Below are 57,671 nucleotides of genomic sequence, written 5' to 3'. Positions count from 1 at the left end.
TGACCGAGGCCAGGATTAGTCCGGCAAGGGCTCCCCAGCGGGTTTTCAGACTGCGGAGAGCTGCACCGATGCTCAGGCTGCACGCCATGATGAGGGTGGCCGTAAGGGCTGCTCCCAGCCACGGATAGACATAAAACTGTTGCAGCCAGGTGTTGGCGATGGATACCAGTCCGCCCGGATAGCGCAGGCTTTCGGAGATAAAGTCACCGGCTCCCAACAAAGGGTTTTGGGCTTCGATGTTCTTCAGGGTTGCTGGACAGCAAAGCCCCAGAGTGGCGAACGTGGCCATCCAAAGCAGCAGATTGCCGGCATGATGGGAATATTTCTTGAAATTCATGGTCAGTAATTTCTTGGGTTATTCAAATAAATCGGCAACGGACTCTTTCAGATCAACCGGTCCGCTTACAAATTCCGGGATGTTGTACGAATACATGCGTTCGTTGTTCTGCACCGGAGCTTTCTGCGGCAACAGGAAAGGTTTGGAGAATCCGGTCTTCTCATCAAAATGAGCGATGAAAAGACGTGTGTACCGTCCGTCCAGGCGACGGCTGCTGAAGATAATCCATTTTCCTTTCTGGTCCCAGCTGTGATAGCTGTCCACATCGCTGCTGTTCAGGGCATCGGTATTTACACGTTCGCCGGTAGCCAGATTGATCATTTTCAGGTCGGCCTTTTTGTGCCAGATGGGGAAGGTACCGCTGTCTGATTCCGTAAACAGCAGATATTTCCCGTCGGGCGAGATGCGGGGGAAAGAAACACTGCCCTTTTCGGTGGCCGGATTATAGAGGGTGTCTACCCTACTGCCCAGTGTGCCGTTCTGCTCATTGAAGTCCGTGCGCAGCAGAGCATATTTCAACTTGTCATATTCCTTGGGAATGTTGCAGGCCTGAGCGCGGCAGAAATAAAGCGACTTTCCGTCGGGCGAAAAAGCCGGGAACGTTTCCCAATACTGTTTTTCCGTGAACCGTGGGTCGGTGATGACTTTCTTCTCTTTCGTGTCGTAAACCATCAGGTCCGATTCCAGATCATAGACCTCCACCTTGTTGTTGCTGTGGCCATAGAAAGCCTGATGCGTGTCGCAGTTGGCCAGTACGATGAAACGGCCTTTCGGGTGCCAGAACGGGTAAGTGCCCTTGAAGTGAGGCTCCATCTTGTCGAGTTCCAGTCGTTCGGGTACTCCGTTCTGAACCAGCACACTGCAACCGTTCTTGCCTCGTGCGTGAAACAGAAAACGCTCCGGAGAATAGTTCTGGAAACTGTGGCAGTTGACACAGCCGTCGTGGTTTTCGTTGTTGCTTACCACGCATTCCTCCTCGAAATTTTCCAGATGGCGCTGATAGATGCCCATGCTCTTCCAAAGCACATAGCCCGGGGGGATCAGGCGGTAGGCAATCCAGGGAGTGATGGAGTCGGCAGACACAGTAATCTGGAAATCACGATATTTCACTCCTTCCTGATGCTGGTCGTTCCATACGGAGACGGAGACACGCATCTGTTTTCCCCGTGCCTGTTTCAGACCGTCCTGCCAGTCGTCTTTGGGAATTTTGATGGTGTTTGTTCCGCTGACGGTAAACAGTTTCTCGTTTCCAACAAAGAAGTCGGCCGAGATTCTGGATGCCCCGTCCATCATAAAGTTCAGAGGTGCTATATTGCATGGCACGACCACATTCTTGTAGTCCGGAAAGATGGCAGGGGCTTCGCTGCTGTTTTCCTTGGGTGTTTTCGGAGCGCAGGCAGTCATGAGGAACAGAAGTCCTCCCAGAGACAGAACAGCCCCGCTCCTGCATCTTGTGTATCGGGTTGTTTTCATAGATAGTTTTGTTTTTTCAGGGTAAAAGCATAAACATTGAAAGTGGACTCCCGTTCGGAAACGGAGAATCCACTTCAATTTATTTTCTATAAGATCATAAAAAACCTTTTTATCGGATGATATCCAACTGCTTGAATACCTTAGACAGTTTCTCGATAGCTTCGTCAACCTGCTCTTTGGTATGGTTGGCCATCAGGGCAAAGCGTACCAGGGTGTCCTGAGGAGCACAGGCCGGCGGAATTACCGGATTGATGAACACACCTTCGTCGAATGCCAGTTTGGTCACGAGGAAAGTCTTGTCGGTATCGCGCACGTACAATGGAATAATCGGCGATTCGGTAGCACCGATTTCGAAGCCTTCTTCGCGAAAACGCTTCAAGGCATAGTCGGTAACGTCCCACAGTTTCTGGATACGCTCCGGCTCCTGCTGCAGAATGTGCAGGGCTTCGAGTGCAGAGGCTGTGGCAGCCGGTGTGTTTGAAGCGCTGAAGATATAGGTTCTGGTGTTGTGTCTCAACCAGTTGATGATGGACTTGTCCGCTGCGATAAAGCCGCCGATAGAAGCCAGAGACTTACTGAATGTTCCCATGATCAGGTCTACCTCATCGGTCAGATTGAAATGGTCGCACACACCACGTCCGTTGCGTCCGAACACACCCAGTCCGTGTGCCTCGTCAACCATGATGCTGGCATTGTACTTATGCTTCAGGCGCACGATTTCCGGCAGGTTGGCCAAGTCGCCTTCCATAGAGAACACACCGTCAACGACAATCAGTTTCACTGCATCGGGCTTGCACTTCTGGAGCTGTTTCTCCAGATCCTCCATATCGTTGTGCTTGTATTTCAGGTTGTGTGAGAAAGACAGTCTTCTTCCGTCTACGATAGAAGCATGGTCTCTGTCGTCGCAGATGATATAGTCATTGCGGTCGGTGATGCAGGCCAGCACTCCGGAATTTACGGTAAATCCGGTAGAAAAGCAAAGTGCTTCGTCCTTTCCTACAAAGGCAGCCAGTTCTTTTTCCAGTTGCACATGGAGATCCAGAGTTCCGTTCAGGAATCTGGAACCGGCACATCCTGAGCCGTATTTTCTCAGTGCCTGTACGCCGGCTTCAATGACACGTTCATCTCCAGTCAATCCAGTATAAGCGTTGGAACCGAACATCAGGACACGGTGTCCTTCCATCAAAACTTCTGTCCCCTGTTTGCCTTCAATTTCTCTAAAATAAGGATACACCCCTGCTTCCATAAATTTCTGGGGCGCATCATACTTTGCTAATTTGTCTTGTAATAATCCCATTTTCAATGTTAGGTTTATAGAAATTCTTCGGACCTTTTCTTTGAAAGTCCGCTGCAAAAATAATAATTAAAATTTTTAATCGGGGAAAATCAAACATAAAAATAACAAAAAGTCTGCCTTTCATGAAGTTCAGAACATGAAAGAGGAAAAAAAAGAGTATCTTTGTGTTTGCTAAACAACATGTTTTTTACTCAATTACTTATGGCTGAGAAGAAAAGAATCCATTTCATAATCAATCCCATTTCGGGCACCCAGAAAAAGGACCAGATCATTGCAGACATCGGCAATTATCTGGATACAACACGCTTTGACTATGAGATAAAATATACGCAATATGCGGGGCACGCGGCCCTGATTGCCCGCGAAGCGGCCGACAACGGCATTGATATCGTGGTTGCCATCGGCGGCGACGGCACGGTGAACGAGGTGGCCCGCTCGCTGGTGCACCGCCAGACCGCACTGGCAATCATTCCCTGCGGCTCCGGAAACGGACTGGCCCGGCATCTGGAAATCCCGATTGATCCCGTGGGAGCCATACAGGTGCTCAACGAATGTGTGATTCACGAGCTGGATTATGGCAAAATCAACAACATTCCCTTTTTCTGCACCTGCGGCATTGGGTTTGACGCTTTTGTCAGTTCCAAATTTGCTGAAGCCGGCAAGCGCGGTTTCCTTACTTATATAGAGAATACGTTGCGCGAGGGCTTGAGCTATAAGCCGGACACCTATACCATCACGATTGACGACAACAAACAGATGGTTTACAAGGCTTTCCTGATTGCCTGTGCCAATGCGTCGCAATACGGCAACAATGCCTATATCGCTCCGAATGCCTCGATGAGCGACGGACTGATGGACGTGACCATTATGGAACCCATCTCTGTGCTCGAGGCACCACAGATAGCCATTCAGCTTTTCAACCGCACGATAGATCATAACAGCAAGATCAAAACCTTCCGCTGCAAGAAGGTAAGTATCGAAAGAGCGGCTCCGGGAGTGATTCATTTTGACGGTGATCCGGTCATGGCCGGCAAGAATGTGGATGTGATTCTGGTAGAAAAAGGACTGAATGTGGTTATCAATTCACACACTACTCCGCAGCCGCCGCTATTGAGAATGTTTTCAAACTTTTACAGCGACCTGAACCAGTTCCGCGATGAAATCATCGAAAAGCAGAAACGCCTTATCCGTTCGCACCAGGAGCACGTGCGTAAGAGTCTGAAACGCTTGAAATAACCTTTGCTGCAAAAATATTTTTGCCCCTTGTTGCATGCTTTCTATGTGAATGAAGCATGCAACAAGGGGCAAATCGTTTCAATATTTCAGATAAAAGTCTCCGGTCAGTTGCCGGTAAGCATCGGTGGGTTCATTCTCCTCCGATTTAAGAATCAGTTTCTCCCCCGCCGGATAAGGACATCGGGCGCGCGAGAAAGAAAGCAGCACCCGCTTGGCCGGTTTGTTTTCTTTGGTGTGTACCCATACTTTCCTTTGCAGATACAAATCGTTTTCCCAACAAAGCATGCTGAATGAGTCACAGCTTTCGGCCGGAATGATGACGTGGAAGGTGCCGCAGTCCGTCAGCAGAGCCGCACAGCGGGCTATCAGTTCGTCAAAAGGCAGGCAGGCCGCCTGACGGGCCTGGTTCCGTTGGGCAGTGGGCGACATCAGTCCGTTGGTATAAAACGGCGGATTGCACAGGATGCAGTCGAATACCGCGGGCGACTGCCAGGTGCGGATGTCTGCCTGAACCACATGAATACGCCCGCTCCACGGAGACTGCGCCACATTGATGCGTGCCTGCTCCACCGCCGAAGGGTCTATTTCAAGAGCAGTGACCGAGGCGTTCGGATTGCGCTGGGCCGCCATAAGAGCCAGAATGCCCGAGCCGGTGCCCACATCCAGAATATGCTGCGCCGGCACACAGTCGGCCCACGCGCCTAACAGCACGCTGTCGGTCCCCACTTTCATGGCGCAAAGCTCATGACTTACGGAAAATTGCTTGAAATGGAATGAATTCATTGCTCAAAAAATCTTCGTCTTTGTTTATAGTTGTTGCAAAAATAACTAATTAAAATCAAATACAATATTTATAGTTGGTATAATAGACACAATTTTGTATCTTTGCCGAGTTTCACAAAAAATATAAAAAACAAATAGAGAGTTTATGCAAATTGACGAAAATCAGAATCCTTTTTCTTTAGTTGCCGACTTTGAAGGAGACGAGAGCAGCGTATTTGAAGTTGATGTGGATGAAACTTTGCCCATCCTTCCGCTGCGGAACATGGTCCTGTTTCCGGGAGTAGTCATGCCGGTTGCTGTAGGACGCAAGAGTTCGCTCAAGCTGGTCAAGGCGGCAGAGAAGAAGAATTTTCATATAGGCGTGGTGTGCCAGTTGACACCGGAAACAGACAATCCGCTCTTCGAAGACCTGTATCATGTCGGTACAGTGGCAAAAATCGTAAAGGTGCTTGAACTGCCGGATCAGTCCATCACCGTGATTCTTCAGGGTATGAGCCGTTTTGAGCTCTCGAGCATCATCGAGGAATCTCCTTATTTAATAGGTAATGCCGTTAAGATTAACGATGAATTGCCGGCCAAGGATGATGCACAGTATGAAATCCTGGTGGAGAGCTGTCGCGAGGTGACCATGAAATATATCAAGATGAACGAGCAGCTTCCCCGTGAATCGATCTTCGCCATCAAGAATATTTCAAACAAGACTTTCCTGATCAACTTTATCTGTGCCAACTTCCCGTTTGCCATCAGCCGCAAAATGGAATTGCTGAGTGAAGGCTCTATGGTGAAGCGTACGGAGATTCTGTTGCGCCAGCTGAACAAGGAAATCCAGTATGCCGAGCTGCGTGCCGAAATTCAGCGACGCACCCGTGAGGATCTGGATGTGCAGCAGAAAGAGTATTTCCTGCAGCAGCAGATCAAGAACATTCAGGATGAGCTGGGAGGCACTCCCCAAGACCAGGATATCCGTCAGCTGAGAAATCAGGCCGCGATGAAGAACTGGAATGAGGAAATCGAGCAGGTGTTTCAGCGCGAGCTGGCCAAGCTGGAGCGTCTGAATCCGCAGAGTCCGGACTATAATGTGCAGCTGAACTATCTGCAAACCCTGCTGAGCCTGCCGTGGAATACCTATACCGAAGACAACCTGAACCTGAAGAATGCCGAAAAGGTGCTCAACAAGGATCATTACGGACTGGAGAAAGTCAAGGAACGTATTCTGGAGCATTTGGCCGTGTTGCGTCTTCGCGGTGATCTCAAGGCACCGATCATCTGTTTGTATGGCCCTCCGGGAGTGGGAAAAACTTCGCTCGGACGCAGTGTGGCCACAGCCCTGAAGAGAAAATATGTACGTATGTCGCTCGGCGGACTTCATGATGAGTCGGAAATCCGTGGTCATCGCAAAACATACATCGGTGCCATGCCGGGACGTATCATCAAGAATCTGATCAAGGCGGAAAGCTCTAACCCAGTGTTTATCCTCGATGAGATTGACAAAATCAGTCAGAATACCGTGCAGGGAGATCCTTCATCGGCATTGCTCGAGGTGCTCGACCCGGAACAGAACAACGCTTTCCATGACAATTTCCTGGACCTGGATTACGATTTGTCCAAGGTGCTCTTTATTGCTACCGCTAATAATATAGGTACTATTCCCCGCCCTCTGCTCGACCGTATGGAGCTGATTGAGGTGAGCGGATACATCACCGAAGAGAAGATTGAGATTGCCAAGCGTCATCTGATCCCCAAGGAGAAAGAAAACAACGGTCTGGCCGGAAAGAGCGACATCAAGTTCTCGCGCTCGGCCATCGAGTTTATGATTGAAAACTATACCCGTGAATCCGGTGTGCGCGGTCTGGAGAAGAAAATCAACAAGGTGTTCCGCAAGATTGCTCTGGAATATGCACGGACCAATGAAATGCCTTACAGCGAAATCAAACCGGCAGACATCGAAACGCTGCTCGGTAAGCCGGAGTTTACCCGCGACATCTATCAGGGCAATGAATATGCCGGTGTGGTAACCGGACTGGCATGGACCTCTGTGGGCGGTGAGATTCTGTTCATAGAAACAAGTCTGAGCAAGGGAAAACCCGGAAAACTGACGCTGACCGGAAATCTGGGCGATGTGATGAAGGAGTCGGCCATGCTGGCTTTGGAATATATCAAGGCACACGCTGAGGACCTGAACATCGACAACCGCATCTTTGAGAACTGGAACATTCATATCCACGTGCCCGAGGGTGCCGTGCCTAAAGACGGTCCTTCGGCCGGTATCACCATGGCCACGTCTCTGGCTTCAGCTTTGACCCAGCGCAAAGTACGTAGCAATCTGGCCATGACGGGTGAGATTACGCTGCGTGGCAAGGTGTTGCCTGTGGGCGGTATCAAGGAAAAGATTCTGGCAGCACGCCGTGCCGGCATCAAGGATATCATTCTTTGCAAGGAAAACAAGAAGAATATCGAAGAGATTCCGGCAATGTATCTGAAGGGACTCACCTTCCATTATGTAGATAATGTGGAGGAAGTGCTTCAGTTTGCTTTGCTGAAGGAAAAAGTTAAGCATCCGATTATTTTTAAATTCGAAGAAAACAATGGTGACCATAAATAAACAGACCAATTCCAAGTTTACACTGCTGCACACCGACGCGAAGACCAACGCACGCGCCGGCGTGCTGGCAACGGATCATGGAGACATTGAAACTCCGATCTTCATGCCTGTGGGTACCTTGGGCAGCGTTAAGGGTGTCCAGCTGAAGGATCTAACGGAGGATATCAAAGCGCAGATTATTCTGGGAAACACCTATCATCTGTATCTGCGCCCCGGAACGGAGATTCTGGAAAAGGCGGGCGGCCTGCACCGTTTCAATGGTTTCAACAAACCGATGCTGACCGACAGCGGCGGTTTTCAGGTGTTCTCGCTGACCGGTATCCGTAAGCTGCGTGAAGAAGGCTGCGAGTTCCGTTCGCATATCGACGGTTCCAAGCATTTCTTCACTCCCGAGAAGGTAATGGACATCGAACGCTCCATCGGTGCGGATATCATGATGGCATTTGACGAGTGCCCTCCCGGTGATTCGGATTATGAATATGCCCGCAAGAGTCTGGAGCTGACACATCGCTGGCTGGACCGCTGCATCAACCGATATAACGAAACCGCCCCGAAATATGGTTACGGGCAGTCGTTGTTCCCGATTGTGCAGGGATGTACTTATCCCGACCTGCGCCGCCGTTCTGCTGAGTTTGTAGCCAGCAAGAACGCCGACGGTAATGCTATCGGTGGTCTTGCGGTGGGCGAACCGGCCGAGGTGATGTATGAAATGATCGAGGTTGTGAATGAGATTCTGCCTAAGGACAAGCCCCGCTATCTGATGGGTGTGGGCACTCCGGTAAACCTGCTTGAGGGTATCGAGCGCGGAGTGGATATGTTCGACTGTGTGATGCCTACACGCAACGGACGTAATGCCATGCTCTTCACACGGAACGGTATTATGAACATGCGCAACCGGAAATGGGCCGACGACTTTTCGCCGGTAGACCCTGACGGAACTTCATACGTAGACACAGCCTACTCAAAGGCTTATCTGCATCATCTGTTCAAGGCACAGGAACTGCTGGCCCTGCAGATTGCTTCGATTCATAATCTGGCTTTCTATATCTGGTTGGTTCAGGAAGCCAGAAAGCAGATTCTGGCCGACAATTTCTCTGCATGGAAAGCCGAGATGGTAAGAAAAGTATCTGTGAGATTATAAAAACAGTCCTGCATGAAACTCTTCAAAAAGAAAAACAAGGATAACTCAGACAGAAGAAAGCCGCTGGGATGGCTTTCTTCTGTCAAGTTGTTGAATCGACTGGACCGCTATCTGATTGCCAAGTTTTTGGGAACCTACTTCTTTTCGATCATTCTGATCATTTCCATAGCGATTGTCTTCGATTATAACGAAAACATTGATAAATTCACCACGAACAATGCGCCGCTCAAAGGAATCATCTTTGACTATTACCTGAATTTTGTTCCTTACTTCTCGAACCTGTTCAGTCCGCTGTTCGTGTTCATTTCCGTGATCTTCTTCACTTCCAAACTGGCAGAGAATTCGGAGATCATAGCCATGATGTCAACAGGAATGAGTTTTGAGCGCCTGATGCGCCCTTACATGATTTCTGCTGCTATCATTGCCTTGCTCTCGTTTGTATTGGGTTCGTATGTCATACCGCAAGGCAGTGAAAAACGACTCAACTTTGAAAATATCTACAAGAAGAAACAGCGTGCCAATTTTGCACAGAACGTGCAGCTGCAGGTCGACACCGGTGTGATTGCCTTTATCGAGCATTTTGACGGAGAGACCAAAACAGGCTACCGCTTCTCCTTGGATAAGTTTGAAAACAAGAAACTGGTTTCGCATCTGACCGCCAGCACTATCAAGTATGATACTCTTGCCGACGAGCAGTATCACTGGAAAATCAGCAACTACACCATCCGCGAAATGAAAGGAATGCGTGAGCGTATCACTTCCGGTTCCAAATTGGACTCGCTCATCATGATGGAGCCTGCCGACTTCCTGGAGACGCGTAACCAGCAGGAGATTCTGACCAATCCGGAACTGAAGGTATATATTGAAAAGCAGAAACGACGTGGACTGGGTAATGTGAAGCCTTTTGAGGTGGAATATTACAAACGCTATGCCACCCCGTTTGCGTCCTTTATTCTGACCACTATCGGTTTGTCGCTTTCTGCCCGAAAACGCAAGGGAGGTATGGGACTTTATCTGGGAATCGGTCTGGCATTGAGTGCCTCTTATATCCTTTTCCAGACAATTTCCTCGACTCTGGCCATCAATGCCGACTGGCCTTCTGCTTTGGCGGTGTGGCTGCCGAATATCATATTTACAATAATTGCTTTCTTCCTTTACAAGAAGGCACCAAGATAAAGAAATTAGAAACGTGGATTTTTACGAATTAGATTTGAACGACCAGGTGCTGGATGCCCTGGATGATATGAACTTTATAGATTGCACACCGATTCAGGAGCATGCCATTCCCGCCATTCTGGAAGGACGGGATGTGATTGGAGTGGCACAGACCGGAACCGGAAAGACCGCAGCCTATCTGTTGCCGGTGCTGAGCCGCTTGTGCGACAACCCGGGACCGGAAAACAAGATCAGCTGCATCATCATGTCGCCGACACGCGAACTGGCACAGCAGATTGACCAGTCACTGGCCGGTTTCTCCTATTATGTGCCGATTTCAAGCGTTGCCGTTTACGGAGGCAACGACGGAATCCGTTATGAACAGGAAAAGCGCGGACTGCTGATGGGAGCAGACATCATCATTGCCACTCCGGGCAGACTGATCAGTCACCTGAGTCTGAGCAATGTGGATTTGTCTCATGTGAAATATTTCATTCTGGACGAGGCCGACCGCATGCTGGACATGGGATTCAGCGAGGACATCCTGCAAATTGAAAAGCTTCTGCCGCGCGAACGCCAGACTATCCTCTTTTCGGCCACAATGCCGGCCAAGATTCAGCAGCTGGCCCGCAATATCCTGAAAGATCCGGTAGAAATCAAGATTGCCGTATCCAAACCGGCTGAAAAAATCAAGCAGGAGGTGGTATTCTGCTGTGAGGCAGAAAAGCTGAAAGCTGTCAAGTGGCTCTTCACACACTACCCTACGCAGCGCGTCATCATCTTTGCTTCTTCCAAGATTAAAGTGAAGGATATTGCCCGTGCCTTGCTCCGCAAAGGTTTCAATGTGGGAGAAATGCACTCCGATCTGGACCAGAAAGAACGCGACGCTGTGATGTATTCTTTCAAGACACAGCAAATCGATATTCTGGTAGCTACGGACATTGTGGCCCGTGGCATTGATATTGACGATATTCAGTTGGTCGTTAATTACGACTTGCCGCACGATGCCGAAGATTATGTGCACCGCATCGGACGAACAGCGCGTGCCAACAACGATGGAAATGCTCTGACCTTGATCAGCGAAAAAGAATATACCGGTTTCAAACGGATGGAAAGACAGCTGGAGATTGAAATTCCGGCGGTGACACTTCCCGAAGATTTTGCCAAACCGGAGCTGAAGGAAGAGTCTTTCAAGAAAAAAAGCAGAAAGTCCAAGAAAAAAGGAAAGGGCGGTTCTGCCGAAGGCAAACCCAAAACAGAGGCCAAAAAGTCAGAATCCAAGAAGCCGCAGAAAACAAACGGAACTCAGGAGGCCCCAAAGTCTGAAACGAAGGAACCGGGTGACGCAAAGAAAGAGGTGACGGCAGAACAGGCTGAAAAGAAACCGGCCAAAAAGAGAAGAAGCCATCATCGCCGCAGAAAGTCAAACAAACCGGCCGAGGGAAGCGAACAGAAGCCGGCAGCACCGACAGAATAAAAAATTACAGTAAAGATATGAAAACAAAGAAAAAGGCACTTCTGATCGGTGGTGCCGTTGTATTGGTAACCGCATGCGTTGCGGTGTATTCCCTGTTCTTCAGTTCTTGCTACAAGATCAGCGAAACCGTGTATGTTTATGTAGATGACGACGACACGAACGACTCTATCCGCAGCAAGATAGAGACAGCGGCTCAGCCGTCTTGTCTGTGGGGCTATTCCATTCTGGAAACTCTGAAGCCCATGACTGTCCATCCGGGACGTTATGCCGTCAGTCCCAAAGAAGGACAACTGGCAACCTATCGTAAATTGGCAAGCGGTAACCAGTCTCCTGTAAACCTGACCATCCCGAGTGTGCGCACGGTGGATAAACTGGCCGGTGTGCTGGGACGCAAACTGATGGTTGACTCCACTGCGATTTGCGAGGCACTGCAGGATTCTGCATTCTGCGCCACTCTCTCGTATGACACAGCCACCATCATGGCGCTCTTCATCCCCAACACCTATCAGGTGTACTGGAACATCAGTCTGGAAGACCTGATGAAGCGCATGCAGAAAGAAAATGCAGCCTTCTGGAAAACAGACGGACGCGCGGAACTGGCACAAAAGTTGGGACTGACCCCGAATGAGGTGATTACCATTGCCTCTATTGTAGAGGAGGAAACAGCCAACAATGCAGAAAAGCCTATGGTGGCCGGAATGTATATCAACCGCCTGAAGCAGGAGATGCCGTTGCAGGCCGATCCTACCATCAAGTATGCTTTAAAGGATTTCTCTTTGCGACGCATCTATCACAAGCATCTGACTATTGACAGTCCGTATAATACATATAAGAATGTAGGATTGCCTCCAGGACCTATCCGCATTCCTACTGTAGCATCTATCGATGCTGTGCTCCACCGGGTTGATCATGATTATCTGTATATGTGTGCTAAGGAAGACTTCTCCGGAACGCATAATTTTGCCCGAACCTACGAAGAGCATTTGCAGAATGCACAGAAATATACGGATGCCTTGAACAAGAGAAATATCAAATAACCGGTTCATTCTAATTTTTGAATAAATCGGGATATAATACGAGGATGCATCAAACTTTAATTTTCAAATGTGAACTTACGATTTAAATTTGGAGTATCCTACAATGATAAAAGAAAAGGGACGAATCACGACTCAATTCAGAGTTTGATCCGTCCCTTTTTAAATGCTATAGCTACAATCCGTAGCTTCTCTTATTCTCTTATGGACTTTTTTGTTTTACTACATTGCTTTTATGTTCTTTTGAATGCCGGCAAAACGTGAAGTTCCGTTTTTCTCTTTTTATTCTTCCTTAACGGCATCTAAAAGGACTTCACCCAATGTGGGATGAGGATGAATGGTATTTCTTAAATCATTCACCGAATTTCCGTTCTGGATCAGAACGGTCAGTTCCTGAATCAGATCCGCCGCATGTGGTCCTACCAGATGTCCGCCCAATAATACTCCGCTTTCCTTGTGGCTCAACAGTTTGCAGAAGCCTTCCGTTTCCTGAAGGCAGACAGCCTTTCCGTTTGCCCGGAAGAAAGACTTATGAACCCGATAAGGAATGCCGTTTGCCTTGCACTCTTCTTCGGTCAGTCCAACAGTAGCCGCTTCGGGATGAGTAAATACCGCAGCCGGAACAATATCCAGTCGCAACGTGTCGGTGAGTCCCTGCATGTGGTTCAAGGCCCTTATCCCCTGGAATGTAGCTGCGTGTGCCAGCATCTGTCGCCCGTTGATATCTCCTATGGCATAAATGTGGGGCACATTCGTTTGCATCTGTTCGTTTACCTCAATACCCCGTTTGGCGTACCGTAATCCGATATCATCCAGATTCAACGATTCGATATTGGCACGCCGTCCTACGGCCATAAGCACATAATCAGCTTCTACGCATATTTCCTTTTCCTTTTTCAGATAGTGCACGCGAAGCAGACCGTCTTCGGTCTTTTCTATCTGTTGCACCTGTGCCTGAGTCTGAATGTCGATGCCTCGTTTACCCAGACTTTGTTTCAGGCGTTTGGCCAGATCTGTATCAAAGTGCGGAAGAATGTCCCGGCAATATTCCAATACGGTGACCTGACTGCCGAAGCTTTTGAATATAGAAGCAAACTCCAGTCCGATAACTCCTCCTCCAATGACACACAGATGGCGCGGAATGCAATCCAGATTCAGAATTTCGGTAGAAGTCATCACATGTGGCAAATCATGGCCTGGTATCGGCAAGGTCTGGGACACAGAACCTGTGGCAATCAGAATATGATCTGCAGAATATCTTTCTTCACCGACCAGCACTGTATGCTCATCCTCAAAGCGTGCTGCACCGTTCACAAACCGGATCAGTTTGTTTTGCAAAAGACTTTCCACACCCTGACGAAGCTGTCCGACAATCTGCTCCTTTCGCTGAAGCACCGCCTGAATGTCAAATGAAAAGTTCTGGTTACGGATTCCCAACGTTTCCGATTCCCGCAAATCATCGAGTATCTGGGCATGTCGGCAAAAAGCCTTGGTCGGAATGCACCCTTCGTTCAGACAAGTACCTCCCACCGGTCCTTTTTCAATCAGAGTCACTTCGATTCCCCTTCGGGCGGCCAACAGTGCGGTTTCATATCCACCCGGACCGGCACCGATAATCAGCAAGGGGCTATGTACGGTTTGATGTGTATTCATAAGGTACATAATTTTAATAACGTTATCCAATCCGCTATTTCTTTTTCGGTCAAGAAACAGTCAGATCGGCAAAAGTGAGTACAGGTTGCTTGGCGGCCGTTGTTTCATCTAATCGGCGCACCGGTGTGTGATGCGGTGCCGTACGTAGTTCTTGCGGATTCTCAAGAGCCTCTTGAGCAATGCGACGCATCACCGCAATAAATCCGTCGAGTGTTTCCTTGGATTCGGTTTCGGTCGGTTCGATCATAATCGCCTGATGGAAAAGAAGCGGGAAATAGATGGTCGGCGCATGGAAACCATAATCCAGCAGACGCTTGGCCACATCCAAAGTAGTAATACCGGTTGACTGGTCTTTCAATCCGTCAAAGACAAACTCATGCTTGCAGCAGGCGTCAATTGGAAGCTTGAAACAGTCTTTCAGTTCCTCTTTGATGTAATTGGCGTTCAGTGTCGCCAATGGACCCACCATTTTAACGTGTTGCCGTCCCAGTCTCAGAATATAGGCATAAGCACGCATCAGTACACCGAAGTTTCCCATAAATCCGGAAATTCGTCCGGCGGCGGTATCATTTCCTTCAATGGTATAGCGACCGTCTTCCTGACGCACGACTTTAGGGTTCGGCAAGTATTCAATAAGGTGAGCAGCAACTCCAACCGGTCCGGCACCCGGTCCACCACCACCGTGTGGTGTGGAGAAGGTTTTGTGCAGATTCAGATGCAGAATATCAAATCCCATATCTTCCGGTCGGGCCACACCGACAAGCGGATTCATGTTGGCTCCATCATAATAAAGCAATCCTCCGCAGCCGTGAACCAGTTCGGCAATTTGAAGAATCTCCGTTTCAAAAAGGCCAAGTGTGTTCGGATTGGTCATCATGATGCCGGCAATGCTATCATCAAGCAACGGACGCAAATCCTCCACATCAATGGTTCCCTGTGGTGTAGACTTCACTTCAACCACCTGAAGTCCGCAAACCGCCGCGCTGGCCGGATTGGTACCGTGGGCACTGTCGGGCACAATGACCTTTGTGCGTTTGGTGTCGCCACGCTGCAAATGATATTGTCGCATAATCATCAGGCCGGTAAGTTCACCATGAGCTCCGGCAAAAGGATTCAGCGTAAACTTTGCCATTCCGGTAATGGCCGATAAGGCACGGTCCAGTTCGTCGTAAATCTGAAGCACGCCCTGCACTGTTTCAACCGGTTGCAAAGGATGAATTCCCTGAAATCCCGCCATAGCAGCTATTTCATCATTGATTTTCGGATTATACTTCATGGTACAGCTTCCCAACGGATAAAAGCCTGTATCTACTCCGAAATTCATATTCGACAAGTTGGTGTAATGGCGCACCACGTCCAGTTCACTTACTTCCGGAAGTGCGGCACGTTGGCCACGCTTCAGACTATCCGGTAACGCATCCAGGCTTTGAGTCCATGTGTTTTCCGGAAGAGAAAAACCTTGTCGGCCTTCTTTGGAAAGCTCAAAAATCAGTTTATCGTAATATTTCATGGCTTCAATTGCTTAATGATGGATAACATCCGGTCGATTTCCTCCCGGTTTCTTTTCTCGGTAACACAGAATGACACATACCCCTCTTCTGTTTCCAAGGCAGCCAGGAAGCCTTCCTGAAGCAGAGCCTGCTGTAATGTGGCTGCCGGAATCTTGCTTTTCAGGACAAACTCCTTGAGGAACGGTTTGTCAAACACCTCTTCAAACAAACCGGTAGCTATCAGCTGGTCATGAAGCTCATGCGCGCCTCCATACGATAATGCGTTTACCTGATGTAAGCCTTCCGGACCCATCAATGACAGATAAATGGTTACGTAAAGAGCCATCAGCGACTGATTGGAACAGATGTTACTGTTTGCTTTCTCACGCCGTATATGCTGTTCACGGGCCTGTAAGGTCAGTACGAAAGCTCGCTTGCCATCTACGTCATGCGTAGCGCCGACAATGCGGCCCGGCAGTTTGCGCACCAATTCCTTGCGACAGGCCAGATAGCCCACATAAGGTCCTCCGAACAACAGCGGAAGTCCTAAAGTCTGAGCGTCTCCGCAAGTGATGTCTGCGCCCCATTCTCCCGGTGTCTTGATTACGGCCAGTGCCGACGGATCGGCGTAAACCATCAACAGAGCCTTGGCAGCGTGTAAAGCATCGGCCATGCCTGAAAGATCTTCAATGATACCGAAACGGTTTATCGAAGGAATCAGAGCTCCGGCCACATCACCGGATTCCAATTCCCGCTGCAGAGATTCCAGATCCGTATTTCCGTCCTTTTGGGCGATTCTTCCAATCTCCACGCCGTGATATTTCGCGTAGGTCTTCACCACTTCGCGCACTTGCGGCAATAAGGTATCAGCCAATAAGACACGTTTCTTTTTCTTTGTGGCCGCCATAGCCATCAGCATGGCTTCGGCTGCCGCAGTCGGTCCGTCGTACATGGATGCGTTCGTACAGTCCATCCCTGTAAGTTCGGTAATCATACTCTGATACTCGAATATATAGCGCAGTGTTCCCTGCGAGATTTCTGCCTGATAAGGAGTATAGGCTGTCAGATATTCACTGCGTGCAATCAAAGACGGAATCACGGCCGGCGCATAATGGTCATAAGCGCCGCAACCGCAGAACACCGTCAGCCGGTTATTCTTACGGTCCAGTTCCTCAAATTTGCGCCTCAGTTCAATTTCCGACAGGGAGTCCGGAAGATCGAACTCCCGCGTATAACGAATTTCTGCCGGAACATCGGCATACAGATCTTCGAGCGACTTTACACCAATACGCTCAAGCATTTGCCGGATGTCCTCATCGGTATGTGGAAAATAGGCAAAACTCATAATTGTTTCTTTTTAGATAATAGCTGTAAGATTCTTGGAGAAAACTTCTCATTGTTGAGCACAGAAAGCCGCATAGGCTTCGGCGTTCATCAGACGGTCCACTTCTCCGGGATCACTCATTTGTACCTTGATGATCCAGTTTTCATACGGATCCTGATTCAGCAATCCCGATTCGTCTTCAAGCGCTTCGTTGATTTCCGTTACGGTACCCGAAACCGGACTGATCAGATCACTGGCGGCCTTGACACTCTCTACCGCACCGAATTCCTCTTCGGCTGTGACCTCGTCGTCCACCTCGGGCATATCCACATAAACAATGTCTCCCATCGCCTTTTGGGCAAAATCTGTAATACCAATGATGGCCACTTCGCCGTCAACCTTTACCCACTCGTGTGATTCACTGTAATATAAACCTTCTACTGTTTTCATGATTCTTTATGTTTTAAGGGTTTTATAATAAGGGTCTATGAAATGCTAGATGAATATGACTCTGATAAAAGCCTGTCAAAGCCTTTATTTTTTATAATTCTTATCGTAAAAACGCTTTTTGCAGATTACTCCTGCAAATGTTTTTTTGCGAACCCGCACCGATACGGAGCGTCCAATTTCTGCATAAGCCCGTTTGACCAATGCCATGCAGACATATTTTCCAGTAGAGATGGACTGATAGCCGGTAGTTACTTCACCAATGACCTCTCCGTCACATTCCACCGGGTATCCGGCCCGAGGAATTGCTTTCTCCGTAAGCTCGATACCGACAAGCTTACGAGGCGTACCTTCTTCCTTCTGACGAAGGATACTGTCGCGTCCGATAAACTCCTCCTTATCTGTTTTTACAAATATGCCCAGTCCGGCCTCTATCGGAGAGATTTCCGCGCTTAATTCATGTCCGTAGAGCGGAAGTCCCACCTCGAAACGCAGTGTATCCCGGCATCCCAATCCACAAGGAGTTACTCCGTTTTCGATCAGTTTGTCCCATAAAGCCACAATAATCTCCGGTGCCGCATAGAATTCAAATCCGTCTTCGCCGGTGTATCCTGTGCGGCTTAACAAGATTGGTGATCCGTTCCAGGTTGTTTCTGTAAAGGTATAAAATGCCAGATCACGGGCATTTTCCAGTCCGAGCACTTCAATGGCGATACGTTCGGCCTCCGGTCCCTGTAAGGCAATTTCTCCCCATCGGTCAGACTGATTGTCGATGCACACCTCGTAACCGTTACTTTGATTACGAATCCATTCCTCGTCCTTGGCGATATTGGCAGCATTGACTACCAGCAGATAATGATTCGGTGCTGTGAGCTTATAAACAAGCAGGTCGTCAACTACTCCACCGCCGGGATAAAGCATCATGCCATACTGAATCTTTCCGGCAGGCATAATGCGGATATCGTTTGTGAAAATATGATTGATGAATGCTTCGGCATCCGGTCCGCTGACAAAGATTTCACCCATGTGCGAAACATCAAACATGCCCACTTTCTGGCGCACAGCCTGATGCTCTTCCAAAATGTTCGAATACTGAATAGGCATGATAAAGCCTCCGAACGGGCTCATTTGTGCCTTTAACGCCTCATGACGGTCGTAAAGACAGGTTTTCAAAAGGTCTTCCATGATGTATAAAAACTATTATAAGGTTGATGAATCATCGTAAACGATAATCTATTTCTGATCCGGTTTGCGGAAAATAAGCTGTATCCAGTCCTCGGTATGGAGTTTGTAGATATATTCTCCCAAGTCCACATCAGCCAATGCCTTTCGGAAAGCATCTTCCTGAATCGGCAGTCCGCACAGACATTTTTCAAGTAACGGAAGCGGGTCCTGCAGAACAAAGAAATCGCCTTCCAGCGTCAGGCCGTCGATTTTTCCCATGCGCATTCGAAAACGGACCGTAAAGCCTCCCACTCCATTCACGCGACCTTCATAAATGAGATTGCTGGCAGGATTCTTGCCCCAAAGAAATTCATCCGTAAGATATGTGGCTTCGATCTCCTCTATGGCTTCGATCTCATTGGTCGTGAGCATCCGTTCCTCATCACAGAGCGCGCGAATGAGGTGCTGTTTTAAGGCATCTTTGCTCCAGTTGGTATGCTCTGTCAGGTTGGTGACCCGCTGACGCACCGAAGCTACTCCTTTGCTTTCTGTTTTGGACTGCGCCGGAGTGATGGCCCGCACCATATTTTCGAAATTGGTATGATAAAGTAAGGTGCCGTGCACAATACTTTTGACAGGAGTCTGATAGAAAGCATTGCCCGATACTTTCCGTCCGTCTATCAGAATATCATTACGTCCGGATACCGTGGCCTGCGCCCCTGTGTCGTTGAGAAGTTCTGTAATCCGGTGCAGATAACGGTCAAACGTCTGCTGTACTCCTTCGGAGCGGGTAATCCAGGTAAGCATCAGATTCCCTTCATCGGAATAGACACAGCCTCCCCCACTTTTTCTTCTGAATACATTGATTTTGTTTTTGTGACAATAGTCCAGATTGACTTCGGCTTCGATATTCTGATTGCGGCCGCAGATTACGGTAGGCGCTACCTGCCAGATGAAGAAAGCTTCTTCATCATTGTTTTCCCGGGCCAGAAATTCCTCCATAGCCAGATAAAACACCAGTCTGCGCTCCCGTGAATCGGGTAAAAGAATGTGCTTCATGAATTTTAGATTAGCGACGGCTAAATATAGAAAATGTTTTCTTCAACCCAAACAGTCCGAACTGTTTTTACGGTATATTTAACAGACTTTTTCCCTGTTTAAACAAGTTTGCTTTTTGAGCTGTTTTCACCTTCCTAGGCTTCTGTTTCTGCTCTGTCCTTTTAAGGAAGGAACCATAAATTCTAATGGTTTTCTAATACCATTCTAATAAGTTTCTAACAGCCGTTTTAAAACAGCCGGCTTACCTTTGCAGTGTGATCAGAAAACTAAGTGAAAACCTTTAAAACGAATTGCAATGTGGAAAAAGAAAACACAAAGAGCTTCTGTAACCTTTAATGCAGAGAAAATTCTGTTGGCCGCTTCGCAGCCGCTGGCAGCAGTCTATTCTTTCTTTCAGACCACTCCTTTGGGACTCAACGGCGACGAGGTGGAAGAACGTCAGGCATTATATGGTAAAAACGAGGTAGAACACGAAAAGAAGAAAAAGCCGATATCCACGTTTATCAAAGCCTTTATCAATCCCTTTATCGGTGTACTAACAGGATTGGTCATCATATCCTTTATTCTGGATGTGTTACTGGCAGCACCGGGCGAGCAGGATTGGACCGCCATTATTATCATCTCCACGATGGTGATCTTCAGTGCCATTCTGCGCTTCTGTCAGGAATGGAAAGCCAACATGTCGAGCGAAGCCCTGCTCAAGATGGTTACGAATACCTGTTCCGTGCAGCGTCAGGAGAATGACGGAATGGAAATCAGCATAGCAGAACTCGTTCCGGGTGATGTGGTGCAGATAGCAGCCGGCGACATGATTCCCGCCGACCTGCGTGTCATAGAAGCCAAGGACCTTTTTGTGAGCCAGTCTTCGCTTACCGGAGAATCTGATCCGATAGAGAAACGTCCCGAGAGCCAAGTGGCATTTTCCGGTTCGGCCAGTGTTGTAGAGTTGGAAAACATCTGTTTCATGGGTTCTACGGTTGTGAGCGGTTCGGCCCGTGGAATCGTATGCGCCACCGGAAACAGCACCTATCTGGGCACCATTGCCAAAAGCATTGTCGGACATCGCGCCGCCACAGCATTCGACCGGGGTATCAGCAAAGTGAGCTTCCTGCTTATCCGTTTCATGCTGGTGATGATTCCCTTTGTCTTTCTGGTCAACGGAATCACCAAGGGCGACTGGCTCGAAGCCTTTATCTTTGCCGTGTCGGTTGCTGTGGGACTTACTCCCGAGATGCTGCCCATGATTGTTACCGCCAATCTTTCCAAAGGAGCGGTTGCCATGTCGAAGAAGAAGACCATCGTTAAAGACCTCAACGCCATTCAGAATTTCGGCGCCATGAATATTCTCTGTACGGACAAGACCGGTACGCTGACCTGCGACCAGATTGTTCTGGAAAAATATATTAATGCCGACGGAAGTTGCGACACCGAGAAGCGCATTCTGCGCCATGCCTATTTCAACAGTTTCTTTCAAACCGGACTGAAGAATCTGATGGACAAGGCCATCCTTTCGCACGTAAAGGAACTGGATTTGGAGTATCTGAAAGACAACTATAAAAAGGTAGATGAAATCCCCTTCGACTTTACGCGCCGCCGCATGTCCGTAGTGGTAGAGGACTTGCAGGGCAAGCGTCAGATTATCACCAAAGGAGCCGTGGAAGAGATGCTTGAAATCTGTTCTCACGCCGAACTGAACGGTCAGGTACTTGCCCTTACTTCCGAGTTGCGGGAACAAGCCCGTAGGGTAAGTCGCCAGATGAACAAACAAGGTATGCGGGTTCTGGCCGTAGCCCATAAGAGTTATCTGGACAAGGATTGCAATTTCAAGATTTCCGACGAGCGGGATATGGTACTGATTGGTTACCTGGCCTTTCTCGATCCCCCAAAAGAATCAGCATCCAGCGCCATCCGTCAGCTGAAAGAGCACGGCATTGAAGTGAAAATCCTTTCGGGCGATAATGATGCCGTGGTGCGCACCATAGCCCGTCAGGTAGGCATAGACACCAGTCAGGCACTGACCGGTCCCGAGCTCGAAGCCATGAGCGAGCGCGAGCGTAAAGAAGCCGTATGTTGCACGACAGTATTCTCTAAGCTCACTCCGATTCAGAAAACACAGATCATTCAGCTGCTTCAGGAACAGCACAACACTGTAGGCTTCCTCGGAGACGGAATCAATGATGCCTCTGCTTTGCGCCAGTCCGATATCGGAATCTCTGTTGATTCAGCCGTTGATATAGCCAAAGAAAGTGCCGATATCATTCTGCTGGAGAAAGACCTGATGGTGCTGGAAGCCGGAGTGCTTGAAGGACGAAAGACATTCGGCAATATCACCAAATATATCAAGATGACCGCCAGTTCGAATTTCGGAAACATGTTCAGCGTCATGGCAGCCAGTGCCTTTTTGCCCTTCCTGCCCATGCTGCCGATCCATCTGCTCATCCAGAATCTGCTTTATGATCTTTCGCAGACCGCCATTCCTTTCGACCGTATGGATGCCGAGTATTTGCGCAAGCCACGCAAGTGGGATGCTTCAGACCTGAGCCGTTTTATGATTTATGTAGGACCGATCAGTTCCATCTTCGACATCATTACTTATCTGGTGATGTGGTATGTATTCGGATGCCAGTCTGCCGAGCACCAGACCCTGTTCCAGTCCGGCTGGTTCATCGAAGGACTGCTGTCGCAGACACTCATCGTGCACATGATTCGCACCCGTAAGATTCCGTTCATTCAGAGCTGTGCCTCTTGGCAAGTAACCGGACTCACGCTGCTGATTATGGCTATCGGTATCCTCATTCCGTTCTGTCCGTTTGGCCATTCCATCGGACTGGAGCCTCTGCCGCTAAGCTATTTCCCCTGGCTTATTGGAATCCTGCTCTGCTACTGTGTGCTGACTCAGTTTGTCAAGAACTGGTACATTCACAAGTTTGTCAAGTGGCTCTAACGAGAACCATTCCTTTCATCCTTTCTATAAAAAGTCCTGCCTCAGAAAAGCCAAAAAGAAATGGCTTTCGGGGGCAGGACTTCCTGTTTCTATTGTCTGTTCAAAGTATGAGTCAGTTTGGAATCAATCGGATTCATCATCCGTAGCTTCGTCCTCTTCCCCATCGTCAGGGCCCATATAGAAGTCATCTTCTGGATTCATTGCCCGATAAAGCCATTCTTCTTCGTCCATAGATTTATTAAGATAAAGTATTCTTACTGTCTGTTTAATGTATAGTTCAACTTGGAGTCAATCGGATTCATCTGTTGATCCAGCATTACCAGCTGATCCTTTTTCTGTTCGAAATACATTTTCGTGCTCTGGTCAAAGGAAATCAGCTCCAGAACCGTAGCATTCTTGTTTCCCGAGTGCCCGCGTAAAGTATATTGTCGCCCGTAAATAATGTCGCAGCGGTCCTTTCCGTTTTCAGCTTCCAGATAGTTCAGAGCAGCCTGAAACACTCCGTTGCCACTATGCTCCTGATGATGGATGGTAACGGTGTATTCAATTCCTGGGCCCGATGCTGCCGGCAGCGTTCCTTTATAGGTCTGTGCCACTACCGGACCTCCGTCGGGAATCAGTTTCAGCGAGTCCACCACATCCACGGCTTCCACCTTATCCGTCCGGTAATACACTCTTTGATAGTTTCCGTATTTGCCCACCACAAGCGTGTCTTCGGTGAGCCGTACAATGTCCAGCGTATCGTCAAATGCCAGTGTCTGACCGTTGCCTACACTTTTACCGGAGAGTATCAGCGTGTCTCCTATTTGTTGCCACCGTTCGTAAAGCAGGGTTTTCATACCGATAGAATTGGCGGAGCCGTCGGCTTTCAGCGTAACGCCCTGAACAATCTGTGGATTGGCATACATCACTTCAATCCAGTTACCGACAAGTTCGCTTGATGATTCCGTTGGGACAGTTTTCTTTTCTGTGTTGCATGCAGCAAAAAGCAATAAGGCTGCAAAAGGCATCCAATTTTTCATAGGGTAATCATTTTTGTATTGACAAATTGTTTTCGAAATTAAGGTATGAACAAAGATAATGGAATTGCCTATCCTTGTCAAGATGGTATTTTGGGGTTGTTAACAGATATGCAAATCGAATTCTGAGAAACATTATGGCTTAATTGTATATAAACATCTGACATTCAGAATAGAATGAAAATTCTTTCTCTTCCAACTTACTCATCTTTGAGAAGCCTCAAGCTTTGTCATTTCGGTATTTTTTATGAAAGAAAAGCCTTTTTGCTTTTTGATTAACGTAAGTACCCTTTATAGACTTGTGCAACTTACATTTGATGCGGTATTTGAACTTTTGTATGGTTATATCTTAATAGCACTATCTGCAACCACCTGCGATTCTTCTTCTATTTCTTCATACGGCTTTATCCTTCTATCTTCCAGAAAAATATGAGAAAGCGTGTACTCTAATGCAGTTAGTAAGAAAAACAAATTTTTAAAAAGGCTAGAATCATACAAAATTATTTGTCTATGAGCACACTAATTACTATCTTTGGCATATTATATTAGGAGATAAGTATTAGTATTTCTACTTTGGCAGAATATATTATGGAATATAGTTTTGATATTTTCGATAAGAATCCTGAACGCTTGGCAACAATTTTGGCAGAAAACTGTCGTAAGCGCAGACTTGATAAAGGTCTGAGTAGACGCAGTCTTTCTGAAAGAACGGGCATACCGGAACCAACGCTCGAGCGTTTTGAAACCAAGGGAAAGATATCTCTTGAAGCATTTCTGAAATTGGTCGTTGAATTTGGCTGGTTTGACGAAATGAGTGCTATTATGAGTAAAAGCAAATTTACCACAGGAGAGGAACTTGAGACAATAAATAAGAATCAAGGAAGACTGAAAGGGCGATGAAAGATATACTGAAAATCACAGTTTCATTAAACGGACGTACAGTCGGCACTTTGCAGATGACGCCCGAAAGAGACCGGAGTGTGTTCGAATACGACAAGGATTGGATAGCAAGTGGATTCTCAATATCCCCATGGGAATTGCCACTCCAGACGGGACTCATATACTCAAAAGAAAATAGTTTTGGGGGCGGATTTGCAGCATTTGAAGACAGTATGCCAGATGGGTACGGCCTTTATCTGCTTGACAGAATGCTTCGACGTGAAGGCAGTTCTTTGGCCGAACTATCTCCTCTTCAGAGGCTGTCTTTAGTTGGCAGTTCCGGAATGGGAGCACTTTGCTATAAGCCTGAAGCTTCCAAAGAACATCCTACTGCCATTACAGACAACGACTTTGACGAACTTCAGCGTAAAGCTTTAGATGTACTCTCTGAGAAAAGCGATGCGGATGCATCCTTCCTGTACTATAATAGCCGTAACTCTGGTGGAGCAAGACCAAAGGCGGTATATAAGGCAGCTGACGGTTCGGAATGGATCGTAAAATTCAGACATATATACGATCCCTCAGATATTGGTAAGACAGAATATCAATACATGAAGACAGCTAAGAAATGTGGAATTGACATTCCTGAAATCCGTCTCATTAATAATCGCTACTTCTCAATTAAAAGATTCGATATCTACAAAGGTCATCGTATCCATGTACTTACTGCGGCAGCCCTTTTACAATCGGATTTTCGCGCTCAGAACATAGATTACGTAAATCTTCTTGCCCTAACCGGTTACCTTACTCAAGATCCAGAACAGGTGGAGCAAATGTTTCGCAGAATGGTTTTCAATATTGTATGCGCCAACAAGGACGATCACGCCAAGAATTTCAGTTTTCTCTGCGAAAACGGTAGATGGACACTTGCTCCTGCATACGACATTACTTACTCTCCGGAAGGCACCAGAGGCGAACATGCAACATCTGTCAAATACTCGGGCAATCCAAGCCTTGAAGATATCATTTCTGCCGGAACAGGTATCCGTATAAGCCGAAAACGCTGCATTGAAATCATTGAAGAAATCGAATCTGTCTGCAATGCAGAACTCGATGTTGATAAAATAGTAAAAATCAGAGGTTAATAAAAGAGCGTCATTAGAATTCTTGCTGTTATCGAAAATAATCTCTCTTTATTATGGCTGCAAATATAATTGTTTCTTGGAAATAAAGAATGATTCAACTATAGGTGTGAATAAAATTCTAAAAGAAAATCCGCAGCTTCCTATTTGAGAACATACTAAAAACACTTTAATTGACTGCTTAAATTTTTCTAAGTTTTATGCTAAAAAAAGGAATATACGAACAGATAATCAACCAACTATTTCGTGCTAAATTAGCAGAATATAATAGTGCTTCCTATTACGTTGGAGAGAAAATAATAGATCGCGAAGAAGCTATTATTCATTTATCTCGTTATTTATATAATATCATTCAAGGAGTAATATCAAGTGTAGTAGATGAAGATGGTGGTGTAGAAAAAAGTATCAAGTTTATAAACTCTATTATTAAAGAACTTGGTAGAGATTTTAACATAGATGATTATCAGAATAATTTGATTGATGCTAAAGCCTCGATTTTGACATATATCATTGAAAAAGCAAGTTTTGATTATCCTAATCTACAAGAATATCTATCTCAAATTACACCTCTAACTTCACTTACTCAAAGTTCTCTGTTTACTGGAAAAAATGATCAAATTGAATTATGCAGTGAATTAAAAAAAGAAATCCTCTCATCCGATAAAGTTGATATTGTGGTCTCTTTTATCCGTATGAGTGGAATTAACTTAATCTTTAGAGAATTAGAACAATTTACTAAAAAAGGTAATACACTTCGTATTATTACGACTACATATATGGGTGCTACGCAATATGAGGCCATAATTAGGTTAGCAAAACTCCCAAATACGAAAATTAAGATCTCCTATAATGGAAATAGTGACAGGTTACACGCTAAAGCATATTTATTTTTCCGAAACACTGGATTTCATACAACCTATATCGGTTCTTCAAATATTTCAAAAGCTGCATTAACTGAGGGACTGGAATGGAATATGAAAGCAACACAAGTGGAATTACCACATATTTTAACTACAGTAAAACATACATTTAATACGTATTGGGAAGATCCAACTTTTGAGGATTTTGTATTAGGAGTAGATGATGAAAAACTAAAAAAAGCATTAAATCAACAAGAGGATAATCCTGCTTTTTTGGATTATTCTGTCTTAGATTTGATTCGTGCAAAAGATTATCAGAATGAAGTATTAGAGAAATTGGAAGTAGAGCGAAATCTACACAATCATTTTCGCAATCTTGTTGTAGCTGCAACTGGTACTGGAAAAACTGTTATTGCCGCTTTTGATTACAAAAGATTCAAAGAAACTCATCCACGAGCAAATTTTTTATTTGTAGTACATAGAGAAGAAATTATAAAACAGGCGTGTGCGACCTTTCGTCATGTGTTACAAGACGAAAACTTCGGTGATATGTGGTATGGTGGTCATGAGGCTAAACAATATAATCATTTGTTTGCCTCAAAAGATTTGCTAAACAATAGAATAGATGCACTGAATTTGCCGGAAGATTATTTTGATTATATCATTTTTGATGAAGCTCATCATATAGTAGCATCAAGCTATCAAAAAATATTACAACGGTTTAAGCCTAAAATCCTTTTAGGCTTAACGGCTACGCCGGAACGTATGGATGGACAAGATATAACGATCTATTTTGATGGTCATATCTCTGCAGAAATTAGATTAGATACAGCCCTGAATAACCAATTGTTGGCACCTTTTCATTATTATGGTATCACCGATTGTGTTGATCTTGCAGATGTACGTTGGGAACGTGGGCGTTTTGTGGCATCGGAATTGTCTAAAATATACACTCACAATGATATACGTACAGGGGTGATCTTTAGAAGTCTGGAGAAATATTTGCCCAATTATTGTGATGTGCGGGCACTTTGCTTTTGTGTAGATAAAGAGCATGCGGAATATATGTGTGCTAAGTTTACACTTGCAGGTTTAAAATGCGCAGTGATGACGAGCGACTATAGCGAATCTAGAAATAGAGAAATCAAACGCTTGGCAAATAAAGAAATAAATTACCTGTTTGTGGTAGATATGTTTAACGAAGGGGTGGATATTCCTGCAATTGATACAGTGTTATTCCTTCGTCCTACCGAAAGTATAACCATTTTTTTACAGCAATTTGGTCGTGGATTGCGTAAGACTGAAGGTAAATCACATCTTACAGTTTTAGACTTTGTTGGTCATAGCAGAGCAGAATTTAATTACTCAGAACGTTTTCAGGCGTTAATGGGACGTACGACTATGAGTGTGAAGGAGGAAGTGGAAAAAGATTTTCCACATCTTCCACTAAAATGCCACATTCATTTAGAGGAAAAGGCAAAAGAATATATCCTTGAAAATATTAACAACTATATCAATAGCTTCAGATTAGATAAAATAATTCGAAATATTCAAACGTTTAGAAATAATTTTGTTGAGCCTCTTTCTTTGAAGTCGTTTATTCGCTTAACACATGTACCCTTGGAGAAAATATACAAAGGGAGGACTTGGAACGAACTTTGTGTCCAGGCTGGTTTGAGAAATAAAATGTCACGGTTCAATTCAGAATTAGCAAGGGCTGTTAACAGAAAATGGTTATCTACGGATTCGCATAGCTATTTTACATTTATAGAAGGACTAGCTAAAAAAGAATTCAATGTCAAAGTATCTACAATGACTGAAATTGAACAACGTATGTCACTAATGTTATATTATGATCTATATGATACAGCAGGAGTTTTTCCATCCTTGCAAGCAATGTTTAATGCTTTAAGCGAGGATTCAGTATTCATCCAAGAATTAATAGAGGTTATTGATATATTAAAAGACCGTTGCGAAGCTTTGGAGCAACCTGATAATTCTTCGCTTGCGATGACTTTCCCGTTAAAGTTGCATGGGGTTTATACTAAAACCCAAATACAAGTAGCTATTCAAACATCTACTCTAGAAAGAAAATCGCCAGCACGCGAGGGTTGTGAAAGGCAAATAATTAATGGACAGCCCGTTGAAGCTATGTTTGTCGATATTATAAAAGATCGTGAGGTTGGTTCAAATACTAATTACAATGATTTTGCACAAAGTAAAGGGTTATTCCATTGGGAGACACAAAATAGGGTGCGGCAAGATAGTAAAGAGGGACAACGTTATATAAATCAAGAACAGACGATGTTACTTTTTGTTAGAAAACAGGCCCGTTCTTCTGAGGATAAATCCCGTACCTTAGGATATGTATATTTGGGTGAGGTTGAATTAGTAAGTTATTCAGGTAATAAACCGATACAAATCGTTTGGAAAATGAAAGATGATATTCCTGCTTCTGTTTGTGAATATGCATGCAAATATGCTGCAGGATAAATCCCTAAGTTTGATTTTGTCTATTAGTTAGGAAAATGATATGCTCTGTAGAATCCGATTATTAAAATCTTTCGAATAATCGGACACTACAAAGCATATCATTAAAATAGGGAACTTTTTACTTTTTCCGCTCCAACTCATTCAGATGCTCCATCTTCTTCGCCTCTAAGAACTCATAGATACCGCAGAGATGTTCTTTCACCTTACCGCCACCGAATTCATAAACCTTGGTGGCCAGTCCGTCCAGGAAGTCACGGTCGTGGCTCACGACAATCAGTGTACCGTCGTAGGCAATCAGGGCCTGTTTCAGAATATCCTTGGTTTTGAGGTCCAGATGGTTGGTCGGCTCGTCCAGAATGAGCAGGTTTACCGGCTCGAGCAACAGACGCAACAGCGCCAGACGGGTGCGCTCGCCTCCCGAAAGCACTTTCACTTTCTTGGTGCTCTCCTCACCTCCAAACATAAAGGCACCCAGCAAATCCTTAATCTTGTTGCGGATTTCTCCCTTGGCAATATCGTCAATGGTCTGGAACACCGTAAGGTTCTCATCCAGCAACGAAGCCTGGTTCTGGGCAAAATAACCGATCTTCACATTATGACCCAGTGTCAGCGTACCGTCGAACGGGATTTCACCCATGATACACTTTACGAGCGTTGATTTACCCTCACCGTTACGGCCCACAAAGGCTATCTTATTTCCCCGCTCCACGGTCAGGTTCACGTTCTGGAATACGGTGTGCTCGTCGTAGCGCTTCCCTACTCCGTCCATGATGACCGGATAGTTTCCGCTTCGTGGCGAAGGCGGGAATTTCAGGCGCAGCGCCGAGGTATCTTCCTCGTCCACCTCTACCAGTTCCAGCTTTTCAAGCATCTTCACACGGCTCTGCACCTGCAACGTCTTGCTGTAGGTACCTTTGAAGCGCTCGATGTAGTCCTTCGTTTCCTGAATCATCTTCTGCTGCTCCTCGTACTGTTTAAGCTGCTGCGCACGGCGCTCCTGGCGCAACTCCAGATACTTGCTGTAGTTCACCTTATAGTCATAGATGCGTCCCATGGTCACCTCGATGGTGCGCGTGGTGATGTTGTCCACAAACTTACGGTCGTGACTGATCACAACTACCGCCTTGGCGCTTTCCATCAGGAACTGCTCCAGCCACTGGATACTCTCAATGTCCAGATGGTTGGTCGGCTCGTCGAGCAGCAGCACGTCTGGGTTTTGCAGCAACAGTTTGGCCAGCTCGATACGCATGCGCCATCCGCCGCTGAACTCCGAAGTCTGCTTGTTGAAGTCCTCACGTTCGAATCCCAGTCCCAGCAAGGCTTTCTCCACATCCTCCTCAAAGTGAGTCAGATCGATGGCATAGAATTTTTCGCTCATCGAAGCCACCTGTTCAATCAGAGCCATGTAAGAGTCGCTCTCATAGTCCGTGCGCTCTGCCAGTTCCTTGTTCAGCGCTTCGATTTCGGCTTCCATCTCCTTCAGGTGAGCAAAGGCCTGCGATGCCTCTTCAAACACCGTGCGTCCGTCTTCGGTCATCAGGTGCTGCGGCAGATAAGCCACCACGCAATCCTTCGGTGTGGTTACTTTTCCGCGGGTGGGTTGGCGCACTCCGGCCAGAATCTTGAGCATGGTGCTCTTGCCGGCTCCGTTCTTACCCATCAGCGCGATGCGGTCCTTTTCGTTAATCTGAAACGAGATGTCGCTGAATAATGTTGTTCCTCCAAATTCTACTGTTAATCCTTCTACTGAAACCATGTATTTTTAATCGTGAAATGTTTTTTATTGATGCTCTTTCAAAAAGTCATTGGCGCGTCCGCTTCTCAGAATCAGCGTGCGCACGGTGTCGTTAAACTCGTGTTCGGCCATCAGCTGCTCCACGGTGAGGTGCATGCGGTAGCGCCAGTAATGGCGCGGGTTGGCCGGAATATTGATGCGTTCGCTCTCCTCGTCGGGATTGCGCAGACGGTCGTCTATCGACATCCAGTCCTGCCAGGAGATCAGGCAGAGCATGGACGGCGAGAACAGATGGCGGGCGATAATCTCCTCGCAGAGCCAGCCCGGAATGTCGGCCGGCGGTTCTCCGTCCTTTTGCAGAATCTCGTGATAATACTGCCGGGTGGTGTCGGCATCCTCGCGCCACCACAGACGCAGGGTCGGCATGTCGTGGGTAAAGATGGTGGCCACACTCTTGTACGGATTGTTCTCCAGATGGGCAAAGCGTCCGTCCATCCCCTTGGGCATGGACTGGATTTCGAGCGTCAGTATCTGAAGTTCGTTCAGAACCCACTGCACGCACTCGGGCACCATACCCAAATCTTCGGCACAGGCCAACATCGGAGTAGCCTCGATCATGCGCGGCAACTTCTGCATGGCCGTCTGATACCAGAACGAATTGTGGCGATGGTAGTAAAACTCTTCATAAAGGGCGGCAAAACTTTCCTTCTCGCGTTGGGTCAGCGTCTGGAAAATGCTGCTCTGCATGGCCGAGATGCGCGGATGATAATGTTCCGGCTGCCGCGGGTCTTCAATGAAGAGTACATTCGAAATCAGTTCGTAGAGCCCTTCCTTCATGCGGCGGCGCTCCTCGCTCTGTTTCTGGCGACCAAAGAACGCCTCCACCTGACGCTGTGTGGCAAATTCCGGTTTCATTTCGTACCAGTCATATCCCAGGGCATTGAGGAAGACACGTTTCACCAAGGCCGTTTTCTCACCGAAGAGCGGCTCCAGCACCCAGTCGGCAATGTAAGGACGCGTAAAGGCATCCTTACGGAAATCCAGACCGGAATTCTGGATTTCTTCGATGGTAAGCGGCAGCGCCGGAGTGAAATAACCCAGCAGTCCGTGTACGGCATGCGTCGGAATTTCCCAGATGCGGAAGAATCCCAGCACATGGTCTATGCGGTAGGCATCGAAGAACTCCGACATCTTTTGCAGGCGGCGGGTCCACCAGCGGCAACCGTCCTGAAGAATGGCCTCCCAGTTATAGGTGGGGAATCCCCAGTTCTGTCCGTTGGCCGAGAAGGCATCCGGTGGCGCTCCGGCCTGACCGTTGCGGTTGAAGAAATGCGGCTCCATCCACACATCCACAGCTGCCCGGCACACGCCGATCGGAATATCGCCTTTGAGCAACACGCCCTTGCTGCGGGCGTAGTCGTGTGCCTCCTTCATCTGACTGTAAAGCAGGAACTGCGCATAATAGGTGAGCCGGATCTGCTCTGCGGCGTCCGCATTGCCGTTTACAAGTTTATAGACTTCGTGGGCATCGTAGCAGGCATATTCGCCCCACTGCCGGTAGTCGGCGGTACCCTTCACTTCTCTCAGATAGACATAAGCCGCATACGGCAGCAGCCAGAAGGAGTTCTCGTCAAAATATTGGCGGAACGCTTTGGTGTCCAGCACCTGCGCGCCATTCTGTCGGAAACTTTCTTTCAGGAAATCCGTCTTGAGGCGATACACCGCCTCATAATCCAGTGCCGGCAGAGCATTGAGTTCGGCAGCCCGCTTGCGGAACCGTTCCATCTTATCCTTGTCGGCAAGTGCCGGCAAACGGTTCATGTCCAGATATTGCAGATGCAGGGCATAAACCGAGATACAGTTGTACGGATAAGAATCAGCCCACGATCCGGTGGTGTTCGTATCATAAATAGGAAGCAGCTGCACGGCCTTCATGTCTACCGAGGCCGCCCAGTCGGTGAGCATCATCAGATCACCGAAATCGCCCACACCCCAGCTCTTCTCCGTGCGGATGGAAAACAGCGGAATCACTACTCCGGCAACCTTCTTGCGCGGATAGTCCATGCGGATGATACCGTCGTGATAGACCAGAGTCTGGTTGCGCTCCAGTCCCTTGTACTGGGTGACGCGGTTGTCGCCTTCCTCCCAACGTTTCACCTGACCGTTGTGGCGGTTTATGATGACATATTTATATTCAAAAGGAAAGAGCATGCCCTCTGCGCTGAGTGCTATGCCCCATTCGTTCTGTCCGCGCTTGGTGAGCGGCAGTGCCTTGTCGGTCTGCCAGGCACCGATGGCAGGGATGCTTCCGATGATGGCCGGCAACTCATCCTCCTCGAGTTGCGGCACATGGATGCGAAAGGCCACGGAGCGGTCGTAATAAGAATCGTGCACGGGTCCTTCGGCCGGTTCATGTTCCTGTTGCGGGCAAAAGGCAGCCGAATAAAGATGATCGCAAGGCGGAATGGCCTGCCAGCTGTCCGGCAGGAAATATTCGCGCGTCATGTCGGCACGCAGCCGGCGCCATGCATGTTTCCATTCCCGGCGTACGGTCTGTTCGCCGGCGCGCACCACATACAGGTATTCAAACCACAATGCCGCCGGATGGGTATATACAAAGTCGCCCTTCCACTGCGCACCGTCGGTAGTGTCGAGCGGAATGCTGCACTCATTCACCTTTCCTTGCGGCAAGTACATACGCAGAACAACCTCGATGCGCTCGCCCCAATGGGTGTGGTAGTCTATCGTAAAGTGAAGTTTCATGCTTTTCTGTTATTTGGGTTTCTAGAAATCGTTTCCGGAGGCAGAAGTGTTTTTTTCCTCGCGGCTGATTCTTTATCGCAAAGATAAAAAATCATTATGTATTTTCAAGAGTTTCAAAAATAAATATCGATATTTTTGCAGTAAAATTTGGCAGATAATGCAAAAACACTTACCTTTGTAGTATAAAAATTGCCGCATCGGTTAGATTGGGATACTCATCAAAAAATTTCTGAAAACCGAGAAAGCTTCATTCTCCAATGGCGGGCCACGCCTTCGGGTAGCATTATGCCGGTGGATTACAAAGGAGGTGGGCACTCAAATCTTATTATACTCGGAGTTTCATCACATCATCGGTGCGGTTCTTATAAAGGACGTCTTCGGACGTCCTTTTTTCGTATCCTCTGCCCTCCTGTCTTTTTGTCGGAAAATATGCGGTATTTCCGGCAAAAGGTAACCTTTTTATTATTTCTGTCTCCGGGCATAGTCGTCATCTAGATGCATATATTCTGCATAAACATCCATTCTGGGGTGTATATGGCAGCTTTTATCCGTTTTTTATGCAGAATTTTCTGCTGATATTTGCAGCGGATTGCCATGTCTGTTTCGGAAAATCATCAGGGTGAATCTTCAGAATCAGCACATACGCAAGTGGAAAATGACGAAATCGGACAAAAAAGCGTTCTGGAAGGAGTGTCTTTTTATCAGAGCTCTTTCTGCATAACTCTGTTATTCTGCATGTTACAGAAAACAAAAGGCTGAGATTTCATTTTTCAAGTCCACGCTCCGTTGTGAACGTAAAAAATGAAATCTCAGCGAGTGACTTAAGGCAGAAACTTACATTCTGACATTTTGTAACTTCAAGGAAAGTACCGGAGTTAACGTTTTTGAGAACGCTTTTTCCTTTGAGGTATTGGTCTGCTCTTTACATCTTCATCATAAATATTGACCCATTTTACGGACAGGTCTCTATCTGATACGTTTACCAGAACATATCCGGTTTCGCTTTTCAGATCCACAGACTTTATCTGATATTCATCGGTGCTGTGAATACCTCCTCGTTTGGGCTGAAGGAAACCACCACCGCCACCGGAAACTATCTGATGAATGGTTTTCCCGTTATGCGTTACAGTACAATGGTTATATTGATGGGTATGTCCGCAAAAGTAATAATCTATGCCATACTCCTCGAGAAGGCTCCAGAACTTGCTCCTGTTGCTGTCGTCTGCATCAAGACATACCGGATGAAATGTATTGCAACTGAACGCAGGTTCATGGCCAAACGGAACAATTATATGCTCTTTGTTTACTTTTTTAAGCGCCTTTTGCAGCCATCCTGTGTCAACAGTGTGCTCACCGTTCAGATAATTATCCATTCCAATAAATGTTATATTTCTGTAGGAATACATTAGGTTCAGATCCGGAGAAACCAGTTCTTTCCACGGCTTAAGATTATCCCCTTTTATATCGGCTTCATGATTGCCTCGTATTGCAACAATCTTTATACCAGCATCTCTTAAAGGCTTCGTCAATTCCTGCCACTGCGACAATTCCTCATACATGCCCTGGGCGGTCTGTCTTTTACCACCCTGTATCAAATCACCGACAAACAGTATAACTTCCACCTGGTTTGCAATCAATGATGGAACAATTTTTTTGATGGTATATGCCTGAGGCACGTGTGTATCTCCAACAACGGCAAAGCGCCAACCACCATCCTGTCCATACATCACAAGCACTGAAGCCAGACAGCTGATTATCATAAGAAATATCTTTTTCATATTCAAGTCATTTTATCTTTCTGACGCATCTTACAGCGTTAAACACACAAAGCATGTCTTTCTGCGGCCCGAAGAACCGAGGATATTCTGATGATGATCCTGATTTGGGGTCGCTCCTTTGAGCTCCAGCACCATGTACGTCACAGAATTCTCCGGTTCTCGGCTCTCTGCCCCAGGCCTCGCCAAAACATATATATACAGCATTTTTATAAGGATTTGGCCCATCCAGATGGGTGGTTGAACTCCAATAATATGCGTATCCATTCACTCCGTCATAGAGCTCATGCTTGCTACACTCAAACAACGGAGATATTGCCGGAGAATCAGTAACGGACGGCGACCTACCGTAATCTACAATGGATTCAAGTTCCTTGGCATTGGGCAGATACCAGTCAGAATAGCCTGCGAGTGAAAGCGTATCTGCATAAGCCAAGGCCTGTTTCCAGTCATAAAGTTTTCCATCATCCGCTTTCTGCCACATCAATCCTGTCGCATAGTCGGTAATAGTACCGTCACCATTGTCTACAAACTGGTTCTTTCCATACTCTGTATTGCCTCTCACCATACGGAAATACATCTTGTTTTCTTCTCTTCTTTTCCTTAACGGATATCCCTTTATCCTTCCGTCCACAAAGTTCACCCCGAAAACGGTTGTTTGTCCTCCCATAGTCTTGCCTTTATAGACGGTTGAAGACCATGTCTGTGCATCAATCTCACGTTCTCCCTTGCTTTTATCACCTATTGGCTGATTGAAATAATCGGTATCAATATATGGAATCATAACGCGCTCTCCCATAGATCTTCCGGTAAACTGTATGAGCGAATACAGTTCCTTTATGGTCGGCACACGCCAGTCATCATAACCGCCGGTTCTGAGCTTTTCCGCTTTTTCCTTTGCTTCCTCGAAAGTTAGTTTCTCTCCCATATCCTTCTCCCACATAAGTCCGGTAACAAGATCTGTAACTGTGCCGTTACCATTGTCCTTATACTTTGGCTGGTTCCCTTGTATACAGGCATCCTGTCCGTAGAAATCCTGTCCCGACTCCGGCATATCAATAACCTTATTGATGCTGTAACATTCATTTTGTCCTGTATCCACTATCGGATACTTCACTTGTGAATAACCCGCCTGCATAACCAGTAATATGGCAGACGCCAAAAACAATCTTCTTTTCATCTTTTTCTATACTATTCATTAATAAATCCCTGAACTTCAAACTGCACTCCATTTGATGTAGGGATTTTTTTATACAATACATGGTCATAAGCAAAAAGGATTTCACCCTTAATCTTCATTCTGGTCACTCCTTCTCTCGGCAATTCAGGTACAACCATTCCGATTTCTGGCTTTATCACTTCATAGTTCTTATCCACAGATTTATAGTACACCCCGTTTGCATACAGATAAGGGGTATCCTTATAATAGATGACAACCCTTCTGGGGATTTTGTGTCTGTGGCGATACCGTTTAACCAATACTACACGTCTTTCTCTTGCCGGAACGGCCTTTACTGTTGTACTGCAACCGGAAAACAGGAACGCAATACACATCAATAATGCAAAAACTTTCATAAAGCTACTTTAATTAGAATATTCAACAGTCTTGGATGTAAACAGAATCATACAAATCCCTTCTCCATATATTCCTGAAACTTTTCTCCATAATTTTCGCTGATGGGTATATATACCTTGTTGTCGAAAATGATTCTGTTACGCTCCACAACTGTAATCTTTTCCAGATTGACGATAAAGGAACGGTGGACACGCATGAATAGATGATCTGGTAAGGCTTCTTCCAGTTTCTTGATACTCATCAGAGAGGTTATCGGCTCGTTACCTTCAAGATATATCTTTACATACTCGCGTTTACTTTCAATATATTTTATATCCTTGAAGTTTATGCGTACAACACGGTATTCTGATTTTATAAAAAGATAATCCCTGTTCTGATGGATTTCCGGCAGGCTGCTATTCTGCTGAAAATATCTATCGTTCACCTTGTTGGCTGATTTCAGAAAGTCTGTAAAGCTAATAGGCTTCAGCAGATAGTCGGCAGCATCAAGCTGAAATCCTTCGTATGCAAACTCACTGTGTGCCGTAATAAACACAATCTTTATTTTTTGTGACAACGACTTCACGAAGTCGATTCCATTGATATCTGGCATATTGATATCAACATATATCAAATCTATGGCATTGTGCTGCAAAAAACTGCAAGCATCCAAAGCGCTTTCAAAAGCACCTTCCAAAGAAAGATACGGTACGGCCTCAATGTATTCTGACAACTGTCTGAGTGCATGAGGTTCATCGTCTATTGCTATACATCTTATCATATCGGTATGGTTAGAATTACTGTATATTCCTTTTCGGAGTTATTTATATCAAGTCTGTAAGCTGATGGAAATTCTATATCCAGGCGACGTTTGGTATTCTCCAATCCTATGCCTTTATGTGAGTCGCAATTTTTTGCGGAATGATTGCTGTTGACAATATAGCACGAAAACTGATCTGTATCTGGGAAAAGGAAATCTATGTGAATATAACTCTTCTCCTTCAGACTAACACCGTGCTTGAAGGCATTCTCTATCAATGAGGTAAATATAAGAGGAGGGATATTCTTGTCGGGTAGAAGTTCCGGAATATTGCATGATATTTCAACCTTTTCAGAAGTCTTCAGTCTCATCAGTTCCACATAGCTCCTGATGAAATCCATCTCTTTCCTTATAGGAACTCTATTTGACTGTGAATCATATAATATATGTCTCATCATTCGTGAGAGAGAAATGACAGTTTCTTTCGCGACATATGGATCATAATCTATCAGCGCATGAATATTGTTCAAAGTATTCATGAAAAAGTGCGGACTGATCTGGTTTTTCAGGAAATTCAGTTCTGTTTGAATGGCCTCTCTACTTTTAGTTTCTTCCAATCTGAGTTTCTGTTGCTGTATAAAAAAATATTTTAGCAACAGATTGAAAGCCATAATTAAAATCATGAATAGAATTTTATCTGACAAATTCCGTACTCCGGATGTGACAGGCATCTTTTGCGATCCGATACCGGAAATAACATGGAAGGCTTTATCCGGAAGTATGAGAACGTGAATTTCCCTGCAAACCGGAAAAAGCATGATCACCAAAACTATCGTGAATATCAGGCCGCATCCGTACATCAGATATCTCTTCTTCATCAGAAAGACAGGAAGCAGCAAACAGTTATGTATCATGAAAAAAAATAGGAACGGAACAAGCCTAACCCATTCCAAGATCACTCTCTCCCATCTCAGATTACCGTTCCATCCGATGATCAGGATCGGAAACAAAAAGAATACTGACCATAACAATGCGTAAATGGCAGTTTCTATAATATGTCCGTCAATTTTATCAATTAATGCTGTATTCTTCATATCCTTTTTAATTTTCCGCAAATTTATTCGTTTGTATAAAGTCCTCAAACTATACTCTACAGAAAGCAGGATTTTATCAACAGAATACCAAATAAGTTCTACTGCAACTAATGAATTCTAGAAGTTACAGACGGACAAACGCCCAATCGGGATTTTTAGGTTTTTCCAGTTATCTGAATATTACACGTTATAAGAAGCTGAGATTTCATTTTTCAAGTCCGCAACGTATAGCGGATTTGAAAAATGAAATCTCAGCGAGTGCCTTAGGGCAGAAACTTACATTCTGACATTTTGTATTTTAAGGGGGTGCAACATGTATTCTTCATCCGAACCCACACTTGGGAAAAAGAGCGGAACTACAGTCAGATTCGTGTGATTCTCAAACAGGATGCGGAGCGAATCATCTGCCGATTCCAGAACACGAAACGTGAACGCTTCTTTGTGCTCCGTGCCGGAAACCGGACGGATTTTTTGCCCGTCCAGAATGCAATAGGTGTCCAAATCGGTAGAGACATAAATGTTGGCCTGATAACGTTTTCCGGACTGAAGCGGATTCTGATATGCGGACAAATGAATCTCTTCCGGAAAAGTTTTCCCTTGGGTCAGCAAATGCCCTATTCCTGTAAAACTTATATTCGGTTTAAATGGAAAACGGACCCACTTTCCTTTTTCCCAAACCATGAGCCAGGGATACTGAGGTTCTGTCGGCGGAGCATTACGATTGATGATGGACAGATTTATTATTTTCACCGTATCGGGATAGACGGCCTTTGATGTTCGAAGCAAGTAGGCATCCGGATGAGTGATTGCGACATCTGCCTGACGGCAAAGCTTAAATCTTGACTCATATTTTTCTATTTCTCTCCGGGAAAGCGGAAAATCTATGTCCTGCGCCTTCAACTGCGGCAAGGCACAGAAAGAACAGAGCAACAAACAAAACAAATCTTTTCGCATAACCTTCATGTATTTCAATTATCCCCCGTAAATATATTGAAAATCTTTCTTCTCCTTTCGGCCGTTTCTGAAAAAGTAGCACATTTTCATTCAGGATTATTCAAAAAGGAATACGAATCATTCAATTTTATTTCCTATCTTTGCAGCGAATTATATAAAATAGAGCAAAACAAGTTATGAGAAATAAATCGGGCGCTGCCTATGCGGCTACAAAGTATATGGAGTTTTATGTAAAGGAACCGGCAACTCTGATGGATTTCCTGATGAAAGAAATGTCGGGAATCAGCCGAAACAAGGTGAAAGCCATTTTGGCCGGTCATGGTGTCAGCGTAAACCGAAAAATGACTACCTTATATAATTATGAACTCAAACCGGGCATGGTGGTGCGTGTGAGCCGTCACAAGCGCAGCACAGAGCTGAACAGCAAGTTCGTAAAAATCGTTTATGAGGACAAAGACCTCATCGTGATTGAAAAGAGCATCGGAATCCTGTCTATGGCATCGGCTGCCAACCAGTTCTGCGTGAAGACCATCCTCGACGAGTATTTCAAGAAACGTCATTTCAAATGTACCGCTCATGTGGTACACCGTCTGGACCGCGACACTTCGGGACTGATGATCTATGCTAAGAACATAGAAATCCAGCAGATTCTGGAAGAGCACTGGCATTCGATTGTGAGCGACCGCCGCTACATCGCCGTGCTTTGCGGCAAGATGGAGCAGGAAGGCGGCACCGTGACTTCCTGGCTGAAGGACAATAAGGCCTTTATCACCTACTCCAGCCCTACAGACAACGGCGGTAAGTACGCCGTGACGCATTATCACCGTCTGAAGGCCAACGATGACTTCTCATTGGTGGAGCTGAAGCTGGAGACCGGACGCAAGAACCAGATTCGTGTGCACATGAGCGATTTGGGACACCCTGTGGCCGGTGATGTGAAATATGGCAACGGACGCAACCCGATCGGACGACTGGCCCTGCATGCCTACCGCCTGAACTTTACGCATCCGCGTACCGGCGAATTTATGGACTTTGAAACTCCATTCCCAACAGCATTCATGAACTTATTCTCAGAGAAAAAATAGGACTTTTAAAACTTTTAATTATGAAATTGAATTTTTTGCATGTTTTTTCATTCCTGGCACTTTCTGCCCTGATGAGCAGCTGCGGTATGCCGGGTGTGGGTACGACAAACACAGTAACTAACAACACAAGCAACACACAGACTTCAACTGCCGGCGGTATTCTGGGAGCTGTGCTGGGTTCTATCCTGGGCCAAAACAACCAGATTTCACAGGAACAGCTGGTGGGCACCTGGAAGTACAATGGAGCTTCGTGCAAGTTTGAATCAGAAAATCTGCTGAAGCAGGCCGGTGGCGAGTTTATCGCATCATCTGTAGAAAGCAAGATTGACGACACCTTCAGCAAAATCGGTATCCAGAAGGGAGCATCAAGCATCACCTTTGCCGAGGACGGAACCTGCAACTATGCTATGGGCGACCGTGCCATTGCCGGAACTTATGAGTTTGACCAGACAACCGGCAAGCTGACCGTTACCGGAACCGTAGGACTGGTAAAGACAGAAGGTTATGTGGTGAAGAACAGCGACGGAAGCATCAGCGTTCTTTATGATGCAGACAAACTGCTGGATCTGGTGAACATGATCAGTGCCAAGACTTCAAACACCAGCATCAAGACAATCTCTTCTCTGTTGGGCTCATACGACGGAATCAAGGTCGGTATGAACCTGGCTAAATAAAAAAGAATTTTTTCAGCATTATTTCATCATTCTGCCGGCGGGCATCCTTGTGCCTGTCGGCAGAATGCGTGAACAGACTATTTGCTTTCTATGATCAAGAAATACATGCCCTGGATGTGGGCAATACTGTCTGTGGCTGGCATTGCTGTGGCGGGAGTGGCTTATGTGGACGAGCAGCAGGAGAAACTTGAGGAATACAACCGTTACCAGATAGCCCTGACTTCCTACTCCGAAGAGGAAATAAACCGCTTTACCAGCGATTTTCCCGACAGCAAGTATCAGGATATGCTGGACTTGCGGCGTACACAGATCCGGAACATACACAAGGAATGGGATTTCCTGAGAAAATTTGGAAATGTGCAAGACTACCGCGACTTTGCCAAGCGCTATCCGCAGTCACCGCTGAGCTATGAGTGCGACCGCATGATTGATTCGTTGGACTGGAACGAAGCACAGGAATTGCGTTCGCTCGATGCCTTCGTGGCTTATCTGAAACAGCATCCCAACGGCCGTTATGTCAAGGAAGCTACTGAAGAGAAAAAGAAAATAGAACGGACCGTGCTGACCGAGGGCGAACTGGCAGAGGTAAACCGTATCATGAACCGCCTGAAAGAAGCCATCGACCACGGACTCAGCAGCCACTACGACAGCCTGAAACAGAACGGTGTGGTGCTTTCGGACTCGGCTCTGATGAAATACCTGTTCGACAACTACCGTTCTATCACGAATATCACCCAGACAACAATACGCAAGAAGTATATCAACGAGGTGACACTCTACGAGGCCAGCGTGGGATTCACTTATGCCGAGCATCAGGCCGACAGCATACAGCCGGTAGACATCTCGCTGACCACCATCCTGAACAGTGATTTCAGAATAAAAAATATCGTGCTGAGACGATAAATCCTGAAAAAACGCCTGATTTTAGTGTATGGCATACACTTTTTTCCAAAAAAGCAAGGAAATCCTTATGTTTCTATGAATTTAAGTTGTAACTTTGCAAAAGCAAACAAATTGATTTTCATAAAAACGGGTTCTATGCCTTCAAGCAATTCAACATTATATCAGGTGTCTGTGTGTTGCCTGTTCTTTGGCTACAAAGACAATGAACTCAAACTGCTGGTGCAAAACGGAAACGGAGGCAAGTTTTGCTTCCCCCAGAAACCTTTGCAGCCAGAAGCAACTCTTTATGGAACAGCTTGTGCTGTAGCCGACAGCCTCTTGCAGAAAAACGATTATTACATCAAGCAGATCGGTGCGAGCGATGTGTCGGACCCGCTTCACGAGGTACCGAAACTCACGATCATGTATTACGTGCTGACACAATGCGACAACCTGCAACCGGGAATCAGCGGGACGGATTCGTTTCATTGGGTCACCCTGTCGGAAACAAACCTGAACGGCGAACAGAAAATGCAGGTGGAAACCGCACTGAAAAGAATACGGCGCAAAATCAGCATCCGCCCCATAGCATTCTATCTGCTGCCCAAACTCTTTACACTGAGCCAGCTTCAGCATCTGTATGAACTGATTCTGAACAGCCCGGTAGACAAGCGAAACTTCCGGAAACGCGTGTGCGAAATGTATTACATCCAGCAGACGGAACTCATAGATAAGACTTCCTCCAAACGGGGAGCACATCTTTATACCTTCAATCCGGAACTATACCGAAAATCAAGAATTATCTTCAAATTATAATATATAAGTATAACAATCACATCTAATATAATTTTATTTGAAATGAACGATATTAAGGTTATGAACCGCGCTGCCGACAATATCAGAATCCTGTCTGTAGCAATGGTCGAAAAAGCTAAGTCTGGTCATCCCGGTGGTGCTATGGGTGGCGCAGATTTCATCAATGTGCTCTATTCCGAATTTATGGAATATGATCCAGAAAATCCGACATGGGCTGGCCGAGACCGGTTCTATCTTGATCCGGGTCACATGTCGCCGATGCTTTACGCTGAACTGGCGCTTACCGGCAAGTTCACCATGGAGGAACTGAAACAATTACGCCAGTGGGGCTCACCTACTCCGGGACATCCTGAGGTGGACATCACCCGCGGAATTGAGAACTCTTCCGGTCCTCTGGGACAGGGACATGTCTATGCGATTGGTGCCGCTATCGCTGCCAAATTCCTGGCTGCTCGTACCGGTAACCCTGTTTTCGAAAAAGAAACTATTTATGCGTACATCTCCGACGGTGGCGTGCAGGAGGAAATCTCACAGGGCGGCGGACGTCTGGCCGGACACTTGGGTCTGGGCAACCTGGTGATGTTCTACGATGCCAACGACATCCAGCTTTCTACCGAGACTGCTGAGGTTATGTCTGAGGACACAGCCATGAAATACCGTTCTTGGGGATGGCACGTAATCGAGATTAACGGTAACGACTGCAACGAAATCCGTGCAGCCCTGAAAGAGGCTAAATCGGAGACTGAGCGCCCTACCCTGATCATCGGTCGCTGCATCATGGGTAAGGGAGCACGTCAGGCAGACAACTCTTCTTACGAACGCAGCTGCAAGACTCACGGTGCTCCGCTCGGTGGTGATGCATACAAGAACACGATCCTGAACCTGGGCGGTGACCTGGAGAATCCGTTTGTGATTTTCGATGAGGTGAAAGAGCTTTACGCAAAGCGTGCCGAAGAACTGAAAATCATCATGGCCGGCCGTTATGCCGAAGAAAAGGCATGGGCTGCAGCAAATCCGGAAAAGGCTCAGATGCAGCAGGATTGGTTCGACGGAAAGATTCCGGCAATCGACTGGGACAGCATCCAGCAGAAGCCTAACGGACCGACTCGCGCTGGTTCGGCCGTAGTTTTGGGCGTTCTGGCTGAAACAGTCAAGAATATGACTTGCTCATCTGCCGACCTGTGTAACTCTGACAAGACTGACGGCTTCCTGAAGAAGACTCAGATCTTCATGAAGGGTGACTTCAGCGGTGCATTCCTGCAGGCTGGTGTTGCCGAGCTGACTATGGCTTGTGTATGCATGGGTATGATGCTGCACGGCGGTGTCATCTCTAGCTGCGGTACTTTCTTCGTATTCTCTGACTATATGAAACCGGCCATCCGTATGGCTGCCTTGATGGAATTGCCAATCAAGTTCATCTGGACTCACGATGCGTTCCGTGTGGGTGAAGACGGACCTACTCACGAACCGGTTGAGCAGGAAGCTCAGGTTCGTTTGCTGGAGAAGATGAAGAACCACTCTGGAAAGAATTCCATGCTGGTTCTCCGTCCGGCCGATGTGGAAGAAACTACAGTTTGCTGGCGTCTGGCAATGGAGAACACTGACTCTCCTACCGGTTTGATCCTGTCTCGTCAGGATGTACCGATGTTGCCGGAAGGCAATGATTACAGCCAGGCTAAATACGGTGCTTACATCGTGAAGGGATCTGATGAGAATCCGGATGTCATTCTGGTGGCTTCAGGTTCAGAGGTGGCTACTTTGGTTGCCGGTGCCGAACTGTTGCGTAAGGACGGTCTGAAGGTACGTGTCGTAAGCTGTCCGTCAGAAGGACTGTTCCGCTCACAGAGCGCCGAATATCAGGAAAGCATTCTGCCGAACGGTGCCAAGATCTTCGGTCTGACTGCCGGTCTGCCTGTTACCTTGCAGGGACTCGTTGGCTACAACGGTAAGGTATTCGGACTGGAAAGCTTCGGTTACTCTGCTCCTTACAAGGTGCTCGACGAGAAGCTGGGCTTCACCGCAGAAAATGTGTATAACCAAGTAAAAGCAATGTTCTAATGGAAATAAAGACTATTGGCCTGGCTTCTGATCATGCCGGCTTTGAACTGAAAGAATTTGTGAAGACTTACTTGCAGGAGAAAGGTATCGAGTTCCAGGATTTCGGTACTTACAGCGAGGCAAGTTGTGATTATCCTGACTTTGCCCACCCTTTGGCAGAGGCTGTTGAAGCAGGAACCTGCTATCCGGGTATCGCGATCTGTGGCAGCGGCGAAGGTATCAGCATGACTCTGAACAAGCATCAGGGTATCCGTGCCGGTTTGTGCTGGAAAGAGGAAATCGCAAAGCTCTGCCGCCAGCACAATAATGCCAACGTACTGGTAATGCCGGGAAGATTTGTCAGCCATGAGGAAGCACGCCAGATTATGGATGCTTTCCTGAATACGGAGTTTGAGGGCGGACGTCATCAGGCTCGTATCGACAAGATTCCGGTAAAGAAGTAAACAGGTCTTTTTCCTTTTAGGAATTTACTAAGGAATATAAACCGGTGAATCATCCGGTGAGAGAAAGGAGTTCGGCTTCATGTCGGACTCCTTTCTGTTTCTGACAAGGATTCCTTGTGTCATCTTTTGGAAAAATAACTCTACATGCTGCTTTCTTGACTTCTTTTCTAAGTTTATCTGCTTGGAGTATGCTGCTTTTTTACTACCTTTATCGCAAACACTAAATTGGGATTTTATGAAAAAGAGTTTTTTCTATTCCGCAGCAGTGATGGCTTTGCTGATGACGGCAACCGCCTGTGAGCGTCAAGAGAATAAAGGAACGGAAACGGCTACCCAGTCCGATACCGTCAGCATCAATATGGTCTATGCGGACTCTGTAGATCACAATCACCTGAATTGTTCCATGACCGGAAGCCTTCTAGCTACAGACAACAAGCAGCTGAAGCGCATAACCAATGAATGGATCAACGAACGGCTGGGAGGCATCTACACCATAAAGGATGCACAGAATACGGATTCCATTCTGAACTTTTATCAGAAAAGTTGGGCGGATTCCTCCATTCAGACCATTAAGGAGTTTGCTTCCATGGGGGCTCCGATTGAGTGTGTCTGGGAGAATACGTTCTCTGTATTGGCGGATAACGGCAAGTTTGTGTCTCTTTCCATTAACTCTTACCGCTTTGAAGGCGGAGCACACGGCTCGTCTGTAATCAGCCAGCAGACTTTCAGAAAAGAAGACGGAAGAGAATTTGGCTGGAACAATATGTTTAGCGAGGAAAACAAATATGCGTTGAGAGACCTGCTTAAAAAGGGAGTCATGCAATATTTCGAGATTGACCGAGAAGAGGACTTGAAAAACTTCCTGCTGAATCCGGACGATGCTTTCCTGCTTCCGTTGCCGGAAACTCCTCCAGTAATGTTGAAAGATGGCATACGATTTGTATATCAACAGTATGAAATTGCTCCTTATGCCAGCGGAATGCCTACTTTTACGCTTCCTTATAGTGAAGTGAAACCGTTGCTTACAACGTCGGCCAAGGAACTGTTAGACGAAAAATAATTTTTGAACAAAAAACATTCAATGAAGAAACTGCATGCACATGAGGTTCTGAATATGATGGGTACAAAGACCTATACGGAGGAACTTCTGAAAAAAGAGATTTTAGAGAATTTTGGTGAGGATACCTTGTTTTATACTTGCTCGGCAGAAGACATGAATGCCGATGAGCTGATTGCCTTCTTAAAGCAGAAGGGCAAATTCAAACCTCAAGAAGAGGGATTTGCTTTTGATGAAACAAAGCGGTGTAATCATCATTGATTCATAAAAAAGGACGCATTCCTGAATCCTGTATAGGAGTTTTGGAATGCGTCCTTTTCTTATAATAACCTTATTTTGTCTGGTGATTGATGCAGATTCCCTGCAAATACCAATCATAGAGTTTGCTGACTCCTTCATCAATTTCAATGGTGTGATGCCATCCTAACTGATGCAGCTTGCTTACATCGGTAAGCTTGCGCAAGGTTCCGTCCGGTTTCGAACTGTCCCAATGCAGTTGTCCCTGATAACCCACTGTGCGAACAATCAGTTCTGCAACTTCGCGGATAGAGATTTCCTTTCCTGTTCCCACATTGATATGACAATTGCGGATGTTCTTTTCCGAGGGATCGTAAGTGTCCTTGAAATCGACATGAAGTAGCACGTGCACACTGGCATCGGCCATCTCTTCACTCCACAGGAACTCGCGCATCGGCTTGCCGGTACCCCACAGACGGACTTCTGTAGGCGTAATGCCATACTTATCCAGAATCTGGAGAATATCTTCCTGAGTTGCTTCGCCGGAAACTCCTTCAACCGGACGCAGGTTCAAATCCTTACGGACAGCATCCCAGTCCTGAGTATGCAGGCATTTGGCCAGATGAATCTTACGGATCATGGCCGGCAGCACGTGGCTGTTCTCCAAATGGAAATTGTCGTTCGGACCATACAGATTGGTCGGCATGACAGCGATATAGTTGGTTCCGTATTGAAGATTGAAGCTTTCGCACATCTTCAGACCGGCAATCTTGGCTATGGCATAAGGCTCGTTGGTATATTCCAACGGTGAAGTCAGGAGCACATCTTCAGTCATCGGCTGCGGAGCATTGCCGGGGTAGATACAGGTGCTGCCCAGGAAAAGCAGTTTCTTGACCTGATGACGGAAACTTTCTCCAATAACATTCTGCTGAATCTGAAGATTATTGTAAATGAAGTCGGCACGATACAGGCTGTTGGCCATGATGCCACCTACATGAGCTGCTGCCAGAACTACATATTCAGGCTGCTCCTCGTCAAAAAACTGTTTGACGGCCACTGGGTCCATCAGGTCGAGTTCCTGATGCGTGCGTCCTACAAGATTGGTATAACCTCTTTGCTTCAGATTATTCCAGATAGCCGAACCTACCAGACCATGATGACCGGCTACGTAGATTTTTGCATTCAAGTCTATCATAATTCCCTGCTTCTTAATCCATCTTATCCTGCAAATGCAGTTTGCGGACATACTTCATGTCGGATTCTACCATAATGCGTACCAAGTCCTCGAAAGTGGTCTTTCTCGGATTCCAGCCCAATACGGTCTTGGCCTTTGTCGGATCTCCCAAGAGTTCCTCAACCTCACAAGGACGGAAATATTTCGGATCAACCTCTACAAGAACACGCCCGGTTGCTACGTCAATACCCTTCTCATGGACACCTTCTCCCTCCCAACGGAGTTCAATGCCACATGCCTTGAAGGCCAACTCGGTAAATTCACGTACGGAATGGTATTCACCGGTAGCAATTACGAAATCATCCGGTTCGTCCTGCTGAAGCATCAGCCACATGCACTCTACATAATCCTTGGCATATCCCCAGTCGCGCATGGCATTCAGATTTCCCAAATACAGTTTGTCCTGATAACCCTGCACAATGCGTGTTGCCGCCAGAGTAATCTTACGGGTCACAAAATTCTCGCCGCGACGCTCGCTTTCGTGATTGAACAGAATACCGTTGCAGCAATACATTCCGTAGCTTTCACGATAGTTCTTTACAATCCAGAAACCATATTGCTTGGCCACAGCATACGGTGAACGAGGATAGAAAGGTGTGGTTTCCTTTTGTGGCTTCTCCTGTACCTTACCAAAGAGCTCTGAGGTAGATGCCTGATAGATGCGGCATTTCTTTTCCATGCCCAGAATACGTACTGCTTCGAGCAGACGCAAAACTCCAATCGCATCGGTTTCTGCGGTAAATTCCGGAACATCAAAGCTCACCTTTACATGGCTCTGTGCTGCCAGGTTATAGATTTCCGTAGGCTGGCACTGACGGATGATACGCACCAGAGAACTGGTATCGGTCACATCACCCCAATGCAGTTCAATCAGTCGCGCCTTTTTCATGTCGCGTACCCACTCGTCCAGATACAAATGCTCGATGCGCTCTGTGTTGAACGAAGAGGAGCGGCGCAAAACTCCGTGTACCTCATATCCCTTTGACAGCAGGAATTCGGCCAGATAAGAACCGTCCTGTCCGGTAATACCGGTTATTAAAGCTACTTTCTTTTCCATGATTATTTTATATTTTATTCACTGAATTGCTTGATTCTCTGTTCTTCAGAAAGTTTGCAAATCAGCAGTGTATCGTCTTTTTCTGCAACAATGTATCCGTCCAGTCCCTGCACAACCACTTTCTTTTCCTGAGTGGTGTGAATCATACAATTGTGGGTATCGTAAACCTTGATATTGTTGCCGATGCAGGCATTTCCATAAGCATCGTGAGCCACATGTTCCTGAAGAGATCCCCAGGTACCCAGATCACTCCAACCAAAGTTGGCCGGGAACACAAAGATTTCTTCCACCTTTTCCATAATGGCATAGTCCACAGAGATATTTTCGCACAGAGGGAATTTCTCGTCTATGACTTCCTGCTCCTTCGGAGTGCCATAATAAGGAAGCATGCTCTCGAAAATCTCTGAAATGGCCGGCTGGTAAACGCGGAATGCATTGACAATAGTGCTTACATTCCAGATAAAGATTCCGGCATTCCAGAAGTAGTTGTTTTTCTGAATATATTTCTCGGCTGTCTTCAAATCCGGTTTCTCGCGGAAAGAATCCACACGGAACACTTCTTTATTACGGACAGAAGAAGCAGAAAGATCGGCCTGAATATAACCATATCCTGTTTCCGGACGGTTAGGCTTCATACCCAGGGTAATGATGGCATCCGACTCGCCGACAAATCCCAGACAAGACTGAATCACTCTCTGAAACTCAGTGGGGTTCATCACAATGTGATCGCTTGGAGATACCACAATATTGGCATGAGGGCATTTCGACTTGATGCGCCAGCTGACATACGCAATGCACGGAGCCGTATTGCGGCGGCAAGGTTCCTTCAGAATATTCTCTTCCGGAATCTCGGGCAACTGCTCCCGTACAAGATCTACATAGCTGGCAGAGGTAACTACCCAAATGTTTTCTGCATTGCAGATTCCCTTGAAACGGTCAACGGTCAACTGCAGCAGTGTGCGACCACAACCCAATACGTCAATAAACTGTTTGGGTTTCTCCGGTGTACTCATCGGCCAGAAGCGACTACCGATTCCTCCGGCCATAATTACTAAATGATTATTCTGATCAGCCATATTTTCTCAATTTTACGTTGGTTATAATCCACAAATTTAATGTATTTATTTAAAATAAAAACCGTTTAGCCTATAAAAATATATTTATAGACAAAAGTTATTCGGAAAAAGCTTGTCTGACAGGAAGAAAACAGGAAAATCACCGCGCGCTTGTGTTGTGGATGTCTGACAGAGGAATTCCTTTCATTCCTCACAGAAATGGCTCTATTTTTTGCAAAAACAGCTGTTTTTGATTACTTTTGTCCTATCGAAATGTATTTCTTATATAAATCTTTTTACCAATGTACAAATATCTTACGGCTTTTTTGACTGCCACGATGGCAGCTTCTGTTCCGGTCTGCGCAGAAAAAAACTCGCAGCCGAACATCATCATGTTTCTGGTAGATGATATGGGATGGCAGGACACTTCTGTTCCTTTTTACAATAATGAGAAGACAAACCTGAACAACCGTTTCCACACTCCCAACATGGAGCGTCTGGCACAGATGGGAGTACGCTTTACCGAAGCTTACGCCTGTGCCATCTCATCGCCCACCCGTTGCAGTCTGATGTCGGGAATGAACGCTTCGCGTCATCGGGTTACGAACTGGACCCTGGAACTGAATCAGAAAACAGATGAAACGAGCAATGTGATTGATCTTCCGGAATGGAACTTCAACGGAATCCAGCCGGACAGTTGTGCCGGCAAGATCAATAATTCTACCGCCATTACAGCACTTCCTCAGGTATTGAAGAACAACGGATACCGCACAATTCATTGCGGAAAGGCTCATTTCGGAGCCCGAACTACTCCGGGCGCCAACCCTCACAACATGGGCTTTGACGTAAACATTGCCGGCGACGCCAACGGTGCTCCGGGAAGTTATCTGGGAACCCGTAATTTCGGTGAAGGTTCCCGCTTTGCCGTACACGGTCTGGAAAAATATTACGGACAGGACATTTTCCTGACAGAAGCACTTACTCTGGAAGCAATTGCAGAAATGCAGAAAACCATTAAAATGGATCGCCCGTTCTATTTATATATGTCTCACTACGCAGTACATAGTCCGTATGATGAGGACAAACGCTTCTCAGGAAATTACCGGGGCAAATATGATGAGCAGCTTAAGGCTCCGATAAATGAAAACGAAGCCCGCTACGCTGCTCTTGTAGAAGGTATGGACAAGAGTCTGGGAGATATTCTGGATTTTCTGGAAAGCCAGCCGGAAGTTGCCCAAAACACCATTATTCTCTTTATGTCCGACAATGGAGGTCAGGGCCTGAACAATGTGCGTCAAGGCAAGGAAAACCGTGATCAGAATTATCCGGCCCGTGCCGGAAAGGGTTCTGCCTTTATGGGGGGCGTGCGCGAACCGATGATGGTATACTGGCCGGGAGTGACCAAAGGAAACACCATCAACAATCAGAGAGTGCTCATTGAAGATTTCTATCCGACCATTCTGGAAATGGCAGGCATCAAGAAATACAAGACTTATCAGACGATTGACGGTGTGAGCTTTGTCAAGGCACTCAAAGCCGGCAAATCCAAACGCGACCGTTCTTTGGTTTGGCATTTCCCGAACCTTTGGGGAGAAACTCAAAATAAGGAAGAGGGTTATGGCGCATACTCTGCCATCCTGAAGGGGGACTATCATTTGATTTATACCTGGGAGACTCAGACATGCCGATTATATAATGTGAAGGAAGATATCGGCGAACAGAATGATCTGGCAGCAGAGCATCCGGAAATCGTGAAGAAACTGTCAAAAGAACTTTCTGATTATCTGCGCGAACGCGACGCTCAAAGACCGTCGATGAAGAAAACCGGAGAGCTGATTCCTTATCCGGATGAACTTTAATTCTTTCTGATTATTCCCTGATTTGCATAAAAAGGTTTTATCGGACTCAGAGATGAGCTGATAAAACCTTTTTCCTGTTTTTCTCCGTATCCAATGACTCCGGCTTGACAGCAATACCGGTTTTCTATCGCGATTATCCTTTTCAGATATTGGTCGGTTCAGTATTTTATACTATTTTTGTGTCATGGAAAACTAGCAAACAGAAAGATGAATAGCATAAATCATGTATTGAATCTGCGTTGTGATGCCATTCCGGAAGTGCGTATGGCCTTTATCGGCATGGGCAACCGTGGACTGGCTACATTGAAGCGTTACATGATACAGAATGGAGTCAAGATTACTGCAATCTGCGATCTGAATCCGGATAACATCAGCAAAGCACACGAAGTAATCAGTAATTCTGTACACAGCAACTGCAAAATGTTTACCGGAGATGAGGACTGGCGTAAGGTCTGTCGCATCCCGGATATAGATCTGATTTATATCTGCACCGATTGGAATACGCATGCTTCCATGGCCATAGAGGCTATGGAACAGGGAAAGCATGTGGCCGTGGAAGTGCCGCTGGCCATGACGGTGGAGGACTGCTGGAATATTGTGGAAACAGCAGAACAGACACAACGGCATTGCTTTATGCTGGAGAACTGTTGCTACGACCCTTTCGCCCTGATGACACTCCGCATGGCTCAAAGCGGCATGCTGGGAGACATTACTCATTGCGAGGGAGCTTATATTCATGATTTACGTGAACGCTACCATGCGGATACCGCCAACGGAGGATATTTCAATGGATGGATGGCAGAATATTGCCAGGGCTTTCAGGGAAATCCCTACCCGACTCACGGTTTGGGCCCAATTGCCCAACTGCTGAATATCCATCGCGGAGACCGTCTGAAGTATCTGGTTTCCATGCCGGGCAAAACGGAAAAAGGAAGCCCGATGATTAACAATACGCTGATCCGTACGGAAAAGGGAGTTTCTATTTTGTTGCAGTACGATGTGTTCACACCACGCCCGTACAGCCGTTTGCAGACCACATGTGGAACCAAAGGCTTTACACAGAAATATCCAGTGCCCTGTGTCTGTCTGGACGAAATGCCGGAAGAAAAGAATGCAGACTTTTTCTTGAAAAAGTATCAGCATCCTCTGTCGGCAACATTGGGCGAAGAAGGTAAGGCTGCCGGAGCAACCAATGAAATGAACTATATTATGGACCGACGCCTGATCTATTGTCTGCGGAACGGATTGCCTCTGGATATGGATGTGTATGATGCAGCCGAATGGTCTTGCATCACGCAATTAAGTGCCCAGTCGGCAGCCTTGGGCGGACAACCGATAGAGATCCCGGATTTCACCCGCGGACGCTGGCAACTGATTCCCGGATTCCAGTTTCATAAATAATATTCTTTCTGTCTGACTTACCATTCATGAAATACGTACACGTAATGACCATTGCCGGATCCGACTGTAGTGGCGGCGCCGGTATTCAGGCCGACATCAAGACGATATCGGCTCTGGGGGGCTATGCATCTTCGGTAATTACAGCCGTAACCGTGCAGAATACTTGTGGCGTATCGGCCGTACATCCTGTCCCGGCCGATATTGTAGGCCAACAGATCAGTACTGTCAGAACCGATGCACAACCTGATGCCGTTAAAATAGGAATGGTAACCGATGCCGCGATTATTCAGGCCATCTGTCGGGAACTGGAACCGATAAAACAAACACCCATTGTTTTTGATCCGGTACTGGTGTCGAGCTCCGGATATCCTCTGGCTAGTCCCGAAGCATTGCAGCAAATCACGCAAGAACTGATTCCCTTGTGTTATTTGCTCACTCCCAACTTGCCCGAAGCCCAAATATTGAGCGGTGTCTCCATCACCGATGAAAGCTCGTTACAGAAAGCTGCCGAAAAGCTCCTCCGGATGGGTTGTCAGAATGTATTGATCAAAGGAGGCCATCGCACTGACGGTGAAATGAAAGATATACTTTTTTCTGAGAACACCTCTTTGTCTTCCATCAGTTTTTCCGAGAAACAGATCATAACAGCCAATACACACGGCACAGGATGCACTCTTTCTTCTGCTATTGCCACTTATATTGCACAGGGCTTTCCTTTGTCTGAGGCAATTCAATACGGTAAGGCTTTCTTGACAGAAGCATTAAAAGCGGGCGCTGACATCCAGTTTGGCCACGGACATGGACCGCTGAACCACTTCTTTAATCCCCACAAGGCCATTATAAAATAGCCTTGCTCTTTTCCCGGTTCCAATACTTTCTTTTTGAGTATTTGAAGATATCACTTTTGTATGCTTATCTTTTTAATAATACATCTTCAGCCAGATGCTATTCAGACCATAAAACTCCAATAACCTGACTACATTTTTCTAAATCTCACTTTTTATTAGTAACTTTGCCCGCAGGAATATTAATCAAAAACATATCACACAATGAAAGCATTTGTTTTTCCCGGACAGGGAGCCCAATTTGTGGGAATGGGCAAAGACTTGTATGAGAACAACCCACTGGCCAAAGAACTTTTTGAAAAAGCAAACGAGATATTAGGCTTCCGCATCACTGACATCATGTTCAGCGGAACCGACGAAGAACTGAAACAGACAAAAGTAACACAGCCTGCTGTATTTTTGCATTCAGTAATCTCTGCTCTTTGCATGGGCGAGGCTTTCGCACCGGATATGGTTGCCGGACATTCATTAGGTGAGCTTTCTGCTCTGGTTGCAGCTGGAGCGTTGAGCTTTGAAGATGGTTTGAAGTTGGTTTATGCCCGTGCTCAGGCCATGCAGAAAGCTTGTGAGATGGCTCCTTCAACCATGGCTGCCATTGTTGGTTTGGACGATGCTACTATCGAACAGGTATGCAGTGAAGTAAGTTCTGAAGGAAACATTGTAGTTCCGGCTAACTATAATTGCCCGGGACAGCTGGTAATCAGTGGAAACATTGACGCAGTTAATGCGGCATGTGCCAAACTGAAGGAAGCTGGTGCCAAACGTGCTTTGGTTCTGGCCGTAGGCGGTGCGTTCCACTCTCCTCTGATGCAGCCGGCCAAAGAAGAACTGCAGGCTGCTATCGAGGCAATAAGTTTCAGCAAACCTAAATGCGCCGTTTATCAGAATGTAGATGCTCAGGCACACGTAGAACCGGAAGAAATCAAGGCTAACCTGATTGCCCAGCTTACAGCTTCTGTAAAATGGACTCAGGAGGTGCAGAATATGATTGCAGCCGGTGCCAATGACTTCACCGAGTGTGGTCCGGGAAAGGCTTTGCAAGGAATGATCGGCAAAATTGCGAAAGGTCAGGACGTTTCTGTTCACGGAATCTTATAATCAAAATCAATACGGGCATCTTTCGTAATTAAAGCGGAAGATGCCTTTTTCGTTTATTCTAAATAAAATACTATGAGCCAGAAGATAATTATATATCAGGTCTTTACCCGACTTTTTGGAAACAAGACAACAACACTCCAGAATAATGGAAGCATAAAAGAAAACGGATGTGGCAAGATGGCTGATTTTACGGCAAAAGCACTGGATGAAATCAAACATCTGGGAGCAACACACATTTGGTACACGGGAATTATCGAACATGCCACGCAAACCGATTACAGCGCTTACGGCATTCAGAAGGATCATCCGGCAGTTGTTAAAGGTAAGGCCGGTTCGCCTTATGCTATCAAGGATTACTACGATGTAGATCCTGATCTGGCCGTGAAAGTGGAACACCGTATGAAGGAATTCGAGAATCTCGTCAACCGTACCCACAAGGCTGGTTTGAAGATGATTATCGATTTTGTACCCAATCATGTGGCACGACAGTATCATTCCGACCAGAAGCCCGAAGGAGTTGAAGACTTGGGAGCACGTGACAATAAGGGCAAGGGCTTCGATCCGCAAAATAATTTCTATTATATCCCTGGTGAACCGTTACATCTGGATAATCTCAATGTATCTCCGAAAGACTATCAGGAAAGTCCGGCCAAAGCTACTGGAAATGATGTCTTCTCTGCATGGCCGGGACAGAACGACTGGTATGAAACCATCAAGCTGAACTATGGTGTAGATTACTGTAACGGGCACACCTGCTGCTTCGATCCAATTCCCGACACCTGGAAAAAGATGCTGGATATTCTTTGCTTCTGGGCAGCCAAAGGCATTGATGGTTTCCGTTGTGACATGGCCGAAATGGTTCCGGTAGAGTTCTGGGGATGGGCTATTCCTCAGGTTAAGGCACTGCATCCTTCCATTATTTTCATTGCAGAAGTCTACAATCCGGCAGAATACCGTAACTATATCTTCCAAGGACATTTTGACTATTTATATGATAAGGTAGGCCTGTATGACACGTTACGTGCCGTAAGTAGCGGATTCACCTCAGCCGGCAACATCACTTCCTGCTGGCAACAGGTTGATGATATTCAGAATCACATGCTGAATTTTCTCGAAAATCACGACGAGCAGCGCATTGCTTCTGATTTCTTTGCCGGTGATGCACGAAAAGGAAAAGCTCCTTTGATGGTCTCTGCCTGCATGCGCAACAATCCGATGATGATTTATTTCGGACAGGAATTCGGCGAGAAGGGAATGGATCAGGAAGGATTCAGCGGACGTGACGGACGTACTACGATCTTCGATTACTGGAGTGTGGATACGATTAGACGCTGGAGAAAGGGAAGCATGTCCCTGAAATACATGTCTGCCGATGAAAAGGAACTGTACACATTCTATCAGAATGTACTGACACTCTGCAATAAGGAAAAGGCCTTGTGTGAAGGCGATTTCTATGATTTGATGTATGTTCAGGCTCCGCATCATTTCGATGTATACAACTGCTTTACATTCCTTCGCAGATATAAAAACAACCTTTTGCTTGTAGTTGCCAACTTCAGTGGTTCTGCACAGGAACTTAAAGTCAACATTCCTGCCCATGTCTTTGAATTCTACAAATTAACACCGGTAGAGAAATGTGCAACAAAAGATCTGATTTCAGGAGAAAAGTCCGAAGTAGACCTCCTGCCAGATTCATTCGTTCCTGTTCAGGTTCCAGCTTATGGAGGCTGTATTTTGAAATTCGTTCTATAACAATCGGAAAACGATTAATATTTCAAGCTGTATTCAATCGCTTCAAAGAGTGGTTATTTCTTTCAAGCTGGTTGAATACAGTTTTTTTATACACGCAAACGCCACAAACTGTATTTTCATTTGTCTCTGAGTGAAACATCTATAAAGATCATAACTTTCTTCTTACGTTTCACTAATGCACAACCATAGTCTTATATCTATTGCAAAACTTGACTAAAAGTTCAGTTTTCTGAAGAAATAAAGCTTTCCTTCGAATTTTGAGAATTCTGAAAGAACTAAAGAAAATCGCATCACAATTCGATGCAGAGGTATATACTCTTCTCTACTAAAAAGACTTGAAGACTTGGGAGTATGAAATAATGCTTCTCGATAGCGACTCATTATATAGGATAGATACAAAAAAGAATCCCTCCGGAGATTGCTCTCTGAAGGGATTCATCATTTAAAAGTGGCGGCTACCTACTCTCCCACGG

General features: G+C 46.2%; 45 protein-coding genes (1 of these 45 running past the window's edge). 23 read left to right on the top strand and 22 right to left on the bottom strand.

Features of this window, described 5'->3' with window-relative positions; genetic code table 11:
* The 3 genes from DXA74_RS10975 to DXA74_RS10965 all read right to left on the bottom strand — a co-directional run.
* On the bottom strand, positions 1-337 hold the 5' portion of the coding sequence (locus DXA74_RS10975) for a DUF6057 family protein (RefSeq protein WP_118527542.1). Its footprint begins 1,379 nt before the window's first position; 337 of the gene's 1,716 nt are visible here — the first part of the coding sequence; the start codon lies at positions 335-337; the stop codon falls past the left edge of the window.
* An 18-nt stretch (positions 338-355) separates the two neighbouring features.
* On the bottom strand, positions 356-1,810 hold the full coding sequence (locus DXA74_RS10970; protein WP_118527540.1) for a PD40 domain-containing protein: 1,455 nt from the start codon (positions 1,808-1,810) through the stop codon (positions 356-358).
* Between the two features lie 109 nt (positions 1,811-1,919).
* Positions 1,920-3,107 carry an aminotransferase class I/II-fold pyridoxal phosphate-dependent enzyme gene (locus DXA74_RS10965; protein WP_118527538.1) on the bottom strand — a complete coding sequence of 396 codons (1,188 nt, stop codon included), beginning with the start codon at positions 3,105-3,107 and terminating at the stop codon, positions 1,920-1,922.
* 201 nt (positions 3,108-3,308) lie between these two features.
* On the opposite strand from DXA74_RS10965, the gene DXA74_RS10960 reads away from it, so the two are divergent.
* The gene (locus DXA74_RS10960) at positions 3,309-4,343 is read left to right on the top strand and encodes a diacylglycerol kinase family protein (protein WP_118527536.1); all 1,035 of its coding nucleotides are present in this window, start codon (positions 3,309-3,311) and stop codon (positions 4,341-4,343) included.
* Positions 4,344-4,421: 78 nt separating this feature from the next.
* Here DXA74_RS10960 and DXA74_RS10955 read toward each other — a convergent pair whose 3' ends face one another.
* Positions 4,422-5,126, bottom strand: a complete 705-nt coding sequence (locus tag DXA74_RS10955; RefSeq protein WP_118527534.1) for a tRNA1(Val) (adenine(37)-N6)-methyltransferase — start codon at positions 5,124-5,126, stop codon at positions 4,422-4,424.
* A 145-nt stretch (positions 5,127-5,271) separates the two neighbouring features.
* Between DXA74_RS10955 and lon the strand changes: the two genes are divergently transcribed.
* Genes lon through mltG form a run of 5 tightly spaced genes read left to right on the top strand, consistent with a single transcriptional unit; the run spans position 5,272 to position 12,538 of the window.
* The gene (gene lon, locus DXA74_RS10950) at positions 5,272-7,728 is read left to right on the top strand and encodes an endopeptidase La (RefSeq protein WP_118527532.1); all 2,457 of its coding nucleotides are present in this window, start codon (positions 5,272-5,274) and stop codon (positions 7,726-7,728) included.
* Positions 7,712-8,869 carry a tRNA guanosine(34) transglycosylase Tgt gene (gene tgt / locus DXA74_RS10945; RefSeq protein WP_118527530.1) on the top strand — a complete coding sequence of 386 codons (1,158 nt, stop codon included), beginning with the start codon at positions 7,712-7,714 and terminating at the stop codon, positions 8,867-8,869. The genes lon and tgt overlap by 17 nt, the downstream gene beginning before the upstream one ends.
* A 12-nt stretch (positions 8,870-8,881) precedes the next feature.
* Positions 8,882-10,045, top strand: a complete 1,164-nt coding sequence (locus DXA74_RS10940; protein ID WP_118527528.1) for an LptF/LptG family permease — start codon at positions 8,882-8,884, stop codon at positions 10,043-10,045.
* A gap of 13 nt (positions 10,046-10,058) precedes the next feature.
* Positions 10,059-11,501: a DEAD/DEAH box helicase gene (locus DXA74_RS10935; RefSeq protein WP_118527526.1), complete on the top strand. Its 1,443-nt coding sequence runs from the start codon at positions 10,059-10,061 to the stop codon at positions 11,499-11,501.
* Positions 11,502-11,518: 17 nt separating this feature from the next.
* Positions 11,519-12,538, top strand: a complete 1,020-nt coding sequence (gene mltG, locus DXA74_RS10930) for an endolytic transglycosylase MltG (RefSeq protein ID WP_118527524.1) — start codon at positions 11,519-11,521, stop codon at positions 12,536-12,538.
* Between the two features lie 279 nt (positions 12,539-12,817).
* On the opposite strand, the gene lpdA is transcribed toward mltG, so the two are convergent.
* The 6 genes from lpdA to DXA74_RS10900 form a co-directional block, all read right to left on the bottom strand.
* A complete protein-coding gene (gene lpdA / locus DXA74_RS10925) occupies positions 12,818-14,188 on the bottom strand; it encodes a dihydrolipoyl dehydrogenase (RefSeq protein WP_118527552.1) in 1,371 nt (456 codons plus the stop codon).
* A gap of 49 nt (positions 14,189-14,237) precedes the next feature.
* Entirely contained in the window at positions 14,238-15,698 is a 1,461-nt protein-coding gene (gene gcvPB, locus DXA74_RS10920) for an aminomethyl-transferring glycine dehydrogenase subunit GcvPB (protein ID WP_118527522.1), read from the bottom strand.
* The gene (gene gcvPA / locus DXA74_RS10915; RefSeq protein WP_118527520.1) at positions 15,695-17,023 is read right to left on the bottom strand and encodes an aminomethyl-transferring glycine dehydrogenase subunit GcvPA; all 1,329 of its coding nucleotides are present in this window, start codon (positions 17,021-17,023) and stop codon (positions 15,695-15,697) included. The genes gcvPB and gcvPA overlap by 4 nt, the downstream gene beginning before the upstream one ends.
* A 48-nt stretch (positions 17,024-17,071) precedes the next feature.
* Positions 17,072-17,455, bottom strand: coding sequence for a glycine cleavage system protein GcvH (gcvH, locus tag DXA74_RS10910; protein WP_118527518.1), 384 nt, complete (start codon positions 17,453-17,455; stop codon positions 17,072-17,074).
* An 81-nt stretch (positions 17,456-17,536) separates the two neighbouring features.
* Positions 17,537-18,634, bottom strand: a complete 1,098-nt coding sequence (gene gcvT / locus DXA74_RS10905; RefSeq protein ID WP_118527516.1) for a glycine cleavage system aminomethyltransferase GcvT — start codon at positions 18,632-18,634, stop codon at positions 17,537-17,539.
* Between the two features lie 48 nt (positions 18,635-18,682).
* Entirely contained in the window at positions 18,683-19,672 is a 990-nt protein-coding gene (locus DXA74_RS10900; protein ID WP_118527514.1) for a lipoate--protein ligase, read from the bottom strand.
* Between the two features lie 295 nt (positions 19,673-19,967).
* Between DXA74_RS10900 and mgtA the strand changes: the two genes are divergently transcribed.
* Positions 19,968-22,616, top strand: a complete 2,649-nt coding sequence (gene mgtA, locus DXA74_RS10895) for a magnesium-translocating P-type ATPase (protein ID WP_118527512.1) — start codon at positions 19,968-19,970, stop codon at positions 22,614-22,616.
* Positions 22,617-22,870: 254 nt separating this feature from the next.
* Here mgtA and DXA74_RS16335 read toward each other — a convergent pair whose 3' ends face one another.
* Positions 22,871-23,638 carry a lipocalin family protein gene (locus DXA74_RS16335; RefSeq protein ID WP_158576060.1) on the bottom strand — a complete coding sequence of 256 codons (768 nt, stop codon included), beginning with the start codon at positions 23,636-23,638 and terminating at the stop codon, positions 22,871-22,873.
* A gap of 585 nt (positions 23,639-24,223) precedes the next feature.
* Between DXA74_RS16335 and DXA74_RS10885 the strand changes: the two genes are divergently transcribed.
* The 3 genes from DXA74_RS10885 to DXA74_RS10875 all read left to right on the top strand — a co-directional run bounded on the left by DXA74_RS10885 (position 24,224) and on the right by DXA74_RS10875 (position 29,009).
* The gene (locus DXA74_RS10885; protein ID WP_118527510.1) at positions 24,224-24,535 is read left to right on the top strand and encodes a helix-turn-helix domain-containing protein; all 312 of its coding nucleotides are present in this window, start codon (positions 24,224-24,226) and stop codon (positions 24,533-24,535) included.
* Complete coding sequence (locus tag DXA74_RS10880) at positions 24,532-25,659, top strand: type II toxin-antitoxin system HipA family toxin (RefSeq protein WP_118527508.1); 1,128 nt, start codon at positions 24,532-24,534, stop codon at positions 25,657-25,659. Before DXA74_RS10885 ends, DXA74_RS10880 begins: the two co-directional genes overlap by 4 nt.
* Positions 25,660-25,856: 197 nt before the next feature.
* Positions 25,857-29,009, top strand: a complete 3,153-nt coding sequence (locus DXA74_RS10875) for a DUF3427 domain-containing protein (RefSeq protein WP_118527506.1) — start codon at positions 25,857-25,859, stop codon at positions 29,007-29,009.
* Positions 29,010-29,127: 118 nt separating this feature from the next.
* Here DXA74_RS10875 and DXA74_RS10870 read toward each other — a convergent pair whose 3' ends face one another.
* From DXA74_RS10870 to DXA74_RS10835, 8 genes are all read right to left on the bottom strand, one after another.
* On the bottom strand, positions 29,128-30,765 hold the full coding sequence (locus DXA74_RS10870; RefSeq protein WP_118527504.1) for an ABC-F family ATP-binding cassette domain-containing protein: 1,638 nt from the start codon (positions 30,763-30,765) through the stop codon (positions 29,128-29,130).
* Positions 30,766-30,789: 24 nt separating this feature from the next.
* Positions 30,790-33,507 (bottom strand): 4-alpha-glucanotransferase, encoded by a 2,718-nt coding sequence (locus tag DXA74_RS10865; protein ID WP_118527502.1) that lies wholly within the window; start codon positions 33,505-33,507, stop codon positions 30,790-30,792.
* 875 nt (positions 33,508-34,382) lie between these two features.
* Positions 34,383-35,285, bottom strand: a complete 903-nt coding sequence (locus tag DXA74_RS10860) for a metallophosphoesterase (protein WP_147401092.1) — start codon at positions 35,283-35,285, stop codon at positions 34,383-34,385.
* Positions 35,286-35,292: 7 nt separating this feature from the next.
* Positions 35,293-36,462, bottom strand: coding sequence for a DUF1566 domain-containing protein (locus DXA74_RS10855; RefSeq protein ID WP_118527498.1), 1,170 nt, complete (start codon positions 36,460-36,462; stop codon positions 35,293-35,295).
* Positions 36,463-36,473: 11 nt separating this feature from the next.
* Complete coding sequence (locus DXA74_RS10850) at positions 36,474-36,857, bottom strand: DUF6515 family protein (protein ID WP_118527496.1); 384 nt, start codon at positions 36,855-36,857, stop codon at positions 36,474-36,476.
* Positions 36,858-36,904: 47 nt separating this feature from the next.
* The gene (locus tag DXA74_RS10845; RefSeq protein ID WP_118527494.1) at positions 36,905-37,618 is read right to left on the bottom strand and encodes a LytTR family DNA-binding domain-containing protein; all 714 of its coding nucleotides are present in this window, start codon (positions 37,616-37,618) and stop codon (positions 36,905-36,907) included.
* Positions 37,615-38,691: a sensor histidine kinase gene (locus DXA74_RS10840; RefSeq protein WP_147401091.1), complete on the bottom strand. Its 1,077-nt coding sequence runs from the start codon at positions 38,689-38,691 to the stop codon at positions 37,615-37,617. The genes DXA74_RS10845 and DXA74_RS10840 overlap by 4 nt, the downstream gene beginning before the upstream one ends.
* A gap of 276 nt (positions 38,692-38,967) precedes the next feature.
* Positions 38,968-39,645, bottom strand: a complete 678-nt coding sequence (locus DXA74_RS10835; protein ID WP_147401090.1) for a hypothetical protein — start codon at positions 39,643-39,645, stop codon at positions 38,968-38,970.
* A gap of 176 nt (positions 39,646-39,821) precedes the next feature.
* Here DXA74_RS10835 and DXA74_RS10830 point away from each other — a divergent pair, with 176 nt between their 5' ends.
* The 8 genes from DXA74_RS10830 to DXA74_RS10795 all read left to right on the top strand — a co-directional run bounded on the left by DXA74_RS10830 (position 39,822) and on the right by DXA74_RS10795 (position 46,921).
* Complete coding sequence (locus tag DXA74_RS10830; RefSeq protein WP_118527488.1) at positions 39,822-40,730, top strand: RluA family pseudouridine synthase; 909 nt, start codon at positions 39,822-39,824, stop codon at positions 40,728-40,730.
* A 20-nt stretch (positions 40,731-40,750) separates the two neighbouring features.
* Positions 40,751-41,404 (top strand): DUF4923 family protein, encoded by a 654-nt coding sequence (locus tag DXA74_RS10825; protein ID WP_118527487.1) that lies wholly within the window; start codon positions 40,751-40,753, stop codon positions 41,402-41,404.
* Positions 41,405-41,494: 90 nt separating this feature from the next.
* Entirely contained in the window at positions 41,495-42,307 is an 813-nt protein-coding gene (locus DXA74_RS10820; RefSeq protein ID WP_118527485.1) for a hypothetical protein, read from the top strand.
* A gap of 135 nt (positions 42,308-42,442) precedes the next feature.
* On the top strand, positions 42,443-43,102 hold the full coding sequence (locus DXA74_RS10815; RefSeq protein WP_118527483.1) for a hypothetical protein: 660 nt from the start codon (positions 42,443-42,445) through the stop codon (positions 43,100-43,102).
* 42 nt (positions 43,103-43,144) lie between these two features.
* Positions 43,145-45,160, top strand: coding sequence for a transketolase (locus tag DXA74_RS10810; RefSeq protein WP_118527481.1), 2,016 nt, complete (start codon positions 43,145-43,147; stop codon positions 45,158-45,160).
* A gap of 5 nt (positions 45,161-45,165) precedes the next feature.
* Positions 45,166-45,603, top strand: a complete 438-nt coding sequence (gene rpiB, locus DXA74_RS10805) for a ribose 5-phosphate isomerase B (protein ID WP_118527550.1) — start codon at positions 45,166-45,168, stop codon at positions 45,601-45,603.
* 235 nt (positions 45,604-45,838) lie between these two features.
* Positions 45,839-46,663 (top strand): DUF3298 and DUF4163 domain-containing protein, encoded by an 825-nt coding sequence (locus DXA74_RS10800; protein WP_158576059.1) that lies wholly within the window; start codon positions 45,839-45,841, stop codon positions 46,661-46,663.
* Between the two features lie 21 nt (positions 46,664-46,684).
* Positions 46,685-46,921 carry a YecH family metal-binding protein gene (locus DXA74_RS10795; RefSeq protein ID WP_118527477.1) on the top strand — a complete coding sequence of 79 codons (237 nt, stop codon included), beginning with the start codon at positions 46,685-46,687 and terminating at the stop codon, positions 46,919-46,921.
* Between the two features lie 70 nt (positions 46,922-46,991).
* Here the strand turns inward: DXA74_RS10795 and DXA74_RS10790 are convergent, their stop codons facing one another.
* From DXA74_RS10790 to DXA74_RS10780, 3 genes are read right to left on the bottom strand one after another with little or no spacing between them, the layout of a single operon-like run.
* Positions 46,992-48,092: a GDP-L-fucose synthase gene (locus DXA74_RS10790; RefSeq protein WP_118527475.1), complete on the bottom strand. Its 1,101-nt coding sequence runs from the start codon at positions 48,090-48,092 to the stop codon at positions 46,992-46,994.
* A 13-nt stretch (positions 48,093-48,105) separates the two neighbouring features.
* Complete coding sequence (gene gmd / locus DXA74_RS10785; RefSeq protein ID WP_118527473.1) at positions 48,106-49,188, bottom strand: GDP-mannose 4,6-dehydratase; 1,083 nt, start codon at positions 49,186-49,188, stop codon at positions 48,106-48,108.
* Positions 49,189-49,202: 14 nt separating this feature from the next.
* The gene (locus tag DXA74_RS10780) at positions 49,203-50,264 is read right to left on the bottom strand and encodes a mannose-1-phosphate guanylyltransferase (RefSeq protein WP_118527471.1); all 1,062 of its coding nucleotides are present in this window, start codon (positions 50,262-50,264) and stop codon (positions 49,203-49,205) included.
* Positions 50,265-50,545: 281 nt separating this feature from the next.
* Between DXA74_RS10780 and DXA74_RS10775 the strand changes: the two genes are divergently transcribed.
* From DXA74_RS10775 to DXA74_RS10755, 5 genes are all read left to right on the top strand, one after another.
* Complete coding sequence (locus DXA74_RS10775) at positions 50,546-52,102, top strand: sulfatase (protein WP_233550517.1); 1,557 nt, start codon at positions 50,546-50,548, stop codon at positions 52,100-52,102.
* A gap of 207 nt (positions 52,103-52,309) precedes the next feature.
* Complete coding sequence (locus DXA74_RS10770; RefSeq protein ID WP_118527469.1) at positions 52,310-53,503, top strand: Gfo/Idh/MocA family protein; 1,194 nt, start codon at positions 52,310-52,312, stop codon at positions 53,501-53,503.
* A 26-nt stretch (positions 53,504-53,529) separates the two neighbouring features.
* Positions 53,530-54,351 carry a bifunctional hydroxymethylpyrimidine kinase/phosphomethylpyrimidine kinase gene (gene thiD / locus DXA74_RS10765; protein ID WP_118527467.1) on the top strand — a complete coding sequence of 274 codons (822 nt, stop codon included), beginning with the start codon at positions 53,530-53,532 and terminating at the stop codon, positions 54,349-54,351.
* 201 nt (positions 54,352-54,552) lie between these two features.
* Entirely contained in the window at positions 54,553-55,446 is an 894-nt protein-coding gene (fabD, locus tag DXA74_RS10760; protein WP_118527465.1) for an ACP S-malonyltransferase, read from the top strand.
* Positions 55,447-55,518: 72 nt separating this feature from the next.
* A complete protein-coding gene (locus DXA74_RS10755; protein WP_118527463.1) occupies positions 55,519-57,198 on the top strand; it encodes an alpha-amylase family glycosyl hydrolase in 1,680 nt (559 codons plus the stop codon).
* Positions 57,199-57,671: the final 473 nt, after the last annotated feature.

The organism is Bacteroides sp. OF04-15BH, from assembly GCF_003477995.1.
Lineage (GTDB): Bacteria > Bacteroidota > Bacteroidia > Bacteroidales > Bacteroidaceae > Paraprevotella.
Note: the sequence above shows the minus strand (reverse complement) of the source record. Positions and strands in the feature narration are given on the sequence as shown.

Excerpts from the sequence above, each read along its gene's own strand:
- DXA74_RS10970 (WP_118527540.1), bottom strand. The coding sequence starts at position 1,810 with ATGAAAACAACCCGATACACAAGATGCAGGAGCGGGGCTGTTCTGTCT.
- DXA74_RS10965 (WP_118527538.1), bottom strand. The coding sequence starts at position 3,107 with ATGGGATTATTACAAGACAAATTAGCAAAGTATGATGCGCCCCAGAAA.
- DXA74_RS10960 (WP_118527536.1), top strand. The coding sequence starts at position 3,309 with ATGGCTGAGAAGAAAAGAATCCATTTCATAATCAATCCCATTTCGGGC.
- DXA74_RS10955 (WP_118527534.1), bottom strand. The coding sequence starts at position 5,126 with ATGAATTCATTCCATTTCAAGCAATTTTCCGTAAGTCATGAGCTTTGC.
- lon (WP_118527532.1), top strand. The coding sequence starts at position 5,272 with ATGCAAATTGACGAAAATCAGAATCCTTTTTCTTTAGTTGCCGACTTT.
- tgt (WP_118527530.1), top strand. The coding sequence starts at position 7,712 with ATGGTGACCATAAATAAACAGACCAATTCCAAGTTTACACTGCTGCAC.
- DXA74_RS10940 (WP_118527528.1), top strand. The coding sequence starts at position 8,882 with ATGAAACTCTTCAAAAAGAAAAACAAGGATAACTCAGACAGAAGAAAG.
- mltG (WP_118527524.1), top strand. The coding sequence starts at position 11,519 with ATGAAAACAAAGAAAAAGGCACTTCTGATCGGTGGTGCCGTTGTATTG.
- lpdA (WP_118527552.1), bottom strand. The coding sequence starts at position 14,188 with ATGAATACACATCAAACCGTACATAGCCCCTTGCTGATTATCGGTGCC.
- gcvPB (WP_118527522.1), bottom strand. The coding sequence starts at position 15,698 with ATGAAATATTACGATAAACTGATTTTTGAGCTTTCCAAAGAAGGCCGA.
- gcvPA (WP_118527520.1), bottom strand. The coding sequence starts at position 17,023 with ATGAGTTTTGCCTATTTTCCACATACCGATGAGGACATCCGGCAAATG.
- gcvT (WP_118527516.1), bottom strand. The coding sequence starts at position 18,634 with ATGGAAGACCTTTTGAAAACCTGTCTTTACGACCGTCATGAGGCGTTA.
- DXA74_RS10900 (WP_118527514.1), bottom strand. The coding sequence starts at position 19,672 with ATGAAGCACATTCTTTTACCCGATTCACGGGAGCGCAGACTGGTGTTT.
- mgtA (WP_118527512.1), top strand. The coding sequence starts at position 19,968 with ATGTGGAAAAAGAAAACACAAAGAGCTTCTGTAACCTTTAATGCAGAG.
- DXA74_RS16335 (WP_158576060.1), bottom strand. The coding sequence starts at position 23,638 with ATGAAAAATTGGATGCCTTTTGCAGCCTTATTGCTTTTTGCTGCATGC.
- DXA74_RS10885 (WP_118527510.1), top strand. The coding sequence starts at position 24,224 with ATGGAATATAGTTTTGATATTTTCGATAAGAATCCTGAACGCTTGGCA.
- DXA74_RS10880 (WP_118527508.1), top strand. The coding sequence starts at position 24,532 with ATGAAAGATATACTGAAAATCACAGTTTCATTAAACGGACGTACAGTC.
- DXA74_RS10875 (WP_118527506.1), top strand. The coding sequence starts at position 25,857 with ATGCTAAAAAAAGGAATATACGAACAGATAATCAACCAACTATTTCGT.
- DXA74_RS10870 (WP_118527504.1), bottom strand. The coding sequence starts at position 30,765 with ATGGTTTCAGTAGAAGGATTAACAGTAGAATTTGGAGGAACAACATTA.
- DXA74_RS10865 (WP_118527502.1), bottom strand. The coding sequence starts at position 33,507 with ATGAAACTTCACTTTACGATAGACTACCACACCCATTGGGGCGAGCGC.
- DXA74_RS10860 (WP_147401092.1), bottom strand. The coding sequence starts at position 35,285 with ATGAAAAAGATATTTCTTATGATAATCAGCTGTCTGGCTTCAGTGCTT.
- DXA74_RS10855 (WP_118527498.1), bottom strand. The coding sequence starts at position 36,462 with ATGAAAAGAAGATTGTTTTTGGCGTCTGCCATATTACTGGTTATGCAG.
- DXA74_RS10850 (WP_118527496.1), bottom strand. The coding sequence starts at position 36,857 with ATGAAAGTTTTTGCATTATTGATGTGTATTGCGTTCCTGTTTTCCGGT.
- DXA74_RS10845 (WP_118527494.1), bottom strand. The coding sequence starts at position 37,618 with ATGATAAGATGTATAGCAATAGACGATGAACCTCATGCACTCAGACAG.
- DXA74_RS10840 (WP_147401091.1), bottom strand. The coding sequence starts at position 38,691 with ATGAAGAATACAGCATTAATTGATAAAATTGACGGACATATTATAGAA.
- DXA74_RS10835 (WP_147401090.1), bottom strand. The coding sequence starts at position 39,645 with ATGCGAAAAGATTTGTTTTGTTTGTTGCTCTGTTCTTTCTGTGCCTTG.
- DXA74_RS10830 (WP_118527488.1), top strand. The coding sequence starts at position 39,822 with ATGAGAAATAAATCGGGCGCTGCCTATGCGGCTACAAAGTATATGGAG.
- DXA74_RS10825 (WP_118527487.1), top strand. The coding sequence starts at position 40,751 with ATGAAATTGAATTTTTTGCATGTTTTTTCATTCCTGGCACTTTCTGCC.
- DXA74_RS10820 (WP_118527485.1), top strand. The coding sequence starts at position 41,495 with ATGATCAAGAAATACATGCCCTGGATGTGGGCAATACTGTCTGTGGCT.
- DXA74_RS10815 (WP_118527483.1), top strand. The coding sequence starts at position 42,443 with ATGCCTTCAAGCAATTCAACATTATATCAGGTGTCTGTGTGTTGCCTG.
- DXA74_RS10810 (WP_118527481.1), top strand. The coding sequence starts at position 43,145 with ATGAACGATATTAAGGTTATGAACCGCGCTGCCGACAATATCAGAATC.
- DXA74_RS10800 (WP_158576059.1), top strand. The coding sequence starts at position 45,839 with ATGAAAAAGAGTTTTTTCTATTCCGCAGCAGTGATGGCTTTGCTGATG.
- DXA74_RS10795 (WP_118527477.1), top strand. The coding sequence starts at position 46,685 with ATGAAGAAACTGCATGCACATGAGGTTCTGAATATGATGGGTACAAAG.
- DXA74_RS10790 (WP_118527475.1), bottom strand. The coding sequence starts at position 48,092 with ATGATAGACTTGAATGCAAAAATCTACGTAGCCGGTCATCATGGTCTG.
- gmd (WP_118527473.1), bottom strand. The coding sequence starts at position 49,188 with ATGGAAAAGAAAGTAGCTTTAATAACCGGTATTACCGGACAGGACGGT.
- DXA74_RS10780 (WP_118527471.1), bottom strand. The coding sequence starts at position 50,264 with ATGGCTGATCAGAATAATCATTTAGTAATTATGGCCGGAGGAATCGGT.
- DXA74_RS10775 (WP_233550517.1), top strand. The coding sequence starts at position 50,546 with ATGTACAAATATCTTACGGCTTTTTTGACTGCCACGATGGCAGCTTCT.
- DXA74_RS10770 (WP_118527469.1), top strand. The coding sequence starts at position 52,310 with ATGAATAGCATAAATCATGTATTGAATCTGCGTTGTGATGCCATTCCG.
- thiD (WP_118527467.1), top strand. The coding sequence starts at position 53,530 with ATGAAATACGTACACGTAATGACCATTGCCGGATCCGACTGTAGTGGC.
- fabD (WP_118527465.1), top strand. The coding sequence starts at position 54,553 with ATGAAAGCATTTGTTTTTCCCGGACAGGGAGCCCAATTTGTGGGAATG.
- DXA74_RS10755 (WP_118527463.1), top strand. The coding sequence starts at position 55,519 with ATGAGCCAGAAGATAATTATATATCAGGTCTTTACCCGACTTTTTGGA.